At 66.2% G+C, this 46412-nt stretch carries 47 protein-coding genes (1 of these 47 only partly in view); 19 read left to right on the forward strand and 28 right to left on the reverse strand.

Annotated features, from left to right (window positions below; all coding sequences use genetic code 11):
- Nucleotides 1-882: the 3' portion of a LysR family transcriptional regulator gene (locus NG696_RS13015; RefSeq protein WP_252568230.1), read on the forward strand. Its footprint begins 36 nt before the window's first position; 882 of the gene's 918 nt are visible here — the last part of the coding sequence; its start codon lies beyond the left edge, outside the window; the stop codon is at nt 880-882.
- A 28-nt stretch (nt 883-910) separates the two neighbouring features.
- On the opposite strand, the gene NG696_RS13020 is transcribed toward NG696_RS13015, so the two are convergent.
- The gene (locus tag NG696_RS13020) at nt 911-1861 is read right to left on the reverse strand and encodes a spermidine synthase (RefSeq protein ID WP_252568228.1); all 951 of its coding nucleotides are present in this window, start codon (nt 1859-1861) and stop codon (nt 911-913) included.
- 125 nt (nt 1862-1986) lie between these two features.
- The gene (locus NG696_RS13025) at nt 1987-2502 is read right to left on the reverse strand and encodes a hypothetical protein (RefSeq protein ID WP_252568225.1); all 516 of its coding nucleotides are present in this window, start codon (nt 2500-2502) and stop codon (nt 1987-1989) included.
- A 187-nt stretch (nt 2503-2689) separates the two neighbouring features.
- On the opposite strand from NG696_RS13025, the gene NG696_RS13030 reads away from it, so the two are divergent.
- From NG696_RS13030 to NG696_RS13045, 4 genes are all read left to right on the forward strand, one after another.
- A complete protein-coding gene (locus tag NG696_RS13030; RefSeq protein ID WP_252568223.1) occupies nt 2690-3628 on the forward strand; it encodes a hypothetical protein in 939 nt (312 codons plus the stop codon).
- Nucleotides 3625-4056: a phage holin family protein gene (locus NG696_RS13035; protein WP_252568220.1), complete on the forward strand. Its 432-nt coding sequence runs from the start codon at nt 3625-3627 to the stop codon at nt 4054-4056. Before NG696_RS13030 ends, NG696_RS13035 begins: the two co-directional genes overlap by 4 nt.
- On the forward strand, nt 4053-4661 hold the full coding sequence (locus NG696_RS13040; RefSeq protein ID WP_252568217.1) for a DUF3618 domain-containing protein: 609 nt from the start codon (nt 4053-4055) through the stop codon (nt 4659-4661). The genes NG696_RS13035 and NG696_RS13040 overlap by 4 nt, the downstream gene beginning before the upstream one ends.
- Nucleotides 4662-4775: 114 nt before the next feature.
- Complete coding sequence (locus NG696_RS13045) at nt 4776-5876, forward strand: YihY/virulence factor BrkB family protein (protein ID WP_252575693.1); 1101 nt, start codon at nt 4776-4778, stop codon at nt 5874-5876.
- Nucleotides 5877-6073: 197 nt separating this feature from the next.
- Here the strand turns inward: NG696_RS13045 and NG696_RS13050 are convergent, their stop codons facing one another.
- The 6 genes from NG696_RS13050 to NG696_RS13075 all read right to left on the reverse strand — a co-directional run bounded on the left by NG696_RS13050 (nt 6074) and on the right by NG696_RS13075 (nt 11158).
- Nucleotides 6074-6865 (reverse strand): glycosyltransferase family 2 protein, encoded by a 792-nt coding sequence (locus NG696_RS13050; RefSeq protein WP_252575695.1) that lies wholly within the window; start codon nt 6863-6865, stop codon nt 6074-6076.
- The gene (locus tag NG696_RS13055) at nt 6834-8234 is read right to left on the reverse strand and encodes a PIG-L family deacetylase (protein WP_252575696.1); all 1401 of its coding nucleotides are present in this window, start codon (nt 8232-8234) and stop codon (nt 6834-6836) included. Before NG696_RS13055 ends, NG696_RS13050 begins: the two co-directional genes overlap by 32 nt.
- Entirely contained in the window at nt 8228-9433 is a 1206-nt protein-coding gene (locus NG696_RS13060) for an acyl-CoA dehydrogenase family protein (RefSeq protein WP_252575698.1), read from the reverse strand. Before NG696_RS13060 ends, NG696_RS13055 begins: the two co-directional genes overlap by 7 nt.
- A 22-nt stretch (nt 9434-9455) precedes the next feature.
- Nucleotides 9456-9935 (reverse strand): Dps family protein, encoded by a 480-nt coding sequence (locus NG696_RS13065; protein ID WP_252568204.1) that lies wholly within the window; start codon nt 9933-9935, stop codon nt 9456-9458.
- A 164-nt stretch (nt 9936-10099) separates the two neighbouring features.
- Complete coding sequence (locus NG696_RS13070) at nt 10100-10777, reverse strand: O-methyltransferase (protein ID WP_252568201.1); 678 nt, start codon at nt 10775-10777, stop codon at nt 10100-10102.
- A 57-nt stretch (nt 10778-10834) separates the two neighbouring features.
- Entirely contained in the window at nt 10835-11158 is a 324-nt protein-coding gene (locus tag NG696_RS13075) for a thiamine-binding protein (protein ID WP_252575699.1), read from the reverse strand.
- A 120-nt stretch (nt 11159-11278) separates the two neighbouring features.
- On the opposite strand from NG696_RS13075, the gene NG696_RS13080 reads away from it, so the two are divergent.
- On the forward strand, nt 11279-11914 hold the full coding sequence (locus tag NG696_RS13080) for a TetR/AcrR family transcriptional regulator (protein WP_252568196.1): 636 nt from the start codon (nt 11279-11281) through the stop codon (nt 11912-11914).
- A gap of 161 nt (nt 11915-12075) precedes the next feature.
- Nucleotides 12076-12294 carry a hypothetical protein gene (locus NG696_RS13085; protein ID WP_252568194.1) on the forward strand — a complete coding sequence of 73 codons (219 nt, stop codon included), beginning with the start codon at nt 12076-12078 and terminating at the stop codon, nt 12292-12294.
- Between the two features lie 55 nt (nt 12295-12349).
- Here the strand turns inward: NG696_RS13085 and NG696_RS13090 are convergent, their stop codons facing one another.
- The 6 genes from NG696_RS13090 to NG696_RS13115 form a co-directional block, all read right to left on the reverse strand.
- Entirely contained in the window at nt 12350-12688 is a 339-nt protein-coding gene (locus tag NG696_RS13090; protein WP_252575702.1) for a hypothetical protein, read from the reverse strand.
- Between the two features lie 49 nt (nt 12689-12737).
- Nucleotides 12738-13004, reverse strand: coding sequence for a hypothetical protein (locus NG696_RS13095; protein WP_252575703.1), 267 nt, complete (start codon nt 13002-13004; stop codon nt 12738-12740).
- Between the two features lie 109 nt (nt 13005-13113).
- Entirely contained in the window at nt 13114-13425 is a 312-nt protein-coding gene (locus tag NG696_RS13100) for an AzlD domain-containing protein (protein ID WP_252568187.1), read from the reverse strand.
- On the reverse strand, nt 13422-14201 hold the full coding sequence (locus NG696_RS13105; protein ID WP_252568367.1) for an AzlC family ABC transporter permease: 780 nt from the start codon (nt 14199-14201) through the stop codon (nt 13422-13424). Before NG696_RS13105 ends, NG696_RS13100 begins: the two co-directional genes overlap by 4 nt.
- Nucleotides 14198-14686 (reverse strand): DoxX family protein, encoded by a 489-nt coding sequence (locus NG696_RS13110; protein ID WP_252568185.1) that lies wholly within the window; start codon nt 14684-14686, stop codon nt 14198-14200. The genes NG696_RS13105 and NG696_RS13110 overlap by 4 nt, the downstream gene beginning before the upstream one ends.
- A 61-nt stretch (nt 14687-14747) precedes the next feature.
- On the reverse strand, nt 14748-15656 hold the full coding sequence (locus NG696_RS13115; protein WP_252575708.1) for a glycerophosphodiester phosphodiesterase: 909 nt from the start codon (nt 15654-15656) through the stop codon (nt 14748-14750).
- A gap of 50 nt (nt 15657-15706) precedes the next feature.
- On the opposite strand from NG696_RS13115, the gene NG696_RS13120 reads away from it, so the two are divergent.
- Entirely contained in the window at nt 15707-17056 is a 1350-nt protein-coding gene (locus NG696_RS13120) for a DUF445 domain-containing protein (protein ID WP_252575711.1), read from the forward strand.
- A gap of 51 nt (nt 17057-17107) precedes the next feature.
- Here the strand turns inward: NG696_RS13120 and NG696_RS13125 are convergent, their stop codons facing one another.
- Together NG696_RS13125 and NG696_RS13130 are read right to left on the reverse strand one after the other, a co-directional pair.
- Nucleotides 17108-17857 carry a LamB/YcsF family protein gene (locus tag NG696_RS13125; RefSeq protein WP_252568176.1) on the reverse strand — a complete coding sequence of 250 codons (750 nt, stop codon included), beginning with the start codon at nt 17855-17857 and terminating at the stop codon, nt 17108-17110.
- Nucleotides 17847-18650, reverse strand: a complete 804-nt coding sequence (locus NG696_RS13130) for a hypothetical protein (protein WP_252575713.1) — start codon at nt 18648-18650, stop codon at nt 17847-17849. The genes NG696_RS13125 and NG696_RS13130 overlap by 11 nt, the downstream gene beginning before the upstream one ends.
- 154 nt (nt 18651-18804) lie before the next feature.
- Here NG696_RS13130 and NG696_RS13135 point away from each other — a divergent pair, with 154 nt between their 5' ends.
- Nucleotides 18805-20142: an MFS transporter gene (locus tag NG696_RS13135; RefSeq protein WP_252575714.1), complete on the forward strand. Its 1338-nt coding sequence runs from the start codon at nt 18805-18807 to the stop codon at nt 20140-20142.
- 75 nt (nt 20143-20217) lie between these two features.
- Here NG696_RS13135 and NG696_RS13140 read toward each other — a convergent pair whose 3' ends face one another.
- From NG696_RS13140 to NG696_RS13150, 3 genes are all read right to left on the reverse strand, one after another.
- Nucleotides 20218-22551: a glycoside hydrolase family 65 protein gene (locus tag NG696_RS13140; protein ID WP_252575716.1), complete on the reverse strand. Its 2334-nt coding sequence runs from the start codon at nt 22549-22551 to the stop codon at nt 20218-20220.
- Between the two features lie 82 nt (nt 22552-22633).
- A complete protein-coding gene (locus NG696_RS13145; protein WP_252568166.1) occupies nt 22634-23437 on the reverse strand; it encodes an HAD family hydrolase in 804 nt (267 codons plus the stop codon).
- Between the two features lie 525 nt (nt 23438-23962).
- A complete protein-coding gene (locus tag NG696_RS13150) occupies nt 23963-24580 on the reverse strand; it encodes an alpha/beta hydrolase (RefSeq protein ID WP_252568163.1) in 618 nt (205 codons plus the stop codon).
- A gap of 157 nt (nt 24581-24737) precedes the next feature.
- Here NG696_RS13150 and NG696_RS13155 point away from each other — a divergent pair, with 157 nt between their 5' ends.
- From NG696_RS13155 to NG696_RS13175, 5 genes are all read left to right on the forward strand, one after another.
- A complete protein-coding gene (locus tag NG696_RS13155; RefSeq protein WP_056348963.1) occupies nt 24738-24995 on the forward strand; it encodes a DUF6458 family protein in 258 nt (85 codons plus the stop codon).
- 215 nt (nt 24996-25210) lie between these two features.
- Nucleotides 25211-26014, forward strand: a complete 804-nt coding sequence (locus NG696_RS13160) for a DeoR/GlpR family DNA-binding transcription regulator (protein ID WP_252568160.1) — start codon at nt 25211-25213, stop codon at nt 26012-26014.
- Nucleotides 26011-27036: a 1-phosphofructokinase family hexose kinase gene (locus NG696_RS13165; RefSeq protein ID WP_252575718.1), complete on the forward strand. Its 1026-nt coding sequence runs from the start codon at nt 26011-26013 to the stop codon at nt 27034-27036. The genes NG696_RS13160 and NG696_RS13165 overlap by 4 nt, the downstream gene beginning before the upstream one ends.
- Nucleotides 27037-27038: 2 nt before the next feature.
- Nucleotides 27039-29075, forward strand: coding sequence for a PTS fructose transporter subunit IIABC (locus NG696_RS13170; RefSeq protein WP_252568156.1), 2037 nt, complete (start codon nt 27039-27041; stop codon nt 29073-29075).
- A gap of 69 nt (nt 29076-29144) precedes the next feature.
- The gene (locus tag NG696_RS13175; protein ID WP_252568154.1) at nt 29145-29423 is read left to right on the forward strand and encodes an HPr family phosphocarrier protein; all 279 of its coding nucleotides are present in this window, start codon (nt 29145-29147) and stop codon (nt 29421-29423) included.
- Nucleotides 29424-29659: 236 nt separating this feature from the next.
- Here NG696_RS13175 and NG696_RS13180 read toward each other — a convergent pair whose 3' ends face one another.
- Nucleotides 29660-30505: a class I SAM-dependent methyltransferase gene (locus tag NG696_RS13180; protein WP_252575720.1), complete on the reverse strand. Its 846-nt coding sequence runs from the start codon at nt 30503-30505 to the stop codon at nt 29660-29662.
- Between the two features lie 263 nt (nt 30506-30768).
- Here NG696_RS13180 and NG696_RS13185 point away from each other — a divergent pair, with 263 nt between their 5' ends.
- Nucleotides 30769-31035: a DUF7218 family protein gene (locus NG696_RS13185; protein ID WP_252568149.1), complete on the forward strand. Its 267-nt coding sequence runs from the start codon at nt 30769-30771 to the stop codon at nt 31033-31035.
- Nucleotides 31036-31077: 42 nt separating this feature from the next.
- Here the strand turns inward: NG696_RS13185 and ku are convergent, their stop codons facing one another.
- Nucleotides 31078-32139, reverse strand: coding sequence for a non-homologous end joining protein Ku (ku, locus tag NG696_RS13190; protein ID WP_252568146.1), 1062 nt, complete (start codon nt 32137-32139; stop codon nt 31078-31080).
- 40 nt (nt 32140-32179) lie between these two features.
- On the opposite strand from ku, the gene NG696_RS13195 reads away from it, so the two are divergent.
- On the forward strand, nt 32180-34699 hold the full coding sequence (locus NG696_RS13195; RefSeq protein WP_252568143.1) for an ATP-dependent DNA ligase: 2520 nt from the start codon (nt 32180-32182) through the stop codon (nt 34697-34699).
- Between the two features lie 127 nt (nt 34700-34826).
- Here NG696_RS13195 and NG696_RS13200 read toward each other — a convergent pair whose 3' ends face one another.
- Nucleotides 34827-35087: a hypothetical protein gene (locus NG696_RS13200; RefSeq protein ID WP_252568140.1), complete on the reverse strand. Its 261-nt coding sequence runs from the start codon at nt 35085-35087 to the stop codon at nt 34827-34829.
- Between the two features lie 71 nt (nt 35088-35158).
- Nucleotides 35159-35368: a hypothetical protein gene (locus NG696_RS13205; RefSeq protein WP_252568138.1), complete on the reverse strand. Its 210-nt coding sequence runs from the start codon at nt 35366-35368 to the stop codon at nt 35159-35161.
- A gap of 491 nt (nt 35369-35859) precedes the next feature.
- On the opposite strand from NG696_RS13205, the gene NG696_RS13210 reads away from it, so the two are divergent.
- Nucleotides 35860-37458 carry an MFS transporter gene (locus NG696_RS13210; protein WP_252568134.1) on the forward strand — a complete coding sequence of 533 codons (1599 nt, stop codon included), beginning with the start codon at nt 35860-35862 and terminating at the stop codon, nt 37456-37458.
- Nucleotides 37459-37696: 238 nt separating this feature from the next.
- Nucleotides 37697-38776: an FUSC family protein gene (locus NG696_RS13215; protein WP_252568131.1), complete on the forward strand. Its 1080-nt coding sequence runs from the start codon at nt 37697-37699 to the stop codon at nt 38774-38776.
- On the opposite strand, the gene NG696_RS13220 is transcribed toward NG696_RS13215, so the two are convergent.
- Complete coding sequence (locus NG696_RS13220) at nt 38742-39509, reverse strand: SDR family NAD(P)-dependent oxidoreductase (protein ID WP_252568129.1); 768 nt, start codon at nt 39507-39509, stop codon at nt 38742-38744. The two genes, NG696_RS13215 and NG696_RS13220, sit on opposite strands and share 35 nt — an antisense overlap.
- 491 nt (nt 39510-40000) lie before the next feature.
- On the opposite strand from NG696_RS13220, the gene NG696_RS13225 reads away from it, so the two are divergent.
- On the forward strand, nt 40001-40342 hold the full coding sequence (locus NG696_RS13225; protein ID WP_374211225.1) for an RNA polymerase sigma factor: 342 nt from the start codon (nt 40001-40003) through the stop codon (nt 40340-40342).
- 140 nt (nt 40343-40482) lie between these two features.
- Here the strand turns inward: NG696_RS13225 and NG696_RS13230 are convergent, their stop codons facing one another.
- The 4 genes from NG696_RS13230 to NG696_RS13245 all read right to left on the reverse strand — a co-directional run bounded on the left by NG696_RS13230 (nt 40483) and on the right by NG696_RS13245 (nt 46014).
- Nucleotides 40483-42336, reverse strand: a complete 1854-nt coding sequence (locus NG696_RS13230; RefSeq protein WP_252575743.1) for an IucA/IucC family protein — start codon at nt 42334-42336, stop codon at nt 40483-40485.
- Nucleotides 42337-42413: 77 nt separating this feature from the next.
- On the reverse strand, nt 42414-43007 hold the full coding sequence (locus NG696_RS13235; RefSeq protein WP_252568127.1) for a GNAT family N-acetyltransferase: 594 nt from the start codon (nt 43005-43007) through the stop codon (nt 42414-42416).
- On the reverse strand, nt 43004-44419 hold the full coding sequence (locus NG696_RS13240; protein ID WP_252575722.1) for a lysine N(6)-hydroxylase/L-ornithine N(5)-oxygenase family protein: 1416 nt from the start codon (nt 44417-44419) through the stop codon (nt 43004-43006). Before NG696_RS13240 ends, NG696_RS13235 begins: the two co-directional genes overlap by 4 nt.
- The gene (locus NG696_RS13245; RefSeq protein WP_252575746.1) at nt 44416-46014 is read right to left on the reverse strand and encodes a pyridoxal phosphate-dependent decarboxylase family protein; all 1599 of its coding nucleotides are present in this window, start codon (nt 46012-46014) and stop codon (nt 44416-44418) included. The genes NG696_RS13240 and NG696_RS13245 overlap by 4 nt, the downstream gene beginning before the upstream one ends.
- Between the last annotated feature and the right edge of the window lie 398 nt (nt 46015-46412).

The raw sequence follows: 46412 nt of genomic DNA on the forward strand, positions 1-46412 counted from the left end.
GCGGTATCCCGCTCCGCAAAATTTACGACGGCGGCGCAAGTGTTGGGGCTGAACCACACCACCGTTTCGCGTCGGATAGCCGCCCTGGAGAAAGCGCTCGGCGGCCGCGTCCTGGCAAGGGCGGCCGGCGGCTGGGAACTGACGGAGCTGGGCACGGAGGCTGTCCTGGTCGCCGAACAGGTGGAGGCTGCGGTGAGTGCGCTGGGACCGGCAGGCCAGGCACCGGACCCGATTACCGGCGTCGTGCGCATGACGGCGACCGACGGCTTCAGCGCCTACATCGCCGCGCCCGCCGTGGCACGGCTGCGCCGGAAACACCCGGGACTGAGCGTGGAAGTGGTGACCATGACCCGCCGTGCGCTACAGCAGCGCTCCGGGCTGGACATCGAAGTAGTGGTGGGCGAACCGCAGGTCCACCGGGCCGAAGCCGTCCAACTGGGCGAGTACATGCTGGGGATGTACGCCTCGCGCGCCTACCTTGCCGAGAACGGGACGCCGGCGAGCGTTGCCGAACTGACGGAGCACCCGCTGGTGTACTTTGTGGATTCGATGCTGCAGGTGGACGACCTGGACGCACCCCGGCGCCTGGTGCCGGCCATGCGCGAAGGACTTACGTCCACGAACGTGTTTGTCCATGTGGAGGCCACTCGTGCCGGCGCGGGCATCGGATTCCTGCCGTGCTTTATGGGCAATCTGCACAACGACCTGGTCCGGCTGCTCCCCGACGACTTTGCCGAACTGCTCCCTTATTGGATGGTGCTGCGGCCGGATTCGATGCGCCGCCCCGCTGTGGCCGCCGTTGTGCAGGCATTGCGCGACCAGACCGCGGCGCACCGGGACGCCCTGCTGGGTCGCACTCGGACCCCATCGATTGCTCCGTAGTGGCCGTTTTCGGCACTGAAAAGGGCCACTACGGAGCAATCGATGGCACTGTCGGGTCGTGACGCACCGGGGAGTTCGCGGCGAAGGCGCGGACCTGGGCGTCGTTCCAGATGTGGGCGGGGACGGCACCGCCGAGGAGCCGGCGTGCCAGCTGCGGGTCTCCGTCCAGCGGGGTGTCGCTGCCGGCCATCACCATGTTGCCGTAGCGGCGGCCCTTCAGCATGGAGGGGTCGGCGATGATGACGGTGTGTGCGAACGCGGCCGCGATGGTGGCGGCGTCTTCCCGCGCATTCAACAGGCTCGGGGCGTCGCCTGAGTTCACCACATAGATGCCGCCCGGCGACAGGACCCGCTTGATGTGGTCATTGAACTCGGCGGTGGTGAGCGGCCGCGGTGTGAGCGAACCGGCAAACACGTCACGGATGATGAAGTCGCGGCTGTCCGGCGTGAGCGTCTCGGTGACCTGGCGGGCCTCCCCCACGCGCAGTCGCAGGAGTGGTGCCTTGGGCAGGTCGAACCAGCCGCGGACGTACTCGGCCAGCTTGCCATCGAGCTCCACCACCACCTGCCGGGCGTCCGGATAGGCGGTGTGGAAGTACCGGGCCAGCGAACAGGCCCCGCCACCCAGATGCAGCCCGCGCAGCCGCACGGCCTCGCCCGCGGCGGGTGCGGCCGCCTTGGTCCCGCCCCTTCCGGACTTCGGCGGCCACCGTGACTCAATCAGCGCCGCCATCCAGCGCATGTACTCAAAATCGAGGAACAACGGATCGGCGAGGTCAATGTGGGAGCTCATGACACCGTTGATCTTCAGGAGCCACCCGTTGGAGTTGTCCTGGTCCGCAATGAGCTCGCAGTCGCCCGTATCAATGTAGTAGACGCCCTCAACAGGGCCATCGGGACGGCTTCCCTTGGGCACCTCGATGACACCCGCCGTCGAATGCTGGCCGTTCCGGCCGCCTGACTTGCCGCGCTTTGCCATTACCCGTGTGCCGCTTCAGTCATAGATCAACCCTAATTGACTACCCTGCGTCGGCGGTCCAGCGGGGTCGCGGGTCCCAGAGGTGGTCCCGGCCTCGGGACCACGTCCAGGTGGCGGGAAGAAAGTCAGGTTGAAAGCGGCCCGTCCCGGTCTGTCCGGTCACGCCGAAGTTCCTCCGTCCGGGAGGCCTCGGCATGAGCCTCGCGGTCCGGATGCGCCTCTTCGTCCGGATGCGTGGTGGCGTCGGCGCGGGAGTGGTCCGTGCGGGCGGCGTCCCTGCGCGCGTCCCCGTCCTGATTTATGTCGGGGTCCAGGGCATCTGCTTTCTGGGTGCGCTCGGCCACGTCTTCCCGGAGCGACCTGGCGTTGTCGGTCTTCTGCTCAGCCTCCTGCTTCAGCCTCGCAGCGTCCACCTGCGCCTTCTCTGCGTCGGCACGGGCGCGGGTGGCCCGGGCCTCGTTCTCACGCGCATCGAGCTCGATGTCCTCGGCTTTCCGGCGCATTTCGGCGGCCTTTTCGCGGTGCGATTCGTCCCGCTTCAGCTGCATGGCCTGACGGCGACGCCCGGTCACCAGCCACAGCACAATCAGGACCACCACCACGGTGCCAACAATCACCCAAACCCACGATGTTGTATCCACGACTACCCATCCTTTCCACTCTGTTGTGACAGGTCCCTGCGATGCCGGGCGGCAGGCGATTCGGACCCCTTTGAAATTCAGGTAGGAAGGGTACTTACCTTCCGGTAGTAATCATGCTTACTATTTTACGGCCAGTATCGCTGGTTCTTAATCAACAACCGGCCTTCTTTGGAAAGAGAGAGCGAAGATGACAGAGAACCAATGGTCCGAGGATCCGGCTTACGCGGCTCCACCGGCCACCCGCGCAACCACAGGAGAACGTGAGCCCACTACGTTCCCCAGCACGCTACCCACAGCAGCGACTCAGTCGCGTGATCCGTACGGGACCTCCCGCACGGATGCAGCCAAAGAAGAAGCCGGAGATGTGGCGCGGACCGCGGCGGATTCCGCCCAGAGCGTGGCGGAAACCACCAGGTCGGAAGCGGCCAACGTCGCATCAGAGGCCAAGGCGAACGCCAAGGACCTCCTACAGCAGGCCCGCCACGACCTCACCCAACAGGCCAGCACGCAGCAGCAGAAGGTAGCCAGCGGCCTCCGGTCAGTGTCGGACGAACTGCACGCCATGGCGCGGGCGTCCGACCAGCCCGGAGTGGCCACTGACCTGGTCCGCCAGGCTGCGGAACGTTCCTCGTCCGTCGCCACCTGGCTGGACGGAAGGGACCCGGGATCGCTCCTGAACGAGGTCAAGGGCTTCGCCCGGCAGCGCCCGGGCACATTCCTTCTTCTGGCCGCCGGGGCTGGCATCCTTGCCGGCCGGCTCAGCCGCAGCCTGAGCGCCGGCGCACCAGAGTCCGCGTCGAATTACCCTGGCACTGGCGGCCAGCATGGCGCGGGTCCTGGCGGCTACACGCCGTCGGGCGGTGGCACTGTCCCGCCCCCGCCGGTGCAGATGCCCGGCCCGGCCACCACCACGGCAGGGTTCGACGGCGGTGCGCCAGGGAGCAGCTACGGGGACCCTTCGCGTCCCGCCAGCCCACTGGACAGTCCACAGCTCGCCGAGGAGTGGTCTGATGAGCGCCGCAGCGACGATCCCTTGCGGGATGGCGCTTTCGCTGACGATCCAATGGCCAACGACCCGCTAACCCGGGACCGCTCCGCAAACGGCCAGGCTGGCAGGCTCCGATGAGCAGCCAGATACCTGCGCCTCCCCCGTCGGCGGCGCACGCTAAGGCGGACAACACGTCGTTGGGTGACCTGCTCGGCGAGGTGACGCGCGACCTGTCCACGCTGATGCGTCAGGAGGTGGAGCTTGCCAAGGCCGAACTCAAGGAATCCGCCAGCAAGGCAGGCAGGGGAGGTGGCATGCTGGCCGGCGCCGGCGTAGCCGGCCACTTCGTGCTCCTGTTCCTGTCGATCGCCCTCTGGATCGCGTTAGGCGGGCTGATGGGACTCGGCTGGTCCGCCGTCGTCGTCGCTGTCATCTGGGGCGTCATCGCCGCAGGGCTGGCGTCCGTGGGCCGCAGGGAGCTCAAAACTGTAAAGGGCATGCCCCAAACCGCTGAAACACTCCAAAAAATTCCCCCAACCCTAAAACCCGGTGAGGTAAAACCATGAGCGACAATCCGGACGTTATCCGTTCAGATATTGAGGCAACCCGTGCCCGCCTGGGCACGAACGTGGATGCGGTGGCAGACAAGGTGACGCCGTCGAACATCGTCCATCGTCAGACAGACAAGGTCAAGGACGCCGTGTTCGGAGTGAAGGAGAAAGTCATGGGAACAGCCGACGACGTCACCAGCCGCGTACACGGTGGCGCCCGCGCCCGCACCGACAGTGCAGGCAACGCCCTCAGTGAAGCCGGTGTTGCCATTGGTGACGCTCCGCACCAGGTGAAGGCCAAGACGCAGGGCAACCCGCTAGCTGCTGGACTCATCGCGTTCGGCGCCGGCCTGCTTTTGTCATCGCTGATCCCGGCGAGCGAGAAGGAACGCGAAGCAGCGGATGCCCTCAAGTCCGCCGCCGAGCCGTTGACCACCGAGCTGACCGAGGCCGCTAAGGAGATCGCTGAGGGCTTGAAGGAACCGGCGCGGGAAGCCATGGAGAACGTCAAGGCCACAGCAGCCGACGCCGCCGAACACGTCAAGACAGAAAGCCAGGTTGCGGCAGCGGACGTCAAAGACCGTGCCGCGGACGCGAGGGAGAATGTGCAGAACACGTAACGGCGACAGCCCCTGAGGGCGCCAAAACCTTACGAGTACAGCGCACAGACAGGCCGGTTCCGCCTCCACCGGCGGAACCGGCCTGCTCGTTTTCCAACCCCGGGAGGACACCCCATGGCCGCTCATGACTCACCCGAAACCAGCACCGCCAAGGCGGGCAGTGCTCCGGCACCCGACGACTCCCGGAAACCGGACAGCCCCACCGACGTCACCAAACCGTCGTGGCAGTACATCGCCAAAAAGACGTTCAGGGAATTCAATAAGGACCAATGCCCCGACTTGGCGGCAGCCCTGACCTACTACGCCGTGCTTTCACTTTTCCCGGCGTTGCTGGCGCTGGTTTCGCTGGTCGGTCTTTTCGGCGATGCGGAAAAGACCACCTCGGCCCTGCTCGAAATCGTCCGGGGCATCGTGCCTGCGGACACGGTGAACACCGTCAGCGGGCCCGTGCAGGAGCTGGCCACCGCGCCTGCCGCCGGGCTGACACTGTTCATCGGCCTCGCAACCGCGCTGTGGTCAGCGTCCGGTTACGTCGGAGCGTTCGGCCGGGCCATGAACCGCATCTACGAAGTGGATGAGGGCCGCCCGTTCCTGAAGCTGCGCGGGACCATGCTGACCGTGACGTTGCTGGCAGTGGTCACCGTGGCCGCCCTTGCCGGCATGCTGGTGCTGAGCGGACCGGTCTCGGAGGCAGTCGGCGGGGCCATCGGACTCAGCGACGCGTTCCTCACTGTCTGGAACATCGCAAAATGGCCCGTGATCGTGGCCCTGGTCATGGCTATCATCGCCATGCTCTACTACGCCACGCCGAACGTGAGGCAGCCCAGGTTCCGGTGGATGAGCATCGGCTCGTTTATCGCCCTGGTGGTGTTCCTGCTGGCCTCGCTCGGCTTCGCCTTCTATGTGGCCAACTTCGGCAATTACAACAAAACGTACGGTGCGCTCGGCGGTGTGATCGTTATGCTGCTCTGGCTGTGGATCCTGAACATGTCGCTGCTGTTCGGGGCAGAGTTCGACGCCGAGATGGAGCGGGGACGGCAGCTCCAGGCCGGAATCGAGGCCGAGGAGACCATCCAACTGCCGCCGCGGGGCACCAAGAGGAGCGAGAAGATGCAAGAGCAGGAAGAGGACGACATCCGGCGCGGCCGCGAGCTGCGTGAGCGCCCCCGGAACGGCGCGGAACAGTCGGAACGGAACACCGCCACGCGGGACTAGGCAGGGCATCCCACTTGGAGGAAAATCAATACCAGCAGATTCCTACCGGTTTCCCGGGGCCGTGACGTCCCGGGTGTCAGGCGGGGTCGGCGGCGAGGTGGCCTCTTCTGAGACCGAGGCCAGTCCCCCCAGTCGTCGTCGGCCCCCTCATTGTGTCTGCTGCGCAGCGTCCACGTGGTTCCACCGGCCATGCTTCCTCAGCGTTCGAACGCCACGGCGGATTCCATGCCAAGGGACAGCAGATATGCGCCGAATCCCTGCGGCGCCCGGGCCTCGGTCCGCCCGGAGGTCACAACCCGGACCGCGTCCGTGGAAGTAATGCGGTAACCGTGGCGGCGTAACTGTGCTGCCAGTGCCCGGTCCTCATGCGAGCGCTGGCGGGGAAAGCCACCAGCACGAATGTAGGCCGAGGCCCGTACCCCAAAATTCGCACCGTACACATGGGGATGGTCCTCCCCCAGCGGATGCCGGACGTGCCAGCGCCGCAGGAGTTCGCCGTCCATCCCCGCCGGATCCGGTTCCACCGTTCCCAAGACCGCATCGGCGCCGCGGCCAGCCAGTTCCACCTGACGGAGGAGCCAGTTTTCCGGTACCCAGGAATCGGCGTCCGTATTGGCCAGCCACACCCGTTCGGTGGCCAGCACGCGGCCCGCCCGCGCACGGTCCGGCCAGCGTCCTGCGAGGAGCAGGTTGATCCCTGCCCGCCGGCTCCTCCCCACGCTGCGGAACGCGACCGGCAGCAGGGTGATGCGGCGATCCGCCGCCGCAAACCGCGCCGCCACGGAGCCCGAGCCGTCCGTGCAGGCGTCCAAAACCACCACGATGGTGACCTCCGTGTCCGGCTGGCTGTGCTGCAGGGCATCCGCTGCGGCACAGACCGCTGCCAGGGCACGTGCCAAGTGGTGTTCCTCGTTATGGACCGGAATAACCACGGCAACCTGCGCGATTCTGTCCACGTCAGGACACCGGAGGTCCTGGATCGCCGGCATCGGCGGGGGCTACGAGCGTTTCCAGCACAAAATCGCGTTCCTGGTACAGACCGGCGGTGGGCCACCGCAGCCGGTTCCGGGCCAGCGCGTGGACCGAGTCGCCGTCGAGCTCCCATCCGGAAACCGGGTGCCGCCAGTGGCACAGCAGCAGCGTTCCTCCCGGCGCCATCGATTCCTGGATCCGCTGCAGCAGCAGATCAAATTCTGCAGCGGACAGGTAGTAGCCCACCTCGGAGACCACTACAAGGTCGAAGCTGCCCCCGGGCCAGTCACCAGGGAGCGTCAACTGCCGCGTGGAGACCCCAGCGAACGGCGCGAGCCGCCGGGCCGCAAGCTCGAGCGCGGTGCTGCTGGCATCCACGGCAAGCAGCCTGGTGCATCTGGTGGCCAAATCGGCGGTCAATGTTCCGATGGAGCATCCGATTTCCAGGCCCGACTGGTACTTCTCCCGGGGTAGTGCGGCGAGCGTCAGGGCGCGCTTGCGCCGCTCGTACCAGCTGGTGGTGTACTCCCAGGGGTCTTCGGACTTCGAGTGCACGGCGTCGAAGATCCGCTGCGCGTCGGCGCTGGTATGGGGCAGGGATTGAACCGAGTTGGCCCAGGGCGGCGTCCAGGCGAATGTCTCAAAGGCGCGCCTGAAATGTTGCAGCAGGCTCTCGCCGAGGAGCACTTCGTCCCCGGGCAGTCCAGACAGCGGACGTATCTGGCTCGTGTGTGAGCCCATGGCCGATCTCTTCGCCGCCTGCTGTTCAGTACTCAGCGAAACTCGCGACCAGGACCGCCAGGCGGGGTCCTCCGGGGAGGCCCACAGCCAGTACCAGATGGGATACTCCAGCAGGGCGTGCCCACCTTCGCCGGCGACGTCGGCGGCCACCGCACCAAGGGCGTTGTGGTCCGCATGGCCGTCGTCTCGGTACGGGGCCACAATTGCCAGCTGCTGCGGTGGACCGGGGAGCCGGCCGATGGCCTCCCGCAGCCAGGCGGCGATTTCCGGCGTCAGTTCTTGCAGGCCCCGGTCCGGCAGCCCGAGGAAACGCCAGCGTCCGGCCAACCCCAGGACTCCCATCGCTGCCGCAAACTCCTCAAGCCGGACGGCGGCGAGCTGTTCAGGCGTGGTTGTCGCCGAGTCGGGGTGCGAACCCTCCCCCGCCGTGCACAGCAGCACCTCGACGTCGGCGCCCAGCGAGTGCAGCAGCGCCAGCAGGCCCCCGGCGCCCAGGGTCTCGTCGTCGGGGTGTGCCGCCAGCACCACGAACCTCATGGCAGCCAAATCGTGCTGGCCCAACGGCAACTCAGCCATAGCTGCGAGCCCGCTCGCCGCCCAATGGGCCTCGTCAGTCCCCTGGTCCGTGTGCGAGAAGGTCACCACAGGTGTTCCCCCTTCAGCGTCAGCTTTCCCAGCTGCGCATCGTCCCGCATGGCATGGTGCTGGCGCACGTACAGCGCCAGGTCCGCCATGCGCTTGGCATACGGTTCGTCGAACGCCAGCGGCGCCGGTCCCCGGTTCCAGCTGACAAGGGACAGGACACGCTCGACGGCGGCAGCTACGGTTCCGCGCACGCGCAACGCTTCGCTCCACCCGCTTCGGTCCGCCGCCGGGTGTGCCCCGGACTCCCGTCTGTCTTCCCCGGCGGACAGCTGGCCGTCCTCGGCCTCCCGCGTGTCTTCCCCGGCGGACAGACTGCCGTGGTTGGACAGCTGGCCGTCGTCAATGAGAGCTGCCGTTCGCGCCAGGTACTGGAGCGCGGCAGTGAGGATCCTGTCTGTCTCGCCCAGGGCGGCCAGCGCGATCTGGTCAGGTTCGCGGCCGGACTGAGCGGCGGCGGCCAGGGAGTCCTTGTAGTCCCGCGCCACGCCCACGGCGCCCCCGAGCCAGCAGGCAGCTACCCCCATGCCACCCCAGGCAAAACCGGGTCGGCTGAAATACCAGCCGTCGATGCCCAACTGCTGTGCTGGCACCTGGCTGAAATGGACCGTCCCGCTGGGAATCTCGCGCAACCCGCGCGCCACCCACGCCGGCTCCTCACACGTCACTCCCGGATGCCGGAGGTCCACGGCAAAGGCGGCCCGGCCTCCGGTTTCGGTGTGGGCGGTGATGATGGCCCGGTCCAGGAGTGGCGCCAGTGAACACCACGGCTTGGACCCGCTGAGCAGGATTCCACTGTCGCCGGTCTTGGCATCGAGACGGAGCCCCGGCCCCTCGGCGGCAAACACACCCCACGCACCCGCCCGGTCGGCGGGAACAAGGCCCGCCGGATCACGGCGCGGCCGATAGTTCCCTGTATGGTCCATTCCCGCCTGGGCAAGGATTGCTTGGGCATCCATGTGTGGTTCAAAAACGCGGCCCGCGGCAACGTCAACGGCGGAGACGGAAGCGAGTAGCTCCCAGAGACGGGCAGTATGCCCGCCCCCTGGCTGCGGCCAGTTGCCTCCCGAGTCTCGAGCCAACAACAGCAGCGCGGGAACATCGCCTGCCGCGGAGGCCACGGAGTCGAGCAGGGGCACTGCCCCAGCCAGTTCCGCTTGTGTTGAGATCAGCCGGACGGGCCCGTGGGATGATGCAGGCATGTTGGCGTTTCTCCCGCCCGGCCTACTTTGCCGCCGGTTCGGTGACGGCCGCGGACGGAGTCATAGTTTCGGCGTTAACCATCCACGCGAGCTGTTCCAGGCGTTCGATGGCTGCATGCAGCAGGTCGGCGCTGGTGGGATCCTCTTCATCCACCTCATCGTGGACATCCCGCATGGTCTTCACCGTTCGCTCCAGCCTGGCTGTGACGAGTTTGACGGCATCCTTCGTGGAAATCAGCCCGCCGGTCAGCTCATCCAGCCGGGTGTCCGTGGACACGGTGTTGCTCCGTCCGTCCGGCAGGGCATGCAGTGCCCGCATCCGTTCCGCCGTGTCGTCGGCAAACTGCCTGACGCTGGCGATGATTTCGTCCAGCTGCAGGTGAAGGTCACGGAAGTTGGTGCCCACGATGTTCCAGTGGGCCTGCTTGGCCTGGAGATGCAGCTCAATCAGGTCCGCGAGGACCATCTGAAGATTGCTGGCAAGGGTGGGTGACGCTTTCATCGTGTTCCTCCACTGCAGGCGGTTCCGGACGGGACATCGGCCGGACAGTCATTCTAAGCATACTTAGCAATATTCGGGGAAGGATCCGGTCCGCGCCCAAGACTCAGCTGCCGGGTCACGGGCTCGCGGTTAGGTGCCTGCCCTTAGATGCCTGCGGTCAGCACTCAGCGAATGCGTGCCAGCGCGAACCCGTCCCAGCCTTTGGACCCGACAGTCTGGATCACGGTGGCATCGAGCTGCGGATGCTGGCCCAGCAGTTCCAGGGCGCTGATGATCCCGGGCGCGTTGACCTGGTCGATGGAAGGATCCAGCACCGCGCCCTCCCAGACGGCGTTATCCAGGACCACCACAGTTCCCGGCCTGCCCAGGCGCACGGCCCACTCGACGTACGCGGCGTCGCTTTCCTTGTCCGCATCGATGAACACAAAATCGAACGGCTCCTGGCCCTCCGACTGCAGCGCGGCCAGGGTGTCCAGGGCAGCGCCCACCCGGACTTCCACTTTGTCCGCCAGTCCCGCCGCCTCCACATTGGCCTTGGCGATGTCCGCATGTTTAGCGAGGTATTCGCACGTCACCAGCCGGCCGCCGTCAGGCAGTCCCTGCGCCATCCAGATGGTGCTGAACCCTGCGAGCGTGCCGATCTCCAGCACCCGGCGGGCGCCGGACAGCTGGACCAGGAGCTTGAGCAGTTTTCCGGCGTTGGGCGTCACTTCGATGGGCGGCATCCCGGCGTCGACGGCGGAGCGCACCGCCTGCGTCAGCGCAGTGTCTGGGTGCACCACGGTAGTTGTGAGGAAGTCTTCCACTGCCACCCACCCCGGCTGGGTCTTGTGCTCAAACATGGCCACAGTCTGGCACGCAGGCACACGACGGTCTAGGACTCGGCGCAGGAAACCTGCTTAGGAACCGTCCGAGAGTTCCCCTTCGAGGCGGTCGACCTTGGCGCTGAGCTCGCCCTCATAACCGGGCCGGATGTCCGCCTTGATGACCAGCGAGACACGGCTGCCAAACTTGCCCACAGCTTCGGTGGCGCGCTTTACGACGTCGAACACCTCGTCCCATTCGCCCTCGATGGTGGTGAACATTGAGTCCGTCTGGTTGGGCAGGCCCGACTCCCGGACGATCCGCACAGCGGCCGCAACGGCGTCGTGCACTGATGCGTCGGTGGGACGCGATCCCCCTGCGGGCGTACCGGACGGGGCGACTGAAAATGCAAGCAACATAGGGCAAGTCTGTCATGCGACCCAACCCGAAACGGGTTTGGCGAGGCCGGCGAAGCGTCACATAGGTTGCTACCCTCCGGTAACCATGAAGGCTGCCTGCGGCATTGCTAACCTGAACGAATGAGCATTGCTGTCGTCCGCAAGCCACTACGCGCAGACGCTGCCCGGAACGTGGACAAGATCATACTGGCCGCGCGCCAGTGCTTCCGCGAGCATGGGCCGGAGGTTCCCCTTCAGACCATCGCACTGACGGCAGGCGTAGGCCCGGCCACCCTGTTCCGGAACTTCGCCGACAAGGAGGAGCTGGTCCTGGCCGCCCTCAACCGGCAGCTCCGGGAGTCGGTGGACCCTGTCATGGCGGACGCGTTGGCGGACATCGACGCAACAGCGGGACTGCTGCGCGTCCTCGAAGCCATCATGGCCGCGGCCAGCGCTGATGCCAACCTGTTGGGCGCCGTTGCGGGCCGCCGCGAACTCCTCACCGGCATCGCCGGCTCGCTGATGGATTCCATGAGCGTCCTGCTGGGCCGCGGCCAAGGTCAAGGCACCCTGCGTTCCGATATTTCAATGACTGACATGTTCCGCCTGCTCGCCATGCTGATCGGCGTCGTGGACACCATGGAGCCGGGTTCGGATGCCTGGCGCCGCCCCCTGGCACTGATCGAGGACGCCATACGCACCGAACGGCCCCACCGCCCGTTGCCCGCGCATGTGCCGCTGCCCGCCCCGCAGCTGCAAGGCCCGCAGTTCACCTGACACCCGCGCCCTCCCGCAGGACCACCACCACGGGCGCCCCATTGTTGGTGTCCAAACGTTGGATTAGACTCAAGTAGGGTTACGCAGTCAGCCTCTGAATCTTCTGAGGGAGTATGAGTGAAACACCTCCAGCGCAGCCAATCCGACGCCATCGTCCGCCGATGAACCAGACGCACTTGTCCCGGGTTATCCACGACCCCCGCGGCCCCGAGGAGATCCTGCCGTCGCTGGCGGCGGAGGACCTGGCCAATTTGCTGGACGCCCTCTACCAAAACCTCGACACTCCCACCCCGGTATTCGGTGCGCAGGCGTGGTATGAGCTGGCTGTCGAGGAAAGCGCCCGCCGGACCGGGTCGCCAGAGGATGAGCAAACCGCCTGACCGGCCTACGGCCCGGACCACGAGGGTGGCGGTGCCGCACTGACGATGAACCCAATCAGCTGGCGTCGCCCCCGGGGTTCTTTTGTTGAGGTTTGATTTCTTCGGGCTTGTTCTCCTGCGGCCCGGCACTGTCTTTCCCCTCCGCCGTGGGAGGCGTTTGGCCGTGCTTGTGAGGCTCATGATCGTAGTGATGGGGCACGTGCTCCTTGGCCTCCAACAGGTGCTGCTGCAGCTTCTCCTCCGCGTCGCGGCGGCGACGGGAAGTATCCCGCAGTTCCCGCGTCGACTCGGAGACACTGGTGTCATAGACCGGCCGCGGCTTCGGGTCCGAAGCCTGGGGGTTGTCGGTTCCGCTATCGGGATCCGGGGTGTTGGGCTCTGGCTGTTCGTTCATCTAAGTGACTCCTTTAGGCCATAGCGACCGCCTCACGACCGGCCGGCCATCAATCGTCCGGTTCCGGTTCCGTTTCCCGGTTTCGGAGTTCGGCCCGTACCGCCGCGTGCAGGGCGGTGATGTTTGCTTCCTGGATGACGTCCAGAGCCAGTCTTATCCGCTCGGAGAGTACGTCCAGGTCCTCTGGCGGCAGGTCTGCCAGGGACCCGAACCGGGTAAAGAAGCGCTTGACCGGCAGCCCGGCGCGCCAACCATCAGGTGCTGGACGGCGGGTTTTGCCGGGTCTCGCACCGGCTGGGTGCAGTCTTATTTCCATGGTCAGCGCTCTCACGAGAGTCCACGGCCAACTGCATAGCCAGGCCAATGCTATAACGCATCTGAGCCGCACCACCAGTGCTTCGGAGTCGGTTTCACCAGATCGGCGGTCAGTTCCATCCCATGAGCCGCAGCAGGGCTGCGGCACCGGCTCCCACCACCACTACCAGCAGGAAGGGCGCCCGGAAAGCCAACGCGACGGCGGCGGCGGCGAGGGCTCCCAGCCGCGCGTCGGCGGCCAGCGTCTGGCCGGACGCCACAGTGTTGACAATGGTCAGGGATGCCAGAAGTCCGATGGTCAAGGTGCCGGCAATACGCGACATCCGGGGGTCCTTCAGCAGCTTTGCCGGGACGAAATAGCCCACCAGCTTCCACGCGTAGGCAAGGAAGCACGCCAGCAACAACCAGATCCAGAGATTCATGCGCCCGCCTGCCCCGCCTGCCCGTGCTTGTCCAGGTGCGCGTCCCGGTTTTTGTCCCGGCGCCCATGGTGCTCGTCGTAGGGATCCACGTCCGGCTCCAGGCCTTCGTCACTGCGTCCGTGGCTGAACCAGCCGATCAGCGCAGCCACCACGGCGGCAATCAGGATGGGCACGCCCGCGGGAACGAACGGCACGGCTACAACCGTGGCGAGTGCGCAGACCACGGCAATCGCCGCCGGTTCCCGCCCCTTGAGCCGCGGCCACAGCAGGGCCAGGAATGCGGCCACTGCCGCACCGTCCAGGCCCCACTGTTTGGGATCACCCAATCCGCTTCCTGCAAGGGCCCCCACGGCGGTGAAAAGGTTCCAGAGTACGTAGATGCCAATGCCGGCCGTCCAGAAACCGCGGCGTTGCTCGTCGGGGTCAGCCTGTCCGCTGCTGGTGGCGGTCGACTCGTCAATGGTGACTTGCGCGGCAACATACTTCCGCCAGCCCGTCGGGTGCAGGAGGGCGTTGAGCTGCATGCCGTAGATGCCGTTCCGCATGCCCAGCAACGTGGCTGCGCTCATGGCGGCAATACCGGAGCCTCCGCCCGCCACCACACCGATGAACGCGAACTGGGAACCGCCGCTGAAGAGCAGCAAGCTGAGCGCCATGGTCTGCCAGAAATCAAGTCCTGAGGTGACGGACAGCGCGCCGAAAGACACTCCGTAGAGGCCGGTGGCGATGCTGATCGAGATTCCCACCCGCACAGCGGGCGAGGCGAGCAGCTTCACCGCCGTCGTCCCGGGTTCCCCAGGCTCCAAGCCCACAGGATGAGCGGCAGCTGAAGCGGAAACCGGACGGTATGTACCTTACGCTGCGCCGGGGAACCGGCGGGGCCATAGGCGCGGCGAAGTGCGTCCACGTGGCCGGCCAGGAAGACCGTGAACATTGCCGTCACGGCGGTGGCGGTTGCCCGCCGTGTCACCGGGATCAAGAGGCCGACGGCGGCACCCGCCTCCAGCAGTCCGCTCACCGCAATCCATTCCTCCCGTGACATCACCGCCAGGGGCCGCCTACCGCCGTCGGTCGCTGGTATTTCGCGCCCCTCCGGCGACTGGCCGCCGGCAATTGGCGCCTCGCGGCACAGATAGTCGGGGACCACCTGTTCGAAGAACCGTGGCTCGCGGAAGTGCTTCATGGCGCTGGCCATCAGCAGCGCGCTCATGGCCGCCGCGGAGACTGTTTGGGTGGCCCGGGCGGACCAGCGAAAGGGCATGGGTCCACTCAATCACAGCGCCGCCCCGGGGGCTAAACAGCAGCGGCTAAACAGCAGCGGCTCAGGACGGCAGCTGGACCTGTTGCCCGCTCGATTGCAGCTGCGCCAATACCCTGGCCGGTTTATTCGTGGTGATCTCGTGGATTCCCAGCCCTTGGCAGAGCGCCACATCCCGCTCTGAATCAACGGTCCACACGCGGAAGCGGCGGCCGGACTCCAGCCAGCGCTGTACGGTCCGGGCGTGCTCGCGGACGTACATGATTCCCGGCCCCGCGAGTCCCACGTCGCACTCGTCGAGGATGCGTTCGCCTTCCAGCTGCGCCGCCTTCATCAGGTTGGCGATGGCGCCGCCAGCCAGGGGGCCGAGGCTGAGTTCGTCGCGGAGTTCGTCGACGTCGATGTCGTCCACCAGTTGGCAGATGAATTCGGCCGGCACACTCCGGAGCAGGTGCTTTACGGAATCCGGGCTGAAGCTCATGAACGTCACCTGGATGTTGTCCACCGAGGAAGTTCCGTCGTCCCAGCCTTCGCCCCGGAGCACGGCCAGCACACGGTCTTCCAGTTTCAGCTGGTAAGGACTGGGGTGCTTGAGCTCGATTGCCAGGCCGATCGGCCGGCCAGCGCCGCGCAGGATGTCCAGGAGTTGAGGGAGCGTGAGGAGCTGCTCTGACTTTGCGCCGTATTCCTCCGGGATCCGGGCGCCTTTCCAGGACGAGAAGTCCAGCAGCCGCAACTCCGCCAGTGTTCGGTCAGCAACAGGTCCGGTTCCGTCCGAGGTCCGGTCCAGGTTGGCGTCATGGAGCAGCACGGCGTGCTGGTCCCGCGTCAAGTGGACGTCGCACTCCACCCCGTCCGCGCCGTCGGCAATGGCCTGGAGGTAGGCGGCGCGCGTGTGTTCGGCAAATGCAGCGCTGGCGCCCCTGTGGGCAAACACCAGCGGCCGTTCCGGCTCAGGCTCCTCGAATGTCATGAGGACACGCTAGCGGACGCGGCCCGGCGGCGCGGGGCTAGGCTGGGCACATGCAGGTGAACTCTGAGCCAACTACCCGCCAGTCCGCGCCCGGGCCCCCAGGTCCCGCGCCGCTGTCCCCCCAGGCGAGGGCCGCCGTCGTCGGTCATCAACTCAGCGCCGGGGACGCCGAAAAGGCGGCAGCGCTGCGGAAAATGAAGCTTGTGGCACTGGGACTCCTCATTGCCATGGCCATCATTTTTGTGTTCGCGTTCGCGCTGCAGAAGGAGCATCCGTGGCTGCAGTACGTCCGCGCCGCGGCCGAAGGCGGCATGGTGGGCGCGCTGGCCGACTGGTTCGCCGTCACCGCGCTGTTCAAGTACCCCATGGGCATCAAGATCCCGCACACCGCCATTATCCCGCGCCGCAAGGACCAGATCGGGGCGTCGCTGGGTGAGTTTGTGGAGACCAATTTCCTGTCCGAACAGGTGGTCCAGGACAAGCTGGCCAGCGTGAACGTCGCCCGGAAGGCCGGCCAATGGCTCGCCGGGCCGGGTGGCGCCGAGCGCGTGGCGAAGGATGGCGCCGCCGTCATCCGCGGTGCGTTCAAGGTGTTGAACGACGACGACGTCCAGGCGGTCATCGAGGGAATGGTGCGTAAGCACCTGCTGGCTCCGCCGTGGGGACCGCCGGTGGGCAGGATGGCGGAACGGATTTTTGCCGACGGGCACCACCACAAGCTGGTGGACCTGCTGGTGGACCGCGCCGCGGACTGGGTGGACGACAACCACGAAACCGTCAGCCGGCTGGTCTCGGACCGCTCCCCCACCTGGGTTCCGCAGTTTGTTGACGGGCTCGTGGGCGACAAGGTGTACGTGGAGATCCTCAAGTTCACGCGCGCCGTCCAGTCCGATCCGAACCACCAGGTCCGGCAGCAGATCGACAAATACCTGAACGACCTCGCGCAGGACCTTCAGCACGATCCCGCGATGATCGCCCGGGCCGAGGACATCAAGGCACAGGTTCTGGGAGATCCAGAGGTCCGCGAATTAGCCTCCCGCACTTGGGGAACCGTGAAGGGCGCCCTGTTGTCTGCGGTGGACGATCCGGAGAGTGAACTGACGGTTCGGTTCAAGGCGGCCGTGCGCGATTTCGGCTCACGCCTGGTGAACGACGCCGAGCTGGCCGGCAAGGTCAACGCCTGGATCGGCGACGCCGCCGGTTACCTGGTGCGGACCTACCGCTCCGACATCGCCGCAGTGATCACCGATACTGTGGCCCGCTGGGATGCCGAGGAAACGTCGCAGAAGATCGAACTCCAGGTGGGCAAGGACCTGCAGTTCATCCGGATCAACGGCACCGTGGTGGGCTCCCTGGCCGGGCTGGTCATCTTCAGCGCGGCGCACCTGGTCTTCGGTTAGCCGCGCCTTCCCGTCTCGCCCTTCCCGTCTCGCGCCGTTAGGTGCTGGCGGCTACGCGAATGACTCGAGCTGCACGCCGGCCGCTTCGAGCCCGGCACGAACACCGGCGGCCATCTCCACAGCCCCGGGGGTGTCGCCATGGATGCACAGGGAGTCTGGCCTGACCTGAACCACCGTTCCGTCCACGGCCACAACTTCGCCCTTCGTCGCGAGGCGCACGGCGCGCTGAACGATCGAGCCGACGTCGTGCAGGACAGCACCCGGCTGGGAACGCGGCACCAAGGTCCCGTCCGCCTGGTAGGCGCGGTCCACAAAGGCCTCCACAAAGACGGGGTGGCCGGCTTCTTTGGCCTGGATCAGCAGCTGCGAGCCCGGCAGTCCAAGGATCGGCAGGCCGGGGTCGTAGGCCTGGATGGCGGCAACCACGGCGGACGCCTGCTCGGCGTCGTGGACGAGGCGGTTGTAGAGGGCGCCGTGGGGTTTGACGTAGTCAACGGAGGCACCGACAGCGTGCGCCACGCCGTCGAGCGCGCCCAGCTGGTAGAGGACGTCGCCGAAGAGCTCGTCGAAGGACATGTCCAGCGACCGGCGGCCGAAGCCGGCCAGGTCCCGGTACCCCACGTGCGCACCAACGGTCACGTCAAGTTCGAAGGCGGCGCGGCAGCTGTCCAGCATGGTGACGGGATCCCCAGCGTGGAAGCCGCATGCCACGTTCGCGCTGGTCACCAGCCGGAACATGGCGGCGTCGTCCCCCATGTTCCACGAGCCGAACGATTCGCCGAGGTCAGCGTTAAGATCCAAGGTTGTTGCCTTCCAGAGTAAGTTTTTCCGGTTCCGCCGCCACGGCCTTGAGCTCCCCCGGGATGGTGTCCGGCATGGGGCCAAAGGCTTCCTTGGCGTTCGCCACCACGGCGCGGCCCATTATGAGGTTACCGGCACCGCCCACCACCGCGCCGATGCCGAACGGAAGCGCCCGGCCAAGCAGCGCAGTGCCCTGGCGTTTGAGCAGGTTATTGAGGAAGGCCTTCTGGATCTTGTTCCGGATGGCACCGAAGCCCGACGGCATGGACTTGGTCAGCACGTTGCCCCATGCCTGGGTGGCGCTGGCTCCCTTGCCCATGGCCTGGCCGCTCAGCGTTCCCAGCAGTGAAGTCCCCTCCTCGCCCAGCATGATGGCCATGACCATGGTGCTGGCCTTCTCCGGGTTGGTCAGCCGGATGCCATGAAGTTCCGCCAGCGAGGTGGCATAAAGTGCCGTGGCTTCGAGGAAACCAACGGTCGCCGCAGCGGAGAGGCCCAGGGAGGCCACGGTTCCGACGCCGGGTACGACGGCAGTTGCCCCGACGATCGCACCGCCGCCGGTCACCGCCCGAAGGTAGTCGCGTTCGAGGATCTCCGCGAGCCTGGCGGCGCTGGCGTGCGGGTGTTTGCGTTGCAGCCGCCGGACGTAGGCGAGCACCAGCGGCCGCTGGATTTCGACTGCCCTGAGGAGCATGTTGTGGACTCCGGGTTTCGGCCTGCCGTCGGCGTCGAATACCGCGTTGTGGGCGGTCTCCTGTGCGATACGTACTGCGGGATTGCTGCGCTTGGCCATGGTCACCTCTGCTTCGGTACTGCTTCTGTCCGCCGGCAGTTTTTGGCTGCGGCCCTGCCTTAACACTAAGGGTGCTTAAGAATAAGCGGTCCCGGCCCCAACCGACCCACGCCGTGGAGTTCTGCCAAAAACCAGCCGAGCCTAGACTTGCCCTATGCCCACGCTCCAAGCCCTGCGGCCCTTTGCGCACCGCGAGTACCGGGTCCTCATAGCGGCGCTGGCCATCTCCATTTTCGGATCGGGAATGTGGGCTGTCGCCATGGTCTACCAGGTGATCCACCTCGGCGGCGGCCCGCTGGAACTGTCCCTGGTGGCCACTGCCGGCAGCATCGGCCTGGTGGCGTTTGTCCTCGCGGGCGGTATCGCCGCGGACCGCGTGCCGCAGCGGCTCCTCATCATTGCCGTTGAAGGTGCCAACCTCGCCGTTATCGCGGCGATCAGCGGGCTGGCCATGGCCGGCTGGCTGCAGCTGTGGCATCTCGCCGTGGGCAGCTTCGTCCTGGGCGTAGGCGCCGCGTTCTTCTTCCCCGCCTACTCCGCGATCCTGCCGCGCATCCTGCCGCCCGAAGACCTGCTGGCCGCGAACGGCATGGAGGGGACCATGCGGCCCATCCTCCAGCAGGCGGCCGGACCCGCCGTCGCGGGCGTGGTGGTGGCGGCGCTCTCGCCGTCGCACGCCGTGACCGGAGTGGCCACCTGCCACCTCCTGGCGTTCATCGTCCTGAATTTCCTGGGGCGCCATGCCCTGGAGGCGCCAGCGAACGGGGCCGACGGCGGGGCTCACGGCCGGGCTGACCGCGGAGGCGCCGAGACAACGGGCGCCGCGAAAACGTCCTTCTTCCACGACCTCCGCGAGGGCATCAGCTACACCATCCTCACGCCGTGGCTGCTGTGGACCTTGCTGTGGGCCTGCGTCTCGGTGCTCTTCCTGATCGGCCCCATCGAAGTGCTGATGCCGTTTGTGGTCCGCGACCAACTCGGCGGCGATTCGAGCATGTTCGGCTTCCTGCTGGCCGTGATGGGCGTGGGCGGGGCCGTCGGCTCGCTGATCACCGCGTCCCTGAAACTGCCGCGCCGCTACCTCACGGTGATGATGGTGTCCTGGGGTGCGGGCAGCCTGCCACTGGCCGCCGTCGGCATTCTGGACAGCTTCTGGACCGTGGCCGCCGCAATGTTCGTCTGGGGCGCCACCGGCAGCGTGGGCATGGTCATCTGGGGAACGCTGCTGCAACGACGCGTGCCCAGCCACCTGCTGGGAAGGGTCTCCAGCCTGGACTTCTTTGTGTCCCTCGCGCTGATGCCCATCTCCATGGCACTGGCCGGACCGGCAGCCGAGGTCTTCCCCATCTGGGCAATCTTCCTTGCCGCCGGCGTCGTCTGCCCCGTCCTGGCGGTGATCGCCATGATCGCCGCCCGGATGCCCGCCGACGAACTGGCTCACCCGCTGGACAGGCCAGTTGTGGTGGAACGCACGACGGCGGCAGGAGACTGACGCACCCCGTCACCAGAGACGGCGCAGTCACGTCAGGCGCGTCACCCCAGGCGGGAGCCTCACCTCACAGGCGCCTCACCTCACAATGGGGAGGCTCGCCGTCGGGGGCCCACTGGGGAAGACAGTACGTTCCGGAACCTCAAAGGGGTCCAGGGCAACCCGGACCGCTTCTTCGCCGATGCTATGCACCTGGCCGCGGACATCCACGTCCAGCGGTCCGCCGCTGCGGACGCTGAGCGTGAGTGCGCCGGCGTCGAGCTCCACCAGTAGCAGCCGGCCCTGGATCTTCAGGTGGAAGGACAGCGCCTCCCACTCCGCCGGAAGCCGCGGATCGAAGAACGGCACGTGGCCTTGGTCCCGGAGCCCCGCAAAGCCGGAGACCAGCGAGCTCCAGACTCCCCCGGCGGAGGCGATGTGCACGCCGTCGATGGTGTTGCCGTGGGTGTCGTCGAGGTCAATGAAAACGGCGTTGGTGAAGTGCTTCAGGGCAGCTTCGGGGTGCCCCACCTCGGCGGCCATGATCCCCTGCACGCAGGCGGACAGGGTGGAATCGCCGGTGGTGATGGGGTCGTAGAAATCGAACGCGCGGCGCTTCTCATCGGCGGAGAAATCCTGCCACTGCAGGAACATGGCCAGCACAGTGTCTGCCTGCTTCAACACCTGGTGGCGGTAGATCACCAGCGGGTGGAAGTGGAGCAGCAGCGGGTACTTGGACCGGGGAGTGGTCCAGTCCCACGACTCCAGGGTCATGAAGTCGTTGTCCTGCGAGAAGACCTGCAGGTCTTCGTCGAAGGGCAGCTGCATGCGGTTGGCGGCCTGCTCCCACAGCTCGCGTTCGGCGTCGTCGATCTCCGGATGGTCCAGCGCTGCGGCGGCGCGCAGGTTAAACCGGGCCATCACGTTGGTGTAGAGGTTGTCGTTGACAACCGCCGTGTACTCGTCCGGTCCGGTGACGCCGTGGATGTGGAAGAGGCCGTCCTTGCCGAAGAAGCCCAGGGAGCTCCACATGCGGGCGGTTTCGATCAGGAGTTCAGCGCCCATGCCCTCGCGGAAGGTTGCGTCGCCGCTGGCCCACAGGTAGCGGTTGGTGGCAAAGGCGATGGCGGCTGCGATATGGAACTGCGCCGTGCCGGCAGCGTAATAGGCGCTGGCTTCCAACCCATTGATGGTGCGCCACGGGAACAGTGCCCCGTCCACGCTGAGCTCCTTGGCCCGGATCTTGGCGGCCGGCAGCATGTCGTGCCGGAACTCCAGGACCTGGCGGGCACCGTCGGGGTTCGTGTAGGTGAGGTAGGGCAGGAGGTAGACCTCCTGGTCCCAGAAGTAGTGCCCCTCGTAACCCGATCCGGTGACCCCCTTTGCGGGGATGCCGGCGATGTCCGCCCGCGCGGTGGCCTGGGCCAGCTGGAACAGGTTCCACCGGATGGCCTGCTGGAGCTCGGGCTGGCCACCCACCACGATGTCCGAGGTATCCCAGTACGCGCGGTAATGCTCGCGGCTCTCGGTGAAGATGTCCTCCACAGACCGGAGCCCGGCTTCGGCGGCCTCCGCCGCGTCCCGGTCCGAGTCCTGGACGCCGCGGCCGGCGGCATAGCTGACGCTCTTTTCGAGCCGGAACGGCTCGTCGGCGCGGACGGCAAGGACGTACCGGACGCTGCTGTCGTCTTCGCCTGCAACGGTCTCAAAGGGCTGGTGGCCGGCGGAAGTCCAGTGGTCCACGGCGATTCCCACGCGCTGCCCGGATTCCGCCGCTTCCCAGGAGAGACGGAGCGAGCCGTCGCCGCCGTCGGTCCTTACCGGCAGGAGAACCCGGCCTGCGTGCCGGCCTGCCCGGCGCGGGTCGTGCGCCGAGTGGTCCTCCACAGGCTGGTCCTGGCGGTTGATAACGGAGGACGTCACGTCGGCGGAAACCTCGCGGTCCGCGGCGACTTCGAGCGAGATGCCCAGGCTGCCGCGTGAGGCGAAGCCCACGGCGCGGCGTTCTGTGGTGGTCACCGTGGCGCCGGACCGGCACAGCCACGTGATCCGGCATTCGTAGATGCCGGTGGCGAAGTCGACGGAGCGGCGGAAGTCCAGCACGGCTGATTCGGCGAGGGTCAGGCTCTCGCCGTCGATGATCACCGTGAAGTTGTTCGCATCCGGGATGTAGATGATCCGCTGTCCGGTCCGGGCGAAGCCGAACGCGTTCTCCGCATGCTTGATGTCCCAGATCTCATGGAGGCCGTTGATGAAGCTGCCCGGAAGGTCTGCGTCCGAGGCCGCCCAGTGCGCACCGCGGATACCCAGATGGCCGTTGCCCAGGGCAAAGAGCGTCTCAAGGGTGCCCGCGCTGCCCGGCTGGTGCTGTGTTTCCACAAGCTGCCAGGGGGTGTTGGGGAACCGTTCACGGTCCGCGGTGATAAGAGCCATGGTGTTGGGGTCCTTTGGCGTTGTGCGTTGCGGGGAAGTGCTTCGTGCCTGAGGCCGGGGGAGCGTCAGGCGGCGATGGCTGTTAGAGCAGTTCGTCGAGGTCGTTGACCACGCTTGTGGCTCCGGCGTCGATCAGGGTCTGCCGGCCGGCGCCGCGGTCCACGCCGATCACCGAGTGGAACTGCCCCGCGTGTCCGGCCTGGACACCCGAGACGGCGTCCTCAACCACCACGCATTCTTCGCTGGGCAGCCCCAGCAGTTCCGCGGCGTACTGGTACGTGGCGGGGCTCGGTTTGCCGGGCAGGCCTTCGGCCGCGGCAACCACACCGTCAACCACTATTTCGAAGTACCCGTTCAGGCCGGCGGCCTTCAGGACAGCCGGTGCGTTCCGGGATGAGGATACGACGGCGACCTTGAGTCCGCGGTCCACGGCGGCTTCCAGGAAGCGCACCGAGCCCTCAAACGGCTGGACGCCAGCGCTGACGATTTCGTTGAAAACCTTGTTCTTCCGGTTGCCCAGTCCCTGGACGGTGGCGTTGGCGGGGTCCTGCTGCGTGCCGTCCTGCTGGGTGGCGTCCTGCCCGGCGTCCTCGGTGGAATCTTGACCGGCATTGCCGTCACTTGGCGCGCCTTCTGGCAGCACGATGCCGCGGGACGCCAGGAAGTCCCGGACGCCGTCGAACCTGGGCTTGCCGTCGATGTGATCGAAGTAGTCGTCCTCGCGGTAGCCGGGAACATCCGGACGGGACTTCAGGAAGCCCTCAAAGAGTTCCTTCCACGCCTGTTCGTGAACAGTGGCCGTGGGGGTCAGCACGCCGTCGAGGTCGAACAGGATGGCGGAGGCAGTGGTCCAGCTGGTGCTTTGGGTTTTCAGAACGTCAGTCATGCGCGGTGTCCTTTCAGACGGCGGGCAACAGGCGGGATGTCACGGGCGGGTTGTCACAGGGAGGTAAGTAATGGGGCTATGTAAGTGGGGCTGTGCAAGCAGGCGGAACGTGGAAGAGCTGGCAGAAAAGCGGCGGGCAGCAAGTAGGGGTCCAAGCAGGAGCGGAGAGGGCGGCCACGATGCCGCCGGGTCAACAGGGGCGGCTAGGGCCACGGTAAAACCACGGCGGGCCGATGGGCTGCTGTTAACGTCTTCTTCCATCATGAGCGCCTTGGCACGGCCTGACAACTTGGCGGAGCAGGCACCGCGGCGCAGAGCGGGCAGGAGGCCTGGATGGAGGCCTGGCACATGGCATCTGTCCGGCTGCCCTTTCCGATGGTTTCAACGGCCCGCAAAGAGTGGGCCACCGACGAGTGTAAGCGCTTACAAATTTCGCGCGCAACTGTTTTTTCTCATATTGCGATGCGGGGCACACGCCCGGCCGGGCACAGGGTTCAACCGACGCGCTTGAACCGATTACGCAGTTCAGCCGAGCACGTAGTGGCGTAGGAAGGCGCTGACGTCCACCATCTCCGTCTTGCTCATGGCGTGGCCCATGCCCGGATACGTCCTGGCGGTCAGCCGGGTGTTTTCGTTCAGCCATTGTCCGGTGTAGGCCGTGGCGTCCTCATTGATCACCAGGTCCGCCTTGTCCCGCCCCCAGAAGAAGGGCGGCGGGGCTGTGAAGGATTCGGTCAGGGACAGCAGCTCGTTCTCCAGCACAAAACCGGAAAGCCCAACCGTGGCCTTGTAATCCGAGGGATGGAGCCGGAGCAGCGTGCTGGCCATGGCCATTCCCTGCGAGTAACCCAACAGACTCACGCTGACGTGCTGGCCCCTGACAGAGTTAATCCACGCCTGGACGGTATTGGTGGCAGCGATGACATCCGCGAAATCGTTGGCCAGGAAGTAGTCCAGCAGGAACCAGCCGTAGTGGTCGCCGATAACCACGGGGGCCCGCAGCGCAACACAAGTGAACTCGGCCGGCAGGTATTCGAACAGCCGCACCATCCGCGACTCATCGGTGCCATAGCCATGCATCAGGACAAGCAGCGGCGTGCCGTCCCGTTCAGCCTCCGGCTTGGACCAAACAACTGTCTCCATTAGATCAGCCTAGCCAGTGGCGCCACTGAGCAGGCACGACGCCCACCCGAGGCCCGCCCAGTGATTGAATCGCGCCCCTCCGGGCTGTAGCGTGAGCGTACGACAGCATGCTTATCAAGTTCGGCACCACTTGTACTCGAACAACAAGGAGCAAGTCATGAGAATCGGTTCCTCCATCTTCCTTATTGCACTCGGCGCCATCCTGGCCTGGGCCGTCGCCCCGGGACTGATCCCCTTCATAGACCAGGTCATGGTGGGCTACATCCTGATGGCCGTTGGTGTGATCGGGCTGATCGCCTCCCTCATCCTGGCCTCACCGGGCCGCAGCCGCCGCGTCAGCGAAACCCGTTCGGTGGTTGATCCCAACACCGGCGAGCGCATCACCCGCAACGAAAGCCGCGACGGCGGCATCTAGGCCCCAAGACCACCCGGACGCCGGGCCGGACCACACAGGTCCGGCCCGGCTTTTCCGTTTCCGAGCGAAGGCCCGGTCCGGCTTTCTGTGCTTTTGTGGCTTTCGTTGACAAACCAACATGGACACAGATAAAGTCAAGTAATTCAACATCATGTGATGCCAGTCACTGGACTTCACAGCCGCTGGGATTCAGCACTTTACGCAATGGAGGGTACGTGTTCGCCGAGGAGCGCCAGCAGAAGATTGCCGAGCTAGTCGCCGGCACGGGCCGGGTCAGCGTGACCATGCTGGCGGAGCGCTTCCGCATCACCACCGAAACCGTCCGGCGCGACCTCGCCACCCTCGAAACCACCGGCACCCTGCGGCGGGTCCACGGCGGAGCAGTTGCGGCCGACCGCTTCAGCACCACCGAGGAAAGCATCAACGAACGGACCATCCAGCGCCCGGACCAGAAGATGCGCATCGCGCAGGCTGCCCTGGCCCTCATCCCCCAGGCCGCGTCCGGCAGCATCCTGCTCGACGCCGGTTCCACCACCGAAGCGTTGGCCGACCTCCTTTCCCGCCGCGCCGCCGTCGAGCCTTCCGCCGGCGGAACTGGAGCCGAACTGGTGGTCATCACCCACGCCGTTCCCATCGCAGCCAAACTGTCCAGCGCTCCCGGAATCGCCCTCCAGATCCTGGGCGGCCGGGTGCGCGGCCTCACGCAGGCCGCCGTGGGGCAGTCAACCGTGGAGGCCGCGCAGCGGATGCGCCCGGACATCGCCTTCATCGGCACCAATGGCATCCACCCCACCTTTGGCCTCAGCACGCCCGATCCTGAAGAAGCCGCCGTCAAGGCAGCCTTCGTCCATTCGGCACGCCGCATCGTGGTGCTGGCCGATTCCTCCAAGCTGGACGCAGAAACCCTGGTCCAGTTCGCCTCCCTGAAAGATCTGGACACCTTGATTACAGACAGCGAGCCCAGCCCCGAACTGGCGGCAGCCCTGACCGAGGCCGGCGTCGACGTGGTGGTCGCGTGATCGTCACCTTCACGGCGAACCCCAGCCTGGACCGCACGGTGGCCCTGCCCGGACCCCTGGAACGCGGCGAAGTCCAGCGCGCCGTCTCGGTCAGCCAGGAGTCCGGCGGCAAGGGCGTCAACGTCTCCCGCGCCCTGGTTGCCTCCGGCCTGGAAACCATCGCGGTACTCCCGGGCGCCGGGAGTGATCCCGTCCTCGCCGGGCTGCTCCACGATGGCGTGCCGTTCGCGGCCCTTCCCATCGACGAACCGCTGCGCACCAACGTGGCACTCACCGAGCCGGGCGGCGTGACCACCAAGATCAACGAGCCCGGTCCCCTGCTGAGCGAGGACCAGCAGGAAGCCCTCATCAAGCTGCTCCTGGAACGCGCCCGCGGCGCCAGCTGGGTGGTCCTGGCCGGTTCCCTGCCTCCCGGCTTCCCGGCCGACTTCTACGCCACCGTCACCCGGCGGTTGCGGGCGGCAGCCGACGGCGGCGGCCCGCTGATCGCCGTCGACTCCTCCGGCGGCCCGCTCGTCGCTGCCGTCTCCGGCCCCTCGCCGGACGGCACGGTACAGCATGGCACTTCACCGGACGGTGTGTCCGGGAAACCGGACCTCCTCAAACCCAACGCCGAGGAACTGGCGGAACTGGCTGCAGCAGCCGGCTTCGCCACGGCGTCCACCGCAGACGAACTTGAAGCGGATCCGGAGGCTGCCGCAGCAGCCGCCGCCGCCGTCGTGCGTTCAGGTGTGGGTGCTGTGCTGGCAACTCTCGGATCCAAGGGAGCTGTCCTGGTAACGGCCGACGGCGCGTGGCTGGCCACGCATCCGCCGGTCGCCGCGGTCAGTACTGTCGGCGCGGGCGATTCATCGCTGGCCGGCTATCTGCTCGCCCACGGCCGGGGCGCCGCCCCGGCCGATTGCCTCCGTCAGGCGGTGGCACACGGTGCCGCCGCCGCCTCCCTGCCGGGTTCCACTGTCCCGGCAGTCCACCAAACCACCCCGGACGCCGTAACCATCACGGCCCTTCGAAAGGATTGACAGTGACTCAGCTCATTACCACCGAACTGGTCGAGCTCGACCAGAACCTGGGCACCTCGCCCGAGGACGTGATCCGGCACCTGGCCAGCAAAGTAGCTGCCACCGGCCGCGCGTCAGAAGTTGAAGGCCTCTTCGCCGATGCCTTCGCCCGCGAGCAGAAGACCGCCACCGGCATCCCCGGCGGCATTGCCATCCCGCACTGCCGCTCTGCTGCGGTCGTCGAACCCACGCTGGCCATGGCCCGACTCAACCCCAAGGTGGACTTCGGCGCCAAGGACGGCCCGGCGGATCTGGTCTTCTTCATCGCCGCCCCCGAGGGCGCGGACCAGGAGCACCTGAAGCTGCTGTCCAAGCTGGCCCGGTCCCTGATCAAAAAGGACTTCACGGCAGCGTTGCGTAATGCATCCTCCCGCGAGGAAATCGTGGAACTGGTGGACGGTGCTCTGGCGGACAAGCCGGCATCCCACGCGGCGGCTGTGCCTGCCGAGGCGGCGCCCGCTGCTGCGGTTTCGACTGGCTCAACCACCGCCGCCGGAGGAGCCCGGCCCAAGCGCCTCGTGGCCGTGACCGCATGCCCCACCGGCATCGCCCACACCTACATGGCCGCCGACTCGCTGGTTGCCGCCGCCCAGGAAATGGGCGTGGACCTGCAGGTGGAGACCCAGGGCTCCTCGGGCGCCAAGCCGCTTGACCCCGCCGTCATTGCCGCTGCCGACGCCGTGATTTTCGCGGTGGACGTGGATGTCCGCGGTAAGGAGCGCTTCGCCGGCAAGCCCGTTATCAACGCACCCGTCAAGCGCGGCATCGACGAGCCCGCCAAGATGGTCCAGGAAGCTCTCGCCGCAGCTGACAATCCGAATGCGCGCCGCGTCCCCCACTTCGGGGCGGAGGAACAGGCTGAGAACGAGGCCACCGAAAAGGGTGAGCACATCGGCCAGAAGCTGAAGAAGGCACTGCTCACCGGTGTCAGCTACATGATTCCGTTTGTGGCCGGCGGCGGTCTGCTGATTGCCCTGGGCTTCCTGCTCGGCGGCTACGACATCACGGCCGTCGCTGACAAGGTGGTGGTGGAGAACAACTTCGGCAACCTACCTGAGGGCGGCCTGGCCATCTACCTCGGTGCGGTCATGTTCAAGATCGGCGCCCTGTCCATGGGCTTCCTGGTTCCCGCACTGGCCGGTTATATCGCGTACGCGATCGCTGATCGGCCCGGCATTGCACCGGGTTTTGTTGCCGGCGCCGTCGCAGGCTTTATGGGTGCGGGCTTCCTCGGCGGCATCGTCGGCGGCCTGCTGGCGGGCTACATGGCCCACCTGATCGGGACCTGGCAGGTACCGCGCTGGCTGCGTGGCCTGATGCCCGTGGTGATCATTCCGCTGCTGGCTTCAATCTTTGCCTCCGGCCTGATGTTCCTGGTCCTCGGCGGCCCCATCGCCGGCCTCACCACCGCACTGAACTCCTGGCTGTCGGGCATGACCGGCGCGTCCGCCGTCGTCCTCGGAATCATCCTTGGCCTCATGATGTGCTTTGACCTCGGCGGCCCGGTCAACAAGGTTGCGTACGCGTTCGCTGTTGCTGGCCTGAGCGCCGGCAGCGCCACCAACCAGGCACCGTGGCAGATCATGGCGACGGTTATGGCTGCGGGAATGGTTCCGCCGCTGGCGATGGCCCTGGCCACCGTCCTGGACAAGAAGCTCTTCAGCCTGGCTGAGCGCGAAAACGGCAAGGCAGCCTGGCTGCTGGGCGCATCCTTCATCTCTGAAGGCGCCATCCCGTTCGCCGCTGCCGATCCGCTGCGCGTCATCCCCGCCAGCATGGTGGGTGGCGCCCTCACCGGCGCACTCTGCATGGCCACCGGCGTCACCTCGCAGGCACCCCACGGCGGTATCTTCGTATTCTTCGCCATCGGCAACCTGGTGATGTTCGTCGTCGCCATCCTCGCCGGAACCGTGGTCAGCGCGCTGGCTGTCATTGCCCTCAAGCGCTGGGCGGCCGCCAGGCCCGCTGCTACCGTGGAGTCCGTTCCCGTAACGGTCTGACCCCGGCCTTACCCACTACCGATCCACGGCGCTGAACCAACAGGCAGCCGAGAGACAAAAGGAGCAACAATGTCAGAACGCACCGCAACCGTCGCCAGCCGCGTGGGCCTGCACGCCCGCCCCGCCGCCATCTTTGCCGAGGCCGCCGGCGAGTTCGACCTGGACATCACCATCGCCCGCCAAGGCGAGCCGGCCGATGAGGCAATGGACGCCGCGAGCATCCTGTCCCTCATGAGCCTGGGTGCCTCCCACGGCGACGTTGTGGTGCTCCGCGCCGAAGGTACCGGCTCGGATGACGCCCTGGCGCGTCTGGTCCAGATCCTGGAAACGGATCACGACGCCGAGTAAACAGCTTGACGCCAGCGGCCGCCGTCGCGCCTGTCCCCTCTCTTGGGGAAGGTACGACGGCGGCCGCCGGTTCTTAAGCGTCTGCCCCACCCAACTAGGTAGCGCTAACTGTCGTTTTGAAGGCTCATAACGACAGTTAGCGCTACTTAGTTGGACTGCTTAGGTGATGACCTCCCAGACGCGCTCCGCCGCAGCATCAATGGTGATTGTGGATGTGGCCACGAGGTTCCCGGGCACTACCGGGCCTCCTTGGCGGTCAACAGCAGATATTCCCATTCCATTTGCCATACGGCATCACCGTGGGCCTCGCCAAAGGAATCGGCCAGTTCGGTGAGCGCTTTGTCCAGGGCTTGGGCCTTGTCCTGGTCATCGCCGATGAACTTGTAGACCGAGATGGTAGGACCGTAGTGGGACTTGAAGTACCGCAGGAAGTCCTCCGGCTGGTGGAAACTGCGGATGGCCAGCGTGCGCTTTTTCGCCTGGATATCGGTGATCCTGTCGCCGAAGAGTTCCCGCACGTGGTCTTCGCTGCCCCACAGCGGGGGCGGCTGGGCTCCGGGCGGGGGCGGCGGCGCGAACGGCTTCATGGTGGCAAACATCCTTCCAATGAAGCCTTCGGGCGTCCAGCTGAGCAGGCCGATGGTGCCGCCGGGTTTGCACACCCGCACAATTTCGTCCGCTCCCGCCTGATGGTGCGGAGCGAACATCACGCCCAGGCAGGACGTGACCACGTCAAATGAACCGTCCTCGAACGGCAGCGACTCGGCGTCTGCTTCCACCCATTCAAGCCCGACGCCGCGATCGGCAGCCTGCCGGCGGCCGGCGTCGAACAACTCCGGGGTGAGGTCGCTGGCCACCACATGGGCACCCATCATGGCCGCAGGGATGGCCGCGTTGCCGGCACCGGCAGCCACGTCCAAAACGTGCTGCTTCGGCTTGATTCCGCAGGCATCAACCAGAATGGCCCCGAGATCCTGCACCAGCTCACTGGCCAGTGCCGGGTAGTCCCCCGAGGCCCACATGGCCCGGTGCTTTTGCTTCAGTGCCCGGTCTGCCTCGTCTACGTCCGCTTTGTCATTCATGGTGGCGCCCCTCTCCTTTGACAGGCTTTTCCCTTTGACAGGCTTCGAGTGACAGCTTGCTGTTGCACAGGGCTGTAATGCGACCCATTGTGGCCGCAGCGGCGCGGGCTGTAAAGCGCCTGGAGGTAGGGGCCCGACGCGAAAGCAAGCAAACTTAGTGTTTCCTTGTGTTTCCAGAGGCCCGGAATTAGCGTGGAAGCCTGACCAGCGAATACGGTGCTACGGCGTCCAGGATTGCCTGGTCCCGGTTGAAGGAGGACTACATGCCCGGCAAAAAGAACCCGAGCCTGAAAGATCCTGAACTCTACGAGGAACTGCGCGAGGACGGCGCGTCCAAGCAGAAGGCCGCCCGCATCTCGAACGCGGCAGCCAAGAAGGGCCGTTCCGCGGTGGGACGCAAGGGCGGGAAAGCCGGCGACTACGACGATTGGACCGTCCCGCAGCTTAAGGCCAAAGCCAAGGAAATAGGCCTTACCGGCTACTCCGCGAAGAAAAAGAGCGAGCTTATCTCCGCCCTGCGGAACTCCTAGGCGGCGGCCATCCCCACCAACAAAGAGTCTTCGCGGACCATCTCAAGCGCCCTTTCGCGCCCGCGTGGTAGCGGCCTTCGCCGCAGGCTTCGCAGCCGTGGATTTGGTCGCCGTGGACTTACTGGCGGCGGATGTGGCGGCGGTTTTGGTTCCGGAGGACTTCGCCGCAGCCGTCTGGGTTCTCGTCGTCCTCGTCCCCGCAGTCTTGGCACCGGCTTTGGCGGGAGCCTTCCCGCCGGAACTGTCGGCACTTTCTCCTGTGCCGGCGTCGTCCGCGTCCTCAGCGTCCGCATCCTCAGAGGCGGCAGGCTTCCCGCCGCCGCGCTTCCGCTCCAGGCTGCGCTTCAGCGCCTCCATCAGGTCGATGACCTCGCCGTTGCCGCCCCCACCCGCTTCCGCGCCGAACGTTTCGTCGGTATCGAGCGAATCGCCCTTCTCCAGCTTGGCCTCGATGAGCTTCCGGAGCTGCGCCTGGTAGTCATCGGTGAAGTGCTCGGGTTCGAAATCCGCGGCCATGGACTCCACGAGGGCAGCGGACATTTCGCGTTCCTGGGCGGAAATCCGGATGGACGTGTCCAGCGCAGGGAAGCTGGCGTCCCGGACCTCGTCGGGCCACAGCAGGGACTGCAGCACCAGCACCTCGTCCTTGATGCGCAGCGCCCCCAGCCGTGTCTTCTCGCGCAGGGCGAACTGGACGATGGCCACCCGGTCCGTATCCTCGAGCGCCCGGCGCAGCAGGACGTAGGCCTTGGGCGACTTGGAATCCGGCTCGAGGTAATAGCTCTTCTCGAACATCATGGGTTCCAGCTGCTCCGACGGAACAAACTGGACCACCTCGATCTCGTGGCTGTTCTCCGCCGGGATGGATTTGAGCTCGTCCTTGGACAGGACCACCGTCCGGCCGTCGTCCTCGAACGCCTTGTCGATGTCCGAATAGTCGATGATCTTGCTGCACACCTCACAGCGGCGCTGGTACCGGATCCGGCCGCCATCGGCATTGTGGACCTGGTGGAGGCTGATGTCGTGGTCCTCGGTGGCGCTGTAGACCTTCACGGGCACGTTGACCAGGCCGAACGCGATGGCACCTTTCCAGATGGCTCTCATCCCTCAAGTGAACATCACTCGGGTCCGGAGGTGAAGACCCATGGCCGGCCCTAAAGAGCGCGTCCGGGTCGCGGGGCGGGAACTGACCCTCACCAACTTGGACAAGATCATCTACCCGGAGACCGGCACCACCAAGGCCGATGTCCTGGCCTATTACGCCGCCGTGGCCCATGTGCTGATTCCCGCCGCGGCCAACCGGCCCGCCACCCGCAAGCGGTGGGTCAACGGGGTGGGCACCGCCGGGCATCCCGGCGAGGTGTTTTTCCAGAAGAACCTGGAGGATTCAGCGCCGGGCTGGCTCCCCCGCGCCGCCATCACGCACAAGGACCGGACCATCTACTACCCGATGGTGAACGATCCCGCCACGCTCACCTGGTTCGGCCAGATCAATTCGCTGGAAATCCATGTCCCCCAGTGGCAGGTGGACTCCCACGGCAAGCAGCTGAACCCGGACCGTCTGGTCCTGGACCTCGATCCCGGGGATGGTGCCGGGCTGGAGGAATGCGCCGAGGTTGCCAGGCTGGCACGCGCCATCCTGCAGGACGTGGGCCTGGAACCGGTGCCGGTGACCAGTGGCAGCAAGGGCATCCACCTCTACGCGGGCCTTGACGGAACGCAGACCTCCGACCAGATCTCGGACTTTGCGCACGAACTGGCCCGCGCGCTGGAAGCGGACCACCCGGATCTCGCCGTGAGCGACATGAAAAAGACGCTGCGCACGGGCAAGGTGCTGGTGGACTGGAGCCAGAACAGCGCCGCAAAGACCACCATCGTGCCGTACTCCCTGCGCGGCCGCCTCACGCCCACAGTGGCCGCCCCGCGGACCTGGCAGGAGATCGGGTCTCCCAAGCTCGAGCAGCTCGACTACAAAGCCGTGCTGCGCCGGGTCAAGGCGGGCAAGGACCCGTTCGCCGCCGTCGGCAGCGGTGCCGGGCACGCTGGGGACGCCGGGAACCCCAGTGCGAATACGGACGACGGCGGCGCGCACGCCCGACTGGAGCGGTACCGGTCGATGCGGGACCCTGATGCGACGCCTGAGCCGTTCTCCGGCGCCTCCGGAAATGGGGATACTTTCGTGATCCAGGAGCACCACGCGAGCAGGCTCCACTTCGACTTCCGGCTGGAGCACGAGGGTGTGCTGGTGTCGTGGGCCCTGCCGAAGGGCGTCCCGGAATCCGGCGAAAAGAACCACCTGGCGGTCCAGACCGAGGACCACCCCTTGGACTACGCCACGTTTGAGGGCACCATTCCCAGAGGCCAGTACGGCGCCGGCGAAGTCACTATCTGGGACCACGGCACGTATGAACTGGAGAAATGGATCAACGGCCGGGAGGTCATCGCCACGCTGACCGGCGCCGAGGGCGGCGGCCTGGGCGGAACCAAGAAGTTCGCCCTCATCCACACCGGTCGGGGGCAGGGCAGGGACGCCGAAGGGCAATGGCTCATCCACCTGATGGACAAGGACCACCACACTTTTCATCCGCGGCGGGCTCCGGCGGAGGACGCGGCGGATAATTCGGCGGAGACTTCGGCGGCGGACGCTTCCGGGACTGAGCCTGCCGCGGACGTTTCCCCGGCCGCGGCCGCGCCTTCCCCACTGCGCGCTGAAGATTTCAGTCCCATGATGGCAACGTCCGGGACCGCCGCCGACCTTCACGGCAGCGACTGGCAGCTTGAGCTGAAGTGGGACGGCGTACGTGCCCTGTTGGTCGCGGACGAAGAGAGGGTCCGTGTCTTCAGCCGCAACGGAATTGACGTCAGCGCAACCTACCCCGAGCTGACGGACCGGACCTGCTGGCCGGCGGGGCCGTTCGTCGCCGACGGTGAGATTATCGCCGTCGGGCCTTCCGGCAGACCCGATTTCGGGCTACTCCAGGGACGCATGAAACTGACCCGGCCCGCCGACGTCGCCAAGGCCCGAGCAGCAATCCCTGTCCGGCTAATGCTTTTTGACCTCCTGTCCGACGGCGGCGAGGACCTTCGCCGGCTGCCTTTCGCGAAGCGTCGGCAGCGGCTGGAGGAGTTCCATCGCCCGTCGGAGTGTCCCGTGGAACTGTCCGCCGTCCTGGACGAGAGGGTCGAGCACATCCTGGAGAGCGCGCAGGAGCTGGGGCTCGAGGGTGTGATGGCCAAACGGACCGACAGCCGCTACGTCAGCGGGCAACGGACCCGGACGTGGATCAAGATCAAGCTGGAGCAGACCCAGGAAGTGGTGGTTGGCGGTTGGCGGCCGGGCAAAGGCGGGCGGCAGAGTTCGGTAGGTTCGCTGCTGGTGGGCATCCCCGACGGCAACAGGCTGCGGTATGTGGGCCGGGTGGGCAGCGGGTTCAGCATGCGCGAACTGCAGGAACTACGCCAGAAAGTAGACGATCTGGCGCGCAAGACGTCACCGTTCGACGATGTTCCCCGCGAGGATGCCTCGGACGCGCACTGGGTGACGCCACGGCTGGTCGGTGAGGTGACTTTCGGGGAATGGACGGGCAGCGGGAAGCTCAGGCATCCGGTGTGGCGGGGCTGGCGGCTAGACAAAAGCGCTGACGAAGTGGTGCCGGAGGGGTAGCGACGCTGCGTTGGCGACGCGCAAATTTTCCTGGGACACGCAAAAGGCCTGGCGACACCCGAATTCGGGTGTCGCCAGGCCTTTTGTGTGTCGTCAGATCAGATGCGCGTCGTCAGCGGGGGTGTTTCTAGGACGAGTGCGGCATCTGCGGCCGGCCGGTACGGTGCACGGCCGTCACTGCAGCTTCCTGGCCCACGCGGCCGTGGCCTGCATCCCGCTCTTTGGCGTGCCGGCGCTTGCCGTTGCCGTCCGGCCAGTGGCGTTCGCCGGCCATCGCCGCAGTCACCGCAATGGTGGCCGGGTCCGGCATGGACGGGGTGTCCATGGCTGCCGCGAGATGGTCCGCGACCTCCGGTTCGATCTTTGTTCCAGCATGTTTTTCAGCCATTTTTTCTTCCTTCCGCAATGAAATGAAGTGGTTACCAATAGTAGGTCTGGCGTGCTGTCCTGGCGCTGGATTTACCAGCGGACCTTCTTCTCTGCCGGGCCCTGCTTGCCGCTGACATGGGTGGGCTTGTGGTTCTTGCCGACGCTCTGCAGCCCGGAGTCGCCGCCCCTGGATTTGCTGGCCAGCATGGCCCGCTGCGCTTCGGTCAGCCCGGCCCGGATGCCCTTGGCTTCGGCATCGTCCTGCGCGGATTCGGGCTGGCTGGGAGTGTTTTCAGTCATTTGGTGGAACCTTTCTGAGGAGAATCAGTGTGTCTGACGAGATCAGCATGGACGGGGCCGGTGGTACCAGGCCGCAGGCGTCCGCCTACTCAAAAATCAGTGTTCCCATGAATCAACAATAGGCAGTTTCAGGCTCGGTTGTGAACCCCCGGTTTCCGGCCTGTACATGGGGCCGGGTGGCGGCCGGAACTGGTGCCCGAACGGCCGTGGCGGCTGTCACTTTTCCGCGCGACTCAGGGGAAAAATGGCGCAAAAAAGGGGTCGTGAACAAAAAGATTCCATAGCGATGGGCCCGAACCGCCAGAATCCCAATGATGACGGGGCGAGAGCAGCCAAAAGAAATCCCTGAAAACCGGTGGAAACCCTCTCTAAGGAAGGCACTTTACGGTATAAAACTCTCATTTGCCATGGAATCCGCGTAAAATTGAAAGCCTGCCCAGAGCGGGGCAGCTACAAGTCGCAAGCAAATGACCTCCATAGGAGTCGCCCAAATGCCCACAGACCGAAGCACGACCGACTCTTCAGCAGGCGTGAACAACGCCAGCCGACCCAACGATGCAGTACCAAATAGCGCACTACCAAGTGCGCGTAAACCGAAGATCCTTGCGCGTCGCCGACTCAAAGAGTCCGACGTGAACGTTGTAAACCAGCCCATGCTGAAAAAAGCGCTCGGCGGAACCATCGTGGGTAACACCATGGAGTGGTTCGACGTCGGCGTATTCGGCTACCTGATCACCACCATGGGACCTGTCTTCCTTCCCGAGGCCGACAAGTCCGTCCAGACGCTGTTCCTGCTTGGAACGTTCGCTGCGACCTTCATCGCCCGTCCCCTCGGCGGTGTTGTGTTCGGCTGGCTCGGCGACAAGATCGGGCGGCAAAAGGTCCTCGCCGCAACACTGATGATTATGGCTGCCAGTACGTTCGCCGTCGGGTTGTTGCCCGGATACGCCCAGATCGGCATCTGGGCCGCTGCGCTGCTGGTAATCCTGAAGCTTGTACAGGGCTTCTCCACCGGCGGTGAATACGCAGGCGCCACCACGTTCGTGAGCGAATACGCCCCGGATAAGCGCCGTGGATTCTTTGCAAGCTTCCTGGACATGGGCAGCTACCTTGGCTTTGCCCTGGGTGCGGCGCTGGTTTCTGTCCTGCAGCTGACCCTTGGCCAGACAGCCATGGAGGAATGGGGTTGGCGCATACCCTTCCTCATTGCCGGCCCGCTGGGCCTCATCGCCATCTACTTCCGGAACAAGATCGAGGAATCCCCTCAGTTCCAGGCCACCTTGGATGCCCAGGAAACCATCGGGCAGGACGCCGCAGCAGCTGACGTGGACGCCGCCAAGGGTCCCTTCGGAATCGTCAAGGCCTACTGGCGCTCGCTCATCGTGGCCATGATCCTTGTCGCCGCAGCCAACACGGCCGGCTACGCCTTGACGTCCTACATGCCGACTTACCTCACCGAGTCCAAGGGCTACGATCCCGTCCACGGAACGCTGCTGACCATCCCCGTGCTGGTCATCATGAGCCTCTGCATCCCCCTGACCGGGAAGCTGTCTGACCGGATCGGCCGCCGTCCCGTGCTGTGGATCGGCGCCATCAGCACCGTGGTGCTGGCAACCCCGGCGTTCCTCCTGATCGGCGTCGGCGACGTCTGGTCAACGCTGGCAGGCCTCTCGCTGATCGCCTTCCCGGTGACGTTCTATGTTGCGAACCTCGCCTCTGCATTGCCCGCGCAGTTCCCGACAGCCAACAGGTACGGCGCCATGGGCATCGCCTACAACTTCGCCGTGGCGATCTTCGGAGGCACCACCCCGTTCATCGTTGCCGCGCTGATCACGGCGACCGGCGATGACATGATGCCGGCCTACTACCTCATGGCGACTTCAGCCATCGGAGCTGTGGCCATCTACTTCCTGAAGGAATCAGCCCAGCGTCCGCTGCCCGGCTCCATGCCCAGCGTGGACACGCAGGCAGAGGCGCGGGAACTGGTTGCCACCCAGGACGAGAACCCGCTGATTGACCTGGACGACATGCCGTTCGAATCCCAGGACGTCACCGATGCCGCGGCCACTAAGGTTCCGGCCGGAGTCTAGGCACCACAGTCTAAGCACCGCAACAACAAACCGGCCTGACCGGGCCGTCTTGTAGCCCGCGCTCAAAGGCCCGTCCCGCGCGTTTTCCTTGGGGGAAGCACGCAGGGCGGGCCTTAGCCGTGCCCGGCGCTAGCCTCCCGGCCGCGCCCACGCGACGCCCTGTGACCCAGCTAATGGTCAGCATTCCGGGCTTCTGCTAATTTTCGAACAAGGGCTTGATTGATAGGTGGTGTTGGCTGTGCGCAGAGTCATGGCCCATGCCCGCACCCTGCACGCCCTAGGCCCGGCGAACAACGACCGGCTGTCGGCCGTACGGGTTGCCCTCAGCGTGGCAGTACCCTCACTGGTGCTCCTGGCCATCGGCCGTCCCGAGCTCATAATGTACGCGGTTTTCGGTGCCCTGACCGGCATGTACGGACGCTCGGAATCCCACCAGCTTCGCCTCAAGCACCAGGCGCAGGCGGCAGTGGTCCTGCTCAGCGGCATCACGGTGGGCGTGTTCCTGTCCGTCAACCACCTCCACTCCTGGTGGCTGGTGCTCGTGGAGGCCGTGCTGGCCGGTGCCGGTTCCCTTTTCTCCGACAAAGTGCGGCTCAAGCCCAACGGACCGTTCTTCGGCATCCTGGCATTAGGCGCCTGCGCCTCTGTCCCGACGAACGTGCCGTTCCTGACGGCCGTGCTAATCGGTGCGGCCTCGGCCGCGTTCTCTATCCTGGTGGGCTTCGCCGGCTGGCTGCGGGTCCGGGCTTGGCAGGCGGGTGCCGTGCGGGATGTTCCGCGGCTCAGCGGTGAACTCCGGCAGGCCGCGTTGGTGCATGCCGCCCGCTATGTCCTGGCCGTCGGTGCCTCCGGCGCCTGCGGAGTGCTGAGCGGCAGCGGCCATCCGCACTGGGCCATGGCCGCGGCCGCCGTCCCGCTCGCCGGGGCCGACCTGCCCAGCCGCGTCCACCGCGGGATCCACCGCATCGTGGGGACGTTCGTCGGTTTGGCGTTGGTCGCCGTCGTACTCTTCCCGGGGCCGTTGTCCCCGCTGCAGTATTTCCCCGGCCACACTGCCGCCGTGCTGGCGCTGCTGGTGATCGCATTCCAGTTCCCCACCGAACTCTTCATGGCGCGGCACTACGGCTGGGCCATGGTCTTCTTCACGCCGGTGATCCTGCTCATGACGCAGCTTGCCGCCCCCGCGGACCCTGGCCTGCTGGTCACCGAACGCGCGGTGGAGACCTTTGTGGGCGCCGTGATCGGTATCGCCGTGGTGGTGGCCGTCCGTGCGCCGCGGAGGGCTACCGCTTCGGACGCCGCGGCGGCCCGGACGTAAACCGCGCCGGCAGCACACGCGAGATGGCGGCCACCAGTTTGTAGCGTTTGGTGGGGATCGAAACGCCCTTGCCGCGGGCGTTGTCGGCCAGGCCGTCCCGGACCACCCAGTCCGCCCGCAGCCACATCCAGTGCGGGGCGACCGACTTGTCCATGCCCATGCGGTCATGGAATTCGGTGTGCGTGAATCCGGGGCACAGCGCGGTGACGTGCACGCCTCTCGGTCCGTAGGCAAGGTTGGCCCAGCGGCTGAAGATGACCTGCCAGGCTTTCGCAGCCGAGTAGCTGCCGCGGTTGGCGAAAGCCGACACGCTGGCCACGTTGATGATCCTGCCGGAGCGCCGCTCCAGCATCCCCTGCAGCGCAGCATGGCAGAGCTCCATGGGGGTCTGCACGTGCAGGCGAAGGTGCCTCCGCTCGTCCTCCAGGGAATTTTTTTCGAACGAATGCAGCAGCCCGATCCCCGCATTGTTCACCAGGACCTCAACCGGCCGCGCAGCGTCCGTGAGGCGCCCGACGACGGCGGCCACACCGGCGTCGTCCGTCAGGTCGGCGGGCAGCACCTCAGCGGAAACGCTGTAATCGCGCTCGAGTTCGTCAGCGATCTGCTGGAGCCGGGCGGCGTCGCGGGCCACCAGCACCATGTGGTGGCCTTCCTGCGCAAGCTGGCGGGCGAACTCCGCTCCCAGCCCTGCTGTTGCCCCTGTTACGAGCGCGGTGGTGGGTGTCTCCATGCGCCCAGACTAGCCGTGTTACGGCGCAGGCCGAAGGTTGAGCCCTGATCGTCCCTGCAAAGCATGAATCTTCCGTACTCCGCCGGGTCCTCGTCGCCCAGTTCCGCGCTGTCCGTCGAGCCGCCAAGTTCACGCACCCGGGCCAGGGCGGGGTCCATGTCGTCCACCCGGAAGAACAGGTAGGGCACCGCGCCCTTGTCGCCGCCGTGCAGCCCGCCGGGGTGCCGGGGGTGCCGATTATGAACCCGCCCTCATCGGAGGGTCCGGGGCTGAAGTCCCAGCCGAAGAGCGCGCCGTAGAACGCCCTGCCCCGTTCGGGATCTTCGACGCCGATTTCAAAGAACGCTGGTTCGCCGGCCATGGCTTCTCCTTGTCTCGTGGGGTCAGGTGGGTCGAGTGCGGTCCATCGGACGAACCCACCGTGGCACTTGCCCGGCCGCGGGTTCCGGGCGCGGGCTGGGCGCCTACGGTCTCCAGGCCTCCATCGCCGAGTGCCATGCGGTGGCGCACTCGGTGGCCGATACGGACTGGCAGCGGATCGTCGTCCTCTACGAGGCCCTCGGACAGCTGGCCCCTCCCCCGTCATCGAGCTCAACCGTGCCGTCGCCGTCGCGACGCCTTCCGGCCCGGAGCACGGGCTGGAACTGGTGGAGGCCCTCGCCTCGCGCGGGGAACTGGCGGGCTCGCACCTGCTCCCCGCGGTCCGCGGCGAGCTACTCACCCGGCTCGGCAGGCATGACGACGCACGGTCCGCACTCCTGCCGGCCCTTGCGCTGTGCGGAAACGCCGCCGAGCGCGCGGTGCTGCAGCGCAAGGTGGACGAGCTCAGCTGACCCCGGGGTGGGCCGCGGTCCAGCACTCGCGGCGCCCCGCCGCCGGATTCTGCTCCATCATTCCTGCAAGCCCCGGGACCGGGCCCGGAATCACCGGCCCACCTGGCCGAAACCCGCGAATGATGGAGCAGAATCCGACGCTAGGCGAACCTTGCCAGCGGGTTGGCGAGCCGGCCGGCCATCTGCAGCCCACCGGACGGATCCGTGAGGTCAAGCATCTGCTGGTTGTTCCGCAGCTGCAGCCGGTTAAGGCACGACAGTTCAAAGTCAGGGGCGAACAGGTCGTGGCGGGCGAACTGGTCCGCCAGCTCAGGGTGTTCAGCCTGGTAGTCCTGGATGACCCGCGCGGCCGTGCCCCAGAACTCCTCCTCGCTGAGTTTCCCGTCCTCCACCAGCAGGGCACCCAGGAAGCGGAAGATGCAGTCGAACACATCCGTAAAGATGGCCAGCACCTTTTCGCCGTCAGGGATATCAACCTGGATCCTCGATACCTCCTCGGGCAGGTCCAGCCGGCGCCCCATCACCACGATTTCCTCGGCGATGTCCTTCATCACCGCACGGACGGGCACACCGTTATCCAGCACCAGGATCACGTTCTCGCCATGCGGCATAAAGGCGAGTTCGTACCGGTAGAGGCAGTGGACCAACGGGACGAGGTAGGCCTCGAAGTAGCGGCGCAGCCATTCGGCAGGCTCCAGTCCGGAGCGCTCAATCAGGGCAGACACCATCGGTTTGCCGGTCGAATCGACGTGCAGGAGGGACGCCATGGTGGCAAGCTGCTGGCCGTCCTCCAGTAGGGGGAGCGGACTTTCCCTCCACAGCGCGGACAGCATCTTCTGGTAGGGCGAGCCCTTCGCGGACGCGGCCTGGTAGTAGCCGTTGTGGTAGCCGATGGCCGCGATCTCGCTGATCATGGCCAGGCCGCGTTTCTGCAGGGCTGCGTCTGACCGGATCAGGTCCTGCAGCCAGTCGTTGATGGCGGGGGTTGCCTTCATGTACTGCGGCGAGAGTCCCCGCATAAAGCCCATGTTCAGGACGGACATCGCCGTCTTGACGTAGCTCTTGGCGGGCGCGGCCGTGTTGAAGAACGTGCGGATGGACTGCTGGGCCTGGTAACTGTCTGCACCGGTCCCCAGATGAATGATGTGCTGCTGGGCGATCTCGGCAGCGAACGTGACGGTGAGCTTGTTCTCCCACTGCCACGGATGCACGGGCATCAGGAAGTACTGTGCGGGGTCCACACCCTGGGCGGTGAATTCGGCATCGAAGGACTGCAACGCAGCGGCGCCGAGCTCGGCCTCCAGGTGGGCGCGGTACTCCAGTCCGGCGCTGGCAGTGAAGACAGCCTTGCTGCGGTGGACCCCGATCCACTCCAGGCGGACGGGGGCTCCGGTCTCCGGCGCGAACGCCCGGTAGTCACTGATGCCGAAGCCCAGCCGGCCGTTGTTGGCCACGAAGCACGGGTGGCCCTCCGTCATGCTGCGTTCGATGGCCTGGAAGTCGGCGGCGGGGTCCGTTCCGCCGGTGACTCCTGCCACGAGTTCCCCGGCGGACGGCTGTCCCAGCCACTGCTTGTAGGAGTGGCCGGCCAGGGTGCTGCTGATCTCCTCGAGGTAGACCGGGAGCATCTCCTCGCGGATGCCCAAGTTGTCCCTGAACTCGATGATGAAGCGCAGTGCATCCGGGGCGGCATCCTCGCCGCTGCGCGTGCAGCGGATGGATGCGGCGTCCACCGACCAGTGCTCGAGCTCCAGGACGCGGGCGGCGAACGAGTAGGCCGTGAGGCCGTCGTCGCTGCGGACCACGTACACCGCGGGTTCCTCCGGACCTGTGGCACCCCCGCCGGAGCCCAGGCGCTGCGGCTCCAGGATGCGTTCGTGCAGGAATTCGGCGAGCGCCTTGCGGACCAGGTGGCGGTTTGCCGCCGCCCAGCGTTCGGGTGCGAGGTGGGGAACGGTATTGGCGGTGCTGTCCGGCCTGTCGGCCGCGTCAATTTCGGCCGCGTCAGTGTCGGCGGTGTCAATGGCGGGGGCGGATTCCCGCTCGATGGCGAGGTCCAGCTCGATGATGGTCACAATGATGCTCCCTGGTGGATCGGGGCGGAAAGGTCATGGGAGTGGACTTGGGGGTGGCCCAGGGCTGCGCGGGCAGCGAGGTAGTCCTGGCGGGTGCAGAAGCTGAGGAGCGCTTCCTTGTCCGGCAGGGTGACAACCCCCGCCGGCCGGAAGCCCAGCCGCTCGTTGAGCACATGGATCTTGGCGTTCCTGGCGTCTGGTTCCACCACCACGCGTTCCACGCCCGGTTTTTCGAACAACCGCCCCAGCACGGCGTCCATCACCGCGGCCGTGTACCCCGGTTGGGGATCTCCCGACGGCGGCGCCACCAGCAGGTGCATACCGATGTCGCCCTTCTGCACGGCATAGACCGCGGCCAGCGGCGAGGCTGCCGGCAGGTATTCCTCCATCAGGAAGGCGGGGACGCTGTCGTCGTTGATCCCCAGCAAGGCATGGTGATGCCCCGTTGCCTGGATTCTCGAGTATTCCTCCACGACGCCGTCAACTGTTGAGGTCAGCATCCCCCAGAACGACGCGTACGGCTGGGTGACCCAGCTGTGGAGGAGGGGTGCATCGGCAACGGCGTCAACACAGCGGAACGTGAAGCTCATGCGGACACCTCCACGGTCTGGGTGGGAGCTGGCTCGGCGCTGCGTCCGGCCGGACCGGAGACTGAACCGGAGACCGGACCGGGCTGTGGCGCGTCAGGCTGGGGCGCGCCGAACTGCTGGAACGCGATGCTGCGCTCCACCGGGTAGACCTCGCGGCCGGTGATCTCGCGCAGGATGCACGAGTTGCGGTAGGCAGCCATGCCGAGGTCCGGGGTGACAAAGCCGTGCGTGTGCAGCTCGGCATTCTGGACGAAGAGTTCGCCGGGTTCGACGCCGGTGCTGTAGTTGCGTGCAACGGTGAACCGGCCGGCGGAGTCCCTGGCAATCCGGTCCTGGATGCCCGCCAAGAAGTCCGGCTCGCGGTAGGTGTAACCGGTGGCCAGGACCACGGCCTCACTGTCCAGCACATAATCGGACCCCTGCTCCTCGTGCCGGAGCCGCAGTGTGTGGGAACCGGCGGCCTGATCCCACGCGGCGCCGGTGAGCGACGAATGGGTGAGGAGCTGGGTGTCCACCATGCCGGAAAGGCTCTTGGTGTACAGGAGGTCGTAGATGGCGTCGATCAGCTCGGAATTGATGCCTTTGTACAGGTTTTTCTGGCTTTTGATGAGGCCGTCGCGCTGGTCTTGGGGCAGCCCATGGAAGTAGTCCACGTACTCCGGCGAGGTCATCTCCAGGGTGAGCTTGGTGTACTCCAGCGGGAAGAATCGCCCCGACCGGGTGACCCAGTTCAGCTGGTAGCCGTAGGTGTCGATGTCCTGCAGGAGCTCGTAGTAGATCTCCGCGGCGCTCTGGCCGCTGCCCACGATGGTGATGCTCCGCTTGGCCTGCAGCTCACTCTTCCTCGACAGGTAGTCCGCGTTGTGGAGGACAAGTCCCCCGCCGCCATCAGCGGCCGCGTCGAGTATTCCGTCACAGGACGCCGGCACGTAGGGCGCCGTGCCCGTGCCCAGCACCAGCCGCCGCGCCAGCAGCACCTCAGACCCGTCCGGACCTTCCACCGAAATGCGGTACACGCCGGCGTCGTACGCTACATCCAGCACAGCTGTGCTAAAACGGACCGAACGCAGCTGGCCGGCCACCCACTGGCAGTACTGGTTGTACTCGGCGCGCAGCGGATAGAAGTTTTCGCGGATATAGAAGCGGTAGAGGCGCCCCGTCTGCTTGAGGAAATTCAGGAACGAATACGGCGAAGTGGGGTCGGCCAGCGTCACCAGGTCCGCCATGAACGGCACCTGGAGGTGGGCCGGCTCCAGCATCATGCCGGGGTGCCAGTCGAAGGATTCCCGTTGCTCCAGGAAGACGCCATCCAGCCCGTCCACCGGCGCGCTGAGGGCGGCGAGGCCAAGATTGAAGGGCCCGACGCCGATGCCGGCGAAGTCGAAAATGCGCGGTTCGGTGGAGGTGCTCATGCGGACACCTCGCTGGTGCTGGCGCCCGCCAGCAGCTGCACGCCGGTGCTGCGCAGCAGCTCGATGATCTCGCTGATGTCCTCCAGGGTTGCTTCCGCGTTGAGGAGCGTGAACTTCAGGTAGTGCCTGCCGGCCACCTTGGTGCCGGCCACCACGGCCTGCCCGGACGCGAAAACCGCCGCGCGGATGGCCGGGTTAAGGGTGTCGGCCGCGTCCTCGGAAAGCCGGCCGTAAGCGTCGGTGAGACCGGCGCCCGAGACCCGGGGCCGGTACCGGAACACCAGTGTGCTGAGCTGCGGGTCGGCGGCGAGCTCAAAGTCGTCGTCGGCGGCCAGCAGGGATCCCACGCGGGCGGCGAGATCGATCGCCTCATCAAACAGGGCGCCGATGGCATCCGCTCCCATGATGCGCAGGGTCAGCCACAGTTTGAGCGCGTCAAAGCGCCGGGTGGTCTGGATGCTCTTGTCCACCTGGTTGGGGATCTCGGCCAGGGCGGCGCTTTCCGGGTTCAGGTAGTCCGCGTAGTACGTGACGTGCTGGAGCATGGCGCGGTCGCGGACCAGCAGGGCGCTGGAGCTGACGGGCTGGAAGAACGTTTTGTGGAAGTCCACGGTGACGGAGTCGGCCAGGCGGGTCCCGTCCAGCAGGTGGCGGTAGCGGCCGGAAACCATCAGCCCGCCGCCGTAAGCCGCATCAACGTGGAACCAGGCACCGTAGGCGCGGGCCAGGGCGGCGAGGTCCGCGAGCGGGTCCACCGCACCGAAGTCGGTGGTCCCGGCGGTGGCCACAACCGCCATCGGCACCAGCCCGGCGTCGTGCGTTTCCGCCATGGCCTCGGCGAGCGCCGCCGGGTCCATCTTGTGGTCCGCGGCGCAGGGGACGGAAATGACGGCGTCGAAGCCCATGCCCAGCATGGACGCGGACTTCTGGATGCTGAAGTGGCTGTCTGCTGATGTGAAGATCCGCAGCTTGTCCAGCAGCGCGGGCAGCCGGAGTCCGGCGTTGGCCGGGTCCTGCCGCAGGCCGGCAACGGCGTGGTTGCGCGCGATCAGAAGTGCCTGCAGGTTGGACTGGCTGCCGCCGGAGGTGAACACGCCGTCGGCTGCAGCCCCCAGCTGCAGCCGTTCGGCGGTCCAGTCGATGAGCCGGCGCTCGATCAGGGTGGCCCCGGCGCTCTGGTCCCAGGTGTCCATCGAGGAGTTCACCGCGGACAGGATGGCCTCCCCCACCAGCGCCGGGATCACCACCGGGCAGTTCAGGTGGGCCGCGTACTTCGCATCGTGGAAGTAGATGGCGTCCCGGAGGTACACGGCCTCAAGCTCTTCCAGCGCCGCGGCGGTGTCCGGGAGCGGCCGGTCCAGGTCGACGGCGCCGATGCGCGCCTTCATTTCTGCAGGCCCGACGCCGGTGAACGGCCGGGTGGTCCGGTCCAGTTTGGTGGCCACGGCGTTGACGCCCTGCAGCACCTGCGCCACGTACCGGGTGGAGTTCCTGGTGTTGAACAGATGGTTGGTGGCAGCGAGGGCCAGCTCCACGCGGGAGCCGAAATCCTGCCCGGGCAGGGTTTCACTCACCCGATTTTCATCCAGGTACATCTCATCGACACGGGGCAGCAGCGGCACAGTGGTCATCCTTAGTTCGACGTTGGGGGTTTGTCTTTAGCAAGGTAAGCCTTACTTAGGTGAACCTTTTCGTCAAACTTTAGTGACTTATTTATCTTAAGCCGCGGGAATACGGGCGGTCTTCAGGTCGCGAGCGCGTCATTGACTGGCCCCGATCGCGAATCGGGTGCAAAATACTCCGCGCGAACGAACACTTGAGGCCCTCCTGCGGGAGCTTTCAGGGGCTTAAGTGACCACTCGCGCCAGTGGGAGGGGGCTTAAGTGACCGTTCGCGCTAGGGCGTGTCTCCTAATAGGGTGCTCCAGATGACGACGGCGTGCAGAACGGTCGCTGAGCGGTAGGTGAGGGCCAGTTTGTCGTAGCGGGTGGCC

This window comes from Pseudarthrobacter cellobiosi (assembly GCF_023913755.1).
GTDB lineage: Bacteria > Actinomycetota > Actinomycetes > Actinomycetales > Micrococcaceae > Arthrobacter > Arthrobacter cellobiosi.

Excerpts from the sequence above, each read along its gene's own strand:
- NG696_RS13020 (WP_252568228.1), bottom strand. The coding sequence starts at position 1,861 with ATGGCAAAGCGCGGCAAGTCAGGCGGCCGGAACGGCCAGCATTCGACG.
- NG696_RS13030 (WP_252568223.1), top strand. The coding sequence starts at position 2,690 with ATGACAGAGAACCAATGGTCCGAGGATCCGGCTTACGCGGCTCCACCG.
- NG696_RS13035 (WP_252568220.1), top strand. The coding sequence starts at position 3,625 with ATGAGCAGCCAGATACCTGCGCCTCCCCCGTCGGCGGCGCACGCTAAG.
- NG696_RS13040 (WP_252568217.1), top strand. The coding sequence starts at position 4,053 with ATGAGCGACAATCCGGACGTTATCCGTTCAGATATTGAGGCAACCCGT.
- NG696_RS13045 (WP_252575693.1), top strand. The coding sequence starts at position 4,776 with ATGGCCGCTCATGACTCACCCGAAACCAGCACCGCCAAGGCGGGCAGT.
- NG696_RS13050 (WP_252575695.1), bottom strand. The coding sequence starts at position 6,865 with ATGCCGGCGATCCAGGACCTCCGGTGTCCTGACGTGGACAGAATCGCG.
- NG696_RS13060 (WP_252575698.1), bottom strand. The coding sequence starts at position 9,433 with ATGCCTGCATCATCCCACGGGCCCGTCCGGCTGATCTCAACACAAGCG.
- NG696_RS13065 (WP_252568204.1), bottom strand. The coding sequence starts at position 9,935 with ATGAAAGCGTCACCCACCCTTGCCAGCAATCTTCAGATGGTCCTCGCG.
- NG696_RS13070 (WP_252568201.1), bottom strand. The coding sequence starts at position 10,777 with ATGTTTGAGCACAAGACCCAGCCGGGGTGGGTGGCAGTGGAAGACTTC.
- NG696_RS13075 (WP_252575699.1), bottom strand. The coding sequence starts at position 11,158 with ATGTTGCTTGCATTTTCAGTCGCCCCGTCCGGTACGCCCGCAGGGGGA.
- NG696_RS13080 (WP_252568196.1), top strand. The coding sequence starts at position 11,279 with ATGAGCATTGCTGTCGTCCGCAAGCCACTACGCGCAGACGCTGCCCGG.
- NG696_RS13085 (WP_252568194.1), top strand. The coding sequence starts at position 12,076 with ATGAACCAGACGCACTTGTCCCGGGTTATCCACGACCCCCGCGGCCCC.
- NG696_RS13090 (WP_252575702.1), bottom strand. The coding sequence starts at position 12,688 with ATGAACGAACAGCCAGAGCCCAACACCCCGGATCCCGATAGCGGAACC.
- NG696_RS13095 (WP_252575703.1), bottom strand. The coding sequence starts at position 13,004 with ATGGAAATAAGACTGCACCCAGCCGGTGCGAGACCCGGCAAAACCCGC.
- NG696_RS13100 (WP_252568187.1), bottom strand. The coding sequence starts at position 13,425 with ATGAATCTCTGGATCTGGTTGTTGCTGGCGTGCTTCCTTGCCTACGCG.
- NG696_RS13110 (WP_252568185.1), bottom strand. The coding sequence starts at position 14,686 with ATGCCCTTTCGCTGGTCCGCCCGGGCCACCCAAACAGTCTCCGCGGCG.
- NG696_RS13115 (WP_252575708.1), bottom strand. The coding sequence starts at position 15,656 with ATGACATTCGAGGAGCCTGAGCCGGAACGGCCGCTGGTGTTTGCCCAC.
- NG696_RS13120 (WP_252575711.1), top strand. The coding sequence starts at position 15,707 with ATGCAGGTGAACTCTGAGCCAACTACCCGCCAGTCCGCGCCCGGGCCC.
- NG696_RS13130 (WP_252575713.1), bottom strand. The coding sequence starts at position 18,650 with ATGGCCAAGCGCAGCAATCCCGCAGTACGTATCGCACAGGAGACCGCC.
- NG696_RS13135 (WP_252575714.1), top strand. The coding sequence starts at position 18,805 with ATGCCCACGCTCCAAGCCCTGCGGCCCTTTGCGCACCGCGAGTACCGG.
- NG696_RS13140 (WP_252575716.1), bottom strand. The coding sequence starts at position 22,551 with ATGGCTCTTATCACCGCGGACCGTGAACGGTTCCCCAACACCCCCTGG.
- NG696_RS13145 (WP_252568166.1), bottom strand. The coding sequence starts at position 23,437 with ATGACTGACGTTCTGAAAACCCAAAGCACCAGCTGGACCACTGCCTCC.
- NG696_RS13150 (WP_252568163.1), bottom strand. The coding sequence starts at position 24,580 with ATGGAGACAGTTGTTTGGTCCAAGCCGGAGGCTGAACGGGACGGCACG.
- NG696_RS13155 (WP_056348963.1), top strand. The coding sequence starts at position 24,738 with ATGAGAATCGGTTCCTCCATCTTCCTTATTGCACTCGGCGCCATCCTG.
- NG696_RS13175 (WP_252568154.1), top strand. The coding sequence starts at position 29,145 with ATGTCAGAACGCACCGCAACCGTCGCCAGCCGCGTGGGCCTGCACGCC.
- NG696_RS13180 (WP_252575720.1), bottom strand. The coding sequence starts at position 30,505 with ATGAATGACAAAGCGGACGTAGACGAGGCAGACCGGGCACTGAAGCAA.
- NG696_RS13185 (WP_252568149.1), top strand. The coding sequence starts at position 30,769 with ATGCCCGGCAAAAAGAACCCGAGCCTGAAAGATCCTGAACTCTACGAG.
- ku (WP_252568146.1), bottom strand. The coding sequence starts at position 32,139 with ATGAGAGCCATCTGGAAAGGTGCCATCGCGTTCGGCCTGGTCAACGTG.
- NG696_RS13195 (WP_252568143.1), top strand. The coding sequence starts at position 32,180 with ATGGCCGGCCCTAAAGAGCGCGTCCGGGTCGCGGGGCGGGAACTGACC.
- NG696_RS13200 (WP_252568140.1), bottom strand. The coding sequence starts at position 35,087 with ATGGCTGAAAAACATGCTGGAACAAAGATCGAACCGGAGGTCGCGGAC.
- NG696_RS13205 (WP_252568138.1), bottom strand. The coding sequence starts at position 35,368 with ATGACTGAAAACACTCCCAGCCAGCCCGAATCCGCGCAGGACGATGCC.
- NG696_RS13210 (WP_252568134.1), top strand. The coding sequence starts at position 35,860 with ATGCCCACAGACCGAAGCACGACCGACTCTTCAGCAGGCGTGAACAAC.
- NG696_RS13220 (WP_252568129.1), bottom strand. The coding sequence starts at position 39,509 with ATGGAGACACCCACCACCGCGCTCGTAACAGGGGCAACAGCAGGGCTG.
- NG696_RS13235 (WP_252568127.1), bottom strand. The coding sequence starts at position 43,007 with ATGAGCTTCACGTTCCGCTGTGTTGACGCCGTTGCCGATGCACCCCTC.
- NG696_RS13240 (WP_252575722.1), bottom strand. The coding sequence starts at position 44,419 with ATGAGCACCTCCACCGAACCGCGCATTTTCGACTTCGCCGGCATCGGC.
- NG696_RS13245 (WP_252575746.1), bottom strand. The coding sequence starts at position 46,014 with ATGTACCTGGATGAAAATCGGGTGAGTGAAACCCTGCCCGGGCAGGAT.